This window comes from Paraburkholderia phytofirmans PsJN (genome assembly GCF_000020125.1).
Taxonomy (GTDB): Bacteria; Pseudomonadota; Gammaproteobacteria; order Burkholderiales; family Burkholderiaceae; genus Paraburkholderia; species Paraburkholderia phytofirmans.
Genome location: NC_010676.1, coordinates 576,716 through 633,881, shown reverse-complemented (window position 1 = coordinate 633,881; position 57,166 = coordinate 576,716). Strand labels below are relative to the sequence as shown.

The following is a 57,166-nucleotide window of genomic DNA, read 5'->3' as shown; positions in this document are numbered from 1 at the left end:
GCAATACGCATGGGATGACTCGTAAGATAGCTCGGACGCGATTCTCAGAGGCGGCCCCATTCCATCCCATAGGAGCAATCCTAATTTACATATGAATCGATCCGGCCGGACAACGCCGCTCCGCATTCCTACATTCGCTAGCGACAAGTCCTGAGAGCAGCGTTGTCGCGATTGCCGTCGAAAAAGCGCATTCCCGGGAACTTTTCCCAGTCTAATTAAGCACTTCCCGAAGCAATCGGCTTTCATCCGGTAAAATCCCGCTTGGCCTCAATCGTCATCGCGCTTGCCCTACCCGGGCCGGCGCGCCGGTGTCCCGTGCTCTACCCAGCGCTTGCCACACTTCTCGCTCGACGACCGCCGTATTTCCACGCGCTACGTGTGGTTCCCAATTCAAAACACGACAAAAGCAATGCAAGCGACAAATCTGGGTGGAGCGCAGGCTGTCACCCCACGCCCTCTTGGGCGCAGCGATTACAAAACGCTCGGACTCGCCGCCCTCGGCGGGGCGCTGGAGTTTTACGACTTCATCATCTTCGTATTTTTCGCGCCGGCGATCGGCCAGCTATTCTTTCCGGCCGCAATGCCCGACTGGCTGCGTCAGGTGCAGACCTTCGGCATCTTCGCGGCGGGCTATCTGGCGCGGCCGCTGGGCGGCATCATCATGGCGCATTTCGGCGACCTGTTCGGCCGCAAGCGCATGTTCACGCTGAGCGTGCTGCTCATGTCGGTGCCCACGCTGATGATGGGCCTGCTGCCCACTTACACCAGCATCGGCGTGCTGGCGCCGGTCCTGTTGCTGCTGTTTCGTGTGATGCAAGGCGCGGCGGTCGGCGGTGAAGTTCCGGGCGCGTGGGTGTTCGTCTCGGAGCACGTGCCGCAGCGGCACATCGGCTATGCATGCGGCACGCTGACGGCCGGCCTCACGGCAGGCATTCTGCTCGGCTCGCTGATCGCCTCGGCGGTGAACCGCAACTTCGCGCCGGCGGAAATCTCCGCCTACGCGTGGCGCATTCCGTTCCTGGTGGGTGGCGTGTTCGGCATGTTTTCGGTGTATCTGCGCCGCTGGCTGCATGAAACGCCGGTGTTCGCCGAACTCAAGCAGCGCAAGGCGATCGCCGCCGAAGTGCCGCTCAAGGCCGTGCTGCGCGACCACGGCCGCGCCGTGATCGTCTCGATGCTGCTCACGTGGATGCTCTCCGCCGCGATCGTCGTGGTGATCCTGATGACGCCGACGCTGCTGCAAAAGCAATTCCACATCGCGCCGGCCACGGCGCTGCTGGCGAACTGCGTGGCGACGCTGTGCCTGACGATCGGCTGTGTGATGGCGGGTTCGATTGCCGGCCGCATCGGCGCGGGGCGCACGATTTTCATCGGCGGCGTGGCGCTGGCGGTGACGTACTACGTGATGTTCCAGCAACTCGCCGTCGACACCTCCGCGCTCGTGCCGCTGTATGCGGTGGCGGGTCTGTTCGTCGGAGTGATCGGCGCGATTCCGTTCGTGATGGTCAAGGCGTTCCCGCCCGTGGTGCGTTTTTCGGGCATCTCGTTCTCGTACAACGTGGCATACGCCGTGTTCGGCGGCCTCACGCCGATCGCCGTGTCGCTGATGATGAAGTCGAACCCGATGGCCGCGCCGATGTATGTCGGCGCGATCTGCATTCTCGGGGCATTGACCACGCTGTTCATCAAGGACGCGCCGCAGAAGCACTGATCGGCTGCTTGCGCTTTGCAACGACGGCGTGCCGCAAACGGTGCGCCGTTTTTGTTTTGCATCGTCGGGCTCGACGGCTTGCGCTTGACAGCGTGACATCCACACTTCACGCCGCTCCGAAACATGGTGCGCTGCATCGAGCCTACGATGTATCGCATGAACTCCTCAAATTCCCCCCATTCGTCCGCACTCGGCCGTGTTCTCGCCACAGTCAGTGTCGGCTTCGTCGTCACGCAACTCGACGTAACCATCGTCAACATCGCGCTGCCGAAAATCGGCGCGGATCTGCATGCGAATGTCGCCGGCCTGCAGTGGGTCGTCGACGCCTACACGCTCGCGTTCGCCGTGCTGATGCTGTCCGCCGGTGCGCTCGGCGACCGCTTCGGCGCGCGGCGGCTGTATGCGGGCGGCATCGTGCTATTTGCGCTCGCGTCGCTCGCCTGCGGCCTCGCGCTCGACTCGGCCATGCTGGTAGCGGCGCGCGCGGTGCAAGGCGTCGGCGCCGCCGCCATGCTGCCGAACTCGCTGGCGCTCCTCAATCAATCGTACGGACACGAACCCAAACTGCGGGCGCGCGCGGTCGGACTGTGGACCGCCGCGGGCGCGATCGCGATCGCCGCGGGGCCGGTGGTCGGCGGCCTGCTGATCGCGGCGTTCGGCTGGCGCAGCATCTTTCTCGTCAATCTGCCGATTTGCGCCGCCGGCTTCCTGGCGACCTTGCTGTGGGTGCCACGGCCCGAAGCCGCGACGTGTCGAAAGCCGTTGTCGCCCGCAACTGCCGCCTCCGACACGAAGCCGCGCGGCATTGACCTGGGCGGCCAGTGTCTTGCCGTCGTCGCGCTGACCGCGTTCGTCGCTGCCGTGATCGAATGGCGGCCACTAGGTCTCGGCCACCCGCTCGTGGCCGGCGGCTTCGTGCTCGCGCTGATCGCGGCGAGCGCCTTTGTCCTCGTGGAATCGCGCGTCGCGGCGCCGATGCTGCCGCTCTCGCTCTTCAGCAAGCGCTCCTTCAGCGTGGCGGTGCTGTTCGGTATCTGTGTGAATCTGACGTACTACGGCATGGTGTTCGTGCTGAGCCTGTATTTGCAGCGCGTGCGCGGCTATACGCCGTTGCAGGCGGGCCTTGCATTCCTGCCGCTGACAGGCGGCTTTTTGCTGTCGAATGTGGCGAGCGGCTGGGTGGTCGGCCGCTTCGGCGTGCGGGTGCCGATGATTGCCGGCGCGATCACCGCCGGGCTCGGCTATGGCCTGCTGCATTTCGTCGATGCCGGCACGCCGCTTATCGGCCTCCTGCTGCCGTTTCTGCTGATTCCGTCGGGCATGGGTCTGGCGGTTCCGGCGATGACCACCGCCGTGCTCGCCTCGACGGACGCGCCACGCGCCGGTACCGCATCCGCCGTGCTGAATACGGCGCGGCAGGCAGGCGGCGCGATCGGCGTGGCGGCTTTCGGCGCGTTGGCGAGCGGCGCGGCTGCGGCGCAGATCGTGGCGGGCATGCGGGCGTCGACCGCCGTGTCGGTCGGCTTGCTGGCGATCGGCGGCGTGCTGAGCTGTTTCGTGCATCCGCAGCCGCAGTCGCCGGACGCCGCGCATCGTCATGCAGGTCGCGAACGGGTCGGCGAATTGCGCTGAGGGTGTCCCACGTCAGGATCGTGTGCACAAAAAAACGACCCCCGCGATGCTTGCGCATGGCGGGGGTCGTTACCGTTGGTTCGACGGCAAATGGCTAGTTCGCCACGCCGCCTCCCGGTTTACAGCGACGCTTCCTGAATGGTGCCGGTGTCGATGGCGCGCTCGATCAGCCCTTCGTTTTGCGCTTTGGCGATGGCGTCGGCGATCAGTTTTTCCGGTTCCTCGATCTCGGCCTTGATCGTGCTGATGAATCCGGACGCATCCAGAACCACCAGGGTCTTCGCCGAATCAGCCAGGCTGATGATCACCCGATGCGGCGTGGGCCCCTCACCAAGACTCGCACACAACTGCGTGGCCTTGCCGCCAATGATTTGCTCAAAACTTTGAATCATTATTTGCTCCCTTGGTTACGGCCAGAATCGAAAGCGACTCGCACAGACTACCTCAAGCGCCGCGTCAAAGCCCTAGTCCGCCGCGCGGCGCTCGCGCACCGTCGATGCTGATACGGCCCGCGCCCGTCACGAACAGCAGCAGGAAACCGCCGGCAATGCCGATGTTCTTCCAGAAATGGATCACCATGTCGCGCTGCAAGGCGGCGTCGGTGACATTCCAGAAATCGTGGCCCAGCACCGCGGTCGCCACCGTGTACACCGCCATGATCAGAGCGAGCGGCCGCACCTTGAAGCCGACGATCAGCAACAGGCCGCCGAGCGCCTCGACCGCGGTTGCGATCGGTGCGGCGATCTGCACGAACGGCACGCCCTTCGAATGCAGGTAGCCGACAAAGCCCGCGTAGCCCAGCAGTTTCATCACACCGCCCCACAGAAACAGCACCGCAAGCGCAATACGGGCGATGAGGATAACGCTGGAATCGACGGGACGCGACATGAGGCACTCCAGTAAATGAATAAGCAGCAGACCCGGCTAGCAGCCCGCAGTTCCCCACTTTGCACCGGACAACCGGGCGTTTGCCCGCCTTTTCCTAGCACGAACCAGGATGAAAGGCGCGCAACTCGCGGCACGCCGCGGATGGAATAACCATCCGTGCGGCCCGCCCGGTAGCGGCCACGCCGAGCGCCGACGGCGGAATCGCCGCCATGCTTATACTTGAGGATACGTTGCGACTTCGATCAGATTGCCGTCAGGATCGCGGCAATACACCGAGGTCATCTTGCCGCGCGCGCCGTCGCGCTCCACCGGACCGGCCTCGATTTCGACGCCTTGCGCCAGCCAATGTGCCTTGACCTCGGCCGGGCTCGTGGTCGTGACGAAGCACAGATCGGCGCTGCCAGGCACCGGCTCGCGGCCGGTGAACCACGCGACGGTGTCGGCGGTTACGGGACGCAGATTGATCTTCTGATTGCCGTAGAACATCGCCACCCGCGTGCCGGTGCGCGACTCGAACTCGGCGCGCCGCATGCCGAGCATACGTGCGTACCACGCCGCGCTGACTTCCACGTCGGCGACGTTCAGAACGAGATGATCGAGCGTGTCTATCGAAAAGGTCATGGTTTTCGTCACCGTGATGGAGGGCGATGCGCCGCGACGGATCGGCTCGACCCGCCGTCAGCGGCCAGACGAAAAATTAGCACGTGCGCGAGATCCGCGTAAGGCGGCCGGCGCGTCGCGCTCATGGCTTCGCGCCGCAATAAAGTTGGCGAAGGTTACGACTGAGGTGCATCCGGCGCGAGCAGAACGCCCTTGGTGAAGACGAAGCAACCATAGCCGCGCTCTTCACCGGTCGCGATCACGCAATACGCTTTGCGCGCCCGTTCATAAAACGCAAACCGTTCGATCGACGCGAACGGCACGTCGCGCCCCTCCGCGGCGTTGATCTCGACCTGCGCCTCGCGCTGCACAGCCGGCATGGTGTGCGGCTCGCCCACCACTTCCATGCGCGACGCGGGATGCTCGATGAACGTGTCCAGCGGCATCACCGACAGCACCGCGCGAATCGCGCGCGGCGCGCTCACGCCGTCGAGGCGGAGCACTTTGCCCAGCACGCTCTCGCGCGCTACCGAATCGCCAGGGAAATTGGCGTCGCAGATGACGAGTTCGTCGCCATGGCCCATCGCGCGCAGCGCATGCAGGATGTCGGCATTCAGCAGCGGGTCCAGATTCTTCAGCACGGTGTCTCCTTGTGGTCCGGTTGGCGGTTGACCGCCGAGGTTTGGACGTGGGTTATCGGTTCGCGCGAAGCGGGCGGTCACGCGAACCGACCGGCTCATGCCCGCGCTCGGGTCGGGCCGAAGCAGCGGGCGCCCGGCTCGGCGAACGCGTGTCCGCGCGACGAATCGCATTACAGCGGACGATTGTAGCAAGCAACGTCGCGGGCATTCGTCGAGAGCGGCGCGAGGCGGCTGCACGTCGCGCTGCTGGAGCGGGTGGTCGGGCGAACGCGCCGCATGGCCGGCACGGTCACGGCTTCACCGCACTGCCAGCGCAACCAGCCGACCGCCGCCAGCAGCACGAGACCCGCGCCGCTCAACACCGGCTCGCGCCAGCCCAGCAGCGCGATGAACATGAACGCGCGCGCTCCGGCGAGCAGCGCGAACCCGGCCACCACGCTAGACAGCGAGTCGAGTGCGCCCGACAGGCGCGCCAACGTGATGGCCGATTGAGGAGCCGTGGCGGCAGCGGGCTCGTGCATGATCGTCTCCGTACAAAAAGTTTTTGGTCAGACGCCGTCGGGCACCTGGTCGAGGAAGCCCGTGACGGCCTGCAAGCGTCCATGCGGATCGATCACACCGAAGTCGGATCCCTTCACGATCGCGTCGCCCGCAGGCGTGGTCAGCTCCCACGAGAAACGCAGCCGGTCGGCGAAGCCGTCGACCTGGCCAGTACGGCGAAACGTGTGATGCGGGAAGCGCTCGTGCACCGCGCGGATCATCGCGTCGATGCCGGCGTGGCCCGCGCCCGCCAGCAGCGGGTCGCGATAGTCGGCGTCGGCGCTCCATGTCGCGGCGATCAACTCGCGACGGCGCGCGCCATCGGTTTCGTTCCATGCGTCGAAATAACGGTCGATCAGATCGGTATGCGCGTTCATCTCCAGACTCCTTGATTGGCAGGACTGAGCACTACGCTCGGCACACTCGTTGTATGCGGCGGGCTCGGAGTGAAGATTGACGGCTCGAACGCGCTGCGTCGATTACGTGCGAGGTAAGCATCCTCGTGTTTCGTTGTTCGTCGGATTGGCCATCCGGCCGAGTCGTCAGCCGCGCTGGCAGCCGCTAACCTCGTGTGGCGAATGGAGCCGCGCGGCGCCGGCGCGCGGCACACGACGTACTCGACAAATCACGGACACGGGGGCCTTTTTCAATATGGTTTTTACACTTGCAAGATCGTATCCACAAGGATACACTGCACAGCAGATCGGTTCACCGCCTGTGTATGAAGTCAACCGCACCGAGCAATTCGACGCATGGCTTGCAACGCTCGCGGATTTACGAGCGAGGGCAAAAATACTCGTGCGGATCCGGCGTGCGGAACGCGGGCATTTCGGCGACGTGAAATTGCTGGAAGACGGTGTATCCGAGATGCGCATCGACTGCGGCCCGGGCTATCGGGTTTATTTCGCGCGTGAAGGGCGCATGGTGTATCTGCTTCTCTGTGGTGGCGTCAAGGCCACTCAGCCAGCCGATATCAAGCATGCCAAAGCAATGTGGGCAGCAATCAGAAAGGAACTGTCATGAGCAAAATCAAAACCGCGCGGTTCGACGCGTCGGACTACCTCGATAGCGAGGAAGCGATTGCCGAGTATCTTAACGCAGCGCTTGAAGACGGCGACGCCGACGTACTGCTTGCCGCCATCGCCGACATCGCCAAAGCGCGTGGCATCACCAAGGTTGCGGCAGACGCCGGACTCGGGCGCGAAAGCCTCTACAAAACGCTCGCGCCCGGATCCAAGCCGCGTATGGACACGGTGCTCAAGCTGCTGCGCGCGCTCGGCGTCAAACTCAACGTGGTGCCGGAAGGCGTGGCGGCGGCCTGAGTTGCATTGCCACTTGTGGCGACTTCACAGGGCGGTCAGCAGGTTGGATCAACTGGGCTCAGGAATGTTTCCGGGGTTTCGTAGGCCTGGTCGGGGTATTCCGGGGTATTCCGGGGTATTCCATTACCCCTCAGGTAATGGATGGCTAGCACGGTTTGGCTATCATCGGTGGCATGAACACACTCTCTCTTGCGCAAAACGTCCCGTCGCATGCATCGGCGGCCAGCCGCACGGTCGGCGATCTGCTGCGTGAATGGCGCCAGCGGCGAAGAATGAGCCAGTTGCTGCTCGCTGCTGAAGCCGATATTTCGACCCGGCATTTGAGCTTCGTCGAATCGGGTCGCGCGGTGCCGAGCCGGGAAATGGTCATGCATCTTGCGGAACGGCTCGACGTACCGCTGCGCGCGCGCAACGCACTGCTGGTCGCGGCCGGTTATGCGCCGCTGTTCCGCGAGCGTCCGCTATCGGATCCGCAGTTGGCCGCCGCGCGCGAGGCCGTCGAGTTGGTGCTGAAAGGACACGAGCCCTATCCGGCGCTCGCCATCGACCGGCACTGGACCATCATTGCCGCGAACAATGCGCTCATGCCTCTACTAACCGGTGCGAGTCCGGAACTGCTGAAGCCGCCGGTCAATGCGCTGCGCCTGAGCTTGCATCCGGAGGGCATCGCGGCGTCGATCGTCAATTGGCACGCCTGGCGCGAACACATTCTGGCTCGGCTGCAGCGGCAAATCGACGTGAGCGGCGACAGCACACTGAGCGCGCTGCGCGACGAACTGGCCGCCTATCCGGCGCCGCCGGACGCGGAACCGGCCGGGCACGACAACGCCGGCGTCAATCAGATCGCGGTGCCGCTGCGGCTGCGCACGCCGATCGGCGTGCTGTCGTTTTTCAGCACGACCACCGTCTTCGGCACACCGGTCGACGTGACGCTTTCAGAACTCGCCATCGAAGCGTTCTTTCCGGCCGATCAGCAAACTGCGGCCGCACTGCGCGAATTCGGTGAGAGCCAGCGCACCGAGGCGGCCCGCCAACCGTAGCCTGATGGTGGAATACGATGCACACCGCCACGCCAAGCCCATGTCCTTTCACTCGCCAGATTGACGCGGAGAGATGCACTTGAACGACAACGCCGTACTCGTACGCCAACTCGGTCCCGACGACCGCCACGACTATTTCCAGCTTCGCCTGCGGGGACTGAAGGCGCATCCGGATTCTTTTGGCCAGAGTTACGAGGAAGCGCTCGCCAAAGGTCCGTCGCAACACGACGCGCTGCTGAAGGGCTCGCATGCGGCTCAAGGCGATTTTTTGCTCGGCGCTTACGCATCGGCCGGATCGCCGTTGATCGGCGTGGTTGGCCTGATCCGCAATCCAGGCGACAAGCAGCGGCACAAAGCCGCCCTGATCGGCATGTATGTCGCGCCAGAAGCGGCGGGTCGCGGCGTCGGTCGCGCGCTGCTCAACGAATTGCTGGCGCGGGCCTCGCGCGTGGAGGGTTTGCGGCAAATCCAGTTGCATGTCGGCAGCCGTAACGAAGCGGCGCGGAAACTGTATGAGTCGCTCGGCTTTCGCAAATTTGGCTGCGAGGTCGGCGCGCTGAATGTCGGCGGCGTGTTTCATGACGCGGATCTAATGGCGCTGTTTATCCAATAGATACTGGCACGCAGAGCGTCGCGCCCCGTCGCCCCCTCGTTCAACCGCCGTGCCGCAGCACGCGATCCGTGCTACGTTTTTGATTGCCATGTCGCCACACCCGCCCCGAAAACGGTTCTCCAACCGCCGTCGTGCTGCTCTCGACCCATCGCTTGTCAGTCAACTCACACATGTCCGACCTCTCCACTTCGCTTCCGCGCGTGCCGCGCCGTTTCGATATCAATCCGAAACCGCTCGGCGCCGCGCTCGTTCTGATCGCGCTCGGCGCGGTTTATCTGGCGCAGACCGTCAGCGGCCGCCAGGCGGCGCTCTATCTCGTCGGCGCGCTGCTCGGCATGTCGCTGTATCACGCGGCGTTCGGCTTCACTTCGGCATGGCGGGTTTTTATCGCCGACGGCCGCGGCGCCGGCCTGCGCGCCCAGATGCTGATGCTCGCGCTCGGCGTGTTGCTCTTCTTCCCGGCACTGCAAGCCGGCACGCTGTTCGGCCATCCGGTGGTCGGACTTGTCGCGCCGGCGGGCACGTCAGTACTGGTCGGGGCCTTCATGTTCGGCATCGGCATGCAATTGGGCGGCGGCTGTGCGTCCGGCACGTTGTACACCGTGGGTGGCGGCAGCACCCGCATGATCGTCACGCTGGCGGCGTTCGTTATCGGCTCGGTCGTGGCGACCGCGCACATGCCGTTCTGGACCGCATTGCCGTCGCTCAAACCGCTCTCGCTGGTGACCGTGTTCGGCGCTGGCTGGGCCATCGCGCTGAACCTGGCCGTGTTTGCCGCCATCGCGGCACTCACCGTTCTGATCGAACGGCGCCGTCACGGCCAATTGGTCAACGAGCCGCCGCGCCAGCCGCATACGTCACCGTGGCTGCATGGTCCGTGGCCGCTGTTCGTCGGCGCGATCGCGTTGACTCTGCTCAACTTCGCGACACTGGCGCTCTCGGGGCGTCCGTGGGGCGTGACGTCCGCGTTCGCGCTCTGGGGCGCCAAGCTCTTTGCCACGCTCGGCATCGACGTGGCCGATTGGCCGTATTGGGCCGCTCACGCCAATGCGAACTCCCTCGCCGCCCCTGTTACGCATGACGTCACCTCGGTGATGGATATCGGCATCATCCTCGGCGCAATGTCAGCCGCCGCGCTGGCCGGACGTTACGCGCCCGTGTGGAAAGTGCCTGCCCGCTCGCTGATCGCGGCGGTGGTCGGCGGCTTGATGCTGGGCTATGGAGCGCGCCTCGCCTACGGTTGTAACATCGGCGCCTACTTCAGCGGCATCGTGTCAGGCAGCTTGCACGGCTGGCTGTGGCTGGCCGCTGCTTTCGCCGGAAACGTACTGGGCACGCGCTTGCGTCCAGCCTTCGGTCTCGAAGTCGAACGCGTTCGGTCCACCGGCTGCTAGATGTTACGTACGACGTTACAAATGCGGCCCGGTTTGTAACCGGGGCCGCACCAACCTGTTACATCTCTGCTGTGTCCCCATTGCAGCGCTTTATAACGGTATTTATTACGCTATATCGTGCTCGCTTTCTGTTTCCTTTCTGAGTCGAGCGGGAATTACCGATTCGCAACCGGCCTGCTTGATTTCCTCAGACAAACCAGCGAAACGCCTGTGATACAAGGGTTTCCATGGATCAGACAAACGCCTCTGATAGCGGAAAATCCACGTCGCATCATCTATTACAGCACCGTGAAAGAGTTACCGAAATTTGATGTATCTTTTTGAGATATTTTTTTGAGAAGGGATTGATTTCTTGTTTTACCCTTCATACAATTCGTCCCAAGCTGTTACGAAATGTAACGCGATGTATCAAAAGGTCGCTGTCTGTATCAGGCGGTGACCCGTAGCCGGAGGACAACGTTTCCGGCGAGGCACAAAAGACATAACGGCAAAAAAAGCCGACATAGTAATTCGGGGCTTCGGAAAAAACAGAAATGGACCGTAGCAGCGAGACGCTGGATTCTATCCGCGAGATTAACTTGTCTTACATCATGCTTGCGCAACGTATGTTGCGTGAGGACAAACCGGTCGGCATGTTCCGGCTGGGACTGTCGTCGGAACTGGCTGATTTGCTTGCCGGGCTGTCGCTCGCGCAGATCGTCAAGCTGGCCGCTTCCGATCAGCTTTTGTGCTTCTTCCGCTTCAACGATCACTCGATGTTGTCGGCGTTGACGCAAACGACGAAGCACACCGCAGTGGCACCGACTCACGCGGCGATCCTGCTTGCAGGCCAGCCGGCTGAACAGTTCGCTTAATCGAGGTGACTGCGATGCTCAAGCGTAGCCTGACGGAAGACGCACAGGAAGTATTCCGCGCCATTGCACTGATCGAACTGGGCGCACGCATGCAAGTGCTCGAGAGTGAATTGACGCTCTCGCGCGACCGCATGATCCGCCTGTATCGCGAGGTCAAGGGCGTGTCGCCGCCCAAGGGAATGCTGCCGTTTTCGGCGGACTGGTACATGACGTGGCTCGCGAACATCCACGCGTCGCTGTTCTACAACACGTACCTGTTTCTGAAGAACGAAGCGCGCTGCTCGCATCTGGACGCGCTGACCAAAGGGTATCGGCTGTATCTAGAACATTGCCAGCACAGCGAAACCGAACCCGTGCTGGACTTGACGCGTGCGTGGACGCTAGTGCGTTTCTTCGACGCCGACATCCTGCAATTGACCAAATGCTGCCGTTGCACCGGCAAGTTCGTGGCGCACAAACACGATCTGCAGCACAACGTGGTGTGTGGCGCCTGCCAGCCGCCGTCGCGTGCCGGCAAGACCAAGAAAGCCGCGGCCGCCCGCCAGGAAGCGCTCGAAGCAGCACAGATCGCGCAAGCTGCCTGAACGGAGCGCCGCTAACTCGATGAGGGCAGGTCCAGCCCGATTCGAACCGAAGCCTTGATTGGAAAGTCCGCCTCCGAGCGGACTTTTTTTCGTCTCATCGCGCCGTCGCCTGCATAAGGCAAACGGCGCGAAGCAACATCAGCCGGCGATGCCCACCGTCTGCACCACCAGCCACAGGTTCGCCGCGCTGATCACCACGAACAGCGTCCACGAAACGAACCGCGTCAGCAGCGTGTTGGCGAATTCACCCATCAACGCACGGTCGCTGGTCATGCGGATCAGCGGATAAAGCGCGAACGGCAGTTGCAGGCTCAGCACGACCTGGCTTGCGACCAGCAACTTGCCGACCGCACCGTTGCCCATCATCTGCACGCCGATCAGCGCGGGGATCAAGGCCAACGCCCGAGTGATGAAGCGCCGCTGCCAGCATGGAATCTTCAGCTTCAGGAAACCTTCCATGATGACCTGCCCCGCCACGGTGCCGGTGAAGGTCGAGCTTTGTCCCGAGGCGAGCAGGGTCACCGCAAACAACACCGCCGCGAAGCCGGTGCCGACGATCGGCGCGAGCAGCTTATAAGCGTCTTCGATTTCGGTGACCTGATTGTGGCCGGTGGCATGAAACGCCGCGGCGGCAAGGATCAGGATCGCCATGTTGATCAATAGCGCGAACACCAGCGAGCCGATCGTGTCGATGCGCGACATGCCGATCGCCGAGCGGATGCTGGCGGGGTCGCGCTTCACCGCGCGCGTCTGCACGATCGACGAATGCAGATAGAGGTTATGCGGCATGACCGTCGCGCCGAGAATGCCGATCGCCAGATACATGGGTTCGCGCGAGCTCAAAGCCTGCCACGACGGAATCAGCCCCTGCGCGACCGACGGCCAATGCGGCTGCACCAGCGCGAGCTCGATGATGTATCCCACGCCGATGGTCGCGATCAAGCCGAGCATGATTGCTTCGAGATCGCGGAAATTCTTGCCCTTCAGGCCGAGCACGATCAGCGTATCGAACGCAGTCAGCAGGACGCCGGTAGTCAGCGAACATTTGAAAAGCAGATGGAAGGCGAGCGCGCCGCCCAGCACTTCGGCCAGATCGCAGGCCACGATCGAAAGCTCCGCGAGCAGCCATTGAAAGCGCGCCACACGCGGCGAATAACGATCTCTCGACAACGCGGCGAGATCGCGTCCGGTCGCGATGCCGAGGCGCATACTCAGGCATTGCAACGCCATCGCCGCAAGACTCGACAGCATGACGACGAACAGCAGGCTGTAGCCATAGCGCGATCCGGCTTCGATGTCGGTGGCCCAGTTGCCCGGGTCCATATAGCCGATCGAGATCAGCAGGCCGGGGCCCGCAAATTGCAGGATCTTCTTCCAGAAAGGCGCGCCCGGCGAGACCGCCACTGAGCCTTGCACTTCGGATGGGCAAAACGGCGCCGTTGCGGTGGTCGGTAGTTTGAACTGCAATCCGGAAATCTCTTGAAGGGGATAAAACGCGGCGCCTCGTACCGGCTGCCGCGAACCGCCTCAAGTGTACAAAGAAACTTCCGGCAACGCGCCGGTGAGCGCGTATCGGCCGACGTCGCGCACACGATAGTCGAGCGGATCATGCAGCGTGTGCACGCGGGCATTGCGCCAGAAACGGTCGAGCGCGAGCGGCGCGTGCGTCGCGCGGGCGCCACAGGCGTCGAACAATTTTTCGCTGACGTCGAGCGCGGCGCGATGCGCGACGATCTTCGCCTCCGACGTGGCGAGCGCAACCTGCGCGCGGGTTTCCGCGGTAAGCGCCGGCCCTTGTTGCCACGCATCTTCCAGCAGCCAGGCCGCACGCGTCGCCAGCGCTTCGGCGCTCACCGCCTGCAAGCGCATTTCGCCGAAACGCTGGATCAGGTAGGGATCGTCGGTGGCCTTGTCGACGCCGGAATAGATCCACGCCTTGCCGTTCTGCGTGACGTAGGCGCGCGCTTCGTCGAGCGCGCCTTGGGCAATGCCTACGAACAGATTGGTCAGCACCTGTTGCGAGATCAGCGTGCGCAGACTTGCATGCGGCGTGTCGGGCCGCACCATCACTTCATTGGGTTCGACCTTGACCCGTGTGAAGGACACGCTGCCGCTATCGGTCTGCCGCTGGCCGATCGGGTTCCAGTCGTCGTGAACGGTGATGCCTTCACGCGTCGTCGGCACGACGCCGAAGACCGGTTTGCCGGTGAGCGGATCGTGTGCGGAGACCGTCATCATCTGCGAGCCGCGTGTGCCGGAGCAGAAGCCCTTCTGGCCGTCGAGCAGATAGCCGCCGTCATCGGTTGCGCTTGCAACGAGCCGGGTGTCGAGTGGATTGACGGCGTTGCCCCACCACCATCGTCCTTCGACGGTGCCGCTCAGATAGCGGGCACGTTGTTCCGGATTGCCCCATACATTGACGCTGACCACCTGCAGACAGGTGAAGCCCAGCAAATGCGCGAGCGCACTGTCCACTTGCGCGATCTTGCGGATCGTCTCGTAGATGTCGGGCCAGCGCGCGCCGAGGCCGCCGAATTCGCGTGGCACCGCGAGCGTAAGCAGCCCCGCGTCGGCGATCCATTGTTTTTCCCGCGCGGCGTGGCCGCCATCGATATCGCGCTGCGCGGCACTGGCGCGCAGCGCGTCGAGCAAACCCGCGAGATCGCGCACCTCAGACTCAGCGAATGCCTGAGGCGTTTGCAACGCGTCGGCATGACGAGGATCGTTCATGCAATTTCCACTTGAAGAATTGTTCGGCGAGCAGCGCCAGACGGAGCGCCAACGGCTGATCTCGATGCCGTAGCTAGCATGATAGGCGGTGATGCGGGCGCGGCAAATGTGAGCCGCTATTCTTCATGCAAATAGCAGCCTCACGGTCAATACAATCACGCCCGCTGCGCAAGCCGCCGCACGAACCGGTCGCCGACGAACTGCACCGCCGTGACGATCGCGATTAGCAGCACGATCACCGTCACCATCACCGTCGTGTCGAAACGCTGGTAGCCGTAACGGATCGCCAGATCGCCAAGGCCGCCGGCGCCGACCGCCCCTGCCATCGCCGAGGAACCGATCATCGCCACCACGGTAATCGTGAAGCCGCCGAGAATGCCCGGCAGCGCCTCGGGCAACAGCACATGCCAGATGATGTGGCGGCGCTGCGCGCCCATGGCCTGCGCGGCTTCGATCAAACCGCGGTCCACTTCACGCAGGCTCACTTCGGCCACACGCGCGAAAAACGGAATCGCCGCGATACTGAGCGGCACGATCGCGGCCCATACGCCGATCGTCGTGCCGATCAGCAAACGCGTGAGCGGCAGCAACGCAACCAGCAGAATGATGAAGGGCGTGGAACGGAACGCGTTGACGAGCGCACCGAGCGTGCTGTTCACCGCGCGCTTTTCAAAGATGCCGCCGCGTGTCGTCGTGACCAGCACCAGCGCCAGAGGAATGCCGATTAGCGCCGCGACGAATGCGGACACGCCGACCATGACAATGGTGTCGCGAATCGCATCGGCGAGTTCGGAAAGCCACAACTCAGACATAGCCCAATACCTCAACATGATTGGCATAGCGGCGCGCGCTGTCGAGCAGCGCCGCGATCTGCTTCTGCACCGTGCTGCCATCGTCCGCGCGTACTTGCGCCGACACTACGAGGCGCCCTTGCGCATGCCCCTGAATCCGGTCGATGCCGCCATGCACGAAACTCACGTGGCCGCCATCGACACTCAACGCCGACGCAAGGCCACCGAGATCGGGCTCACGCGCATCGACGCCGGTGAAACGCACGTCCAGCAGAATCTGCGCGTCCGCTTGCCCGATGTCGTTCAGCGGCTTGATCCGTTTCGCGAGATCAATCGGCAAGTCATGCACCAACGTGCGCAACAACGCGCGCGTCGCATCATGTTGCGGATCGCCGAACACCCGCCACACGGCACCGGTCTCCACTACTTCGCCGCGCTCGATCACCGCAACCGTATCGCAGACCTCGCGAATCACCTGCATTTCGTGCGTGATCAATACGATGGTCAGATTCAGACGCTGATTGATATCGCGCAGCAGCGCGAGAATGGCTTGCGTCGTTTCCGGATCCAGTGCGGAGGTAGCCTCGTCGCAAAGCAGAATGTCCGGGTCGGTGACCAGCGCGCGCGCAATGCCGACGCGCTGTTTCTGGCCGCCGGACAAGCTCGCCGGATACGCGTCGCGTTTGGCGGACAGACCCACTAATTCCAGCAGCGCATCGACTTTTTTATCGATCGCCGCTTTCGGCACGCCGGCGATTTTCAGCGGCAACGCAATGTTCTCGCGCACCGTCTTCGCCGAAAGCAGATTGAAGTGCTGAAACACCATGCCGATGCGCCGGCGTAATGCCACGAGTCCGCGCTCGTCGAGTTCGCCGACACTCACGCCATTCACGCGCACCGCGCCCGAACTCGGTTTTTCCAGACCGTTGACGAGCCGCAACAGCGTCGACTTGCCGGCTCCGCTGCGGCCGATAATGCCGAACACTTCACCACGCGCCACGTTCAACGTGACGTTGGCGAGCGCCGCGGTCGACACGCCGCGGGCGTCGGCGAACACTTTGCCGACGTTGTCGAATATCACGGCGGGTTGCGTCGCCGTTGCATGCGAATCAGGATTGACGGCGAGAGACGGCGCGTCTTCGATGAATTGCGGGACGTCGAAAAGATTGGCCATGGTTTTGCTCCTCTTCTTCTACGCATCCGCCGCGACCGGTGCGGCGGCTTGCACGCGCCGGCGATGCTGCGCGCCCGCATGCACGTCCGGCAGCCGGGCACGCCCACCGCCGAACAGCTTCTCGCGCAGCGTCGGCGCGGGATCGTAATCTTCCTTGTAGATGCCGCGATTCTGCAATTCCGGCACCACCAGATTCACAAAGTCTTCGAACGATTCCGGCATCACCGTGCGCGTCAGATTGAAGCCGTCGACGCCCGCCTCCTCGATCCATGACACCAGTTCATCCGCGATCTGCTGCGGCGATCCCACCACTGGTTTCGCGCGGCCGCCGAGCGTCATCTGTTCGAGCACTTTGCGTTTGGTCCACACACCGCTCACGCTCTTCTTCGAAATCGCCTCGACGGCCGATTGCATCGACTCGGTCTTCACGTAGGAGATCGGTTCGTCCAATTCGTATTGCGAGAAGTCGATGCCGGTCGAACTGGAGAAATGCGCGATGCCTCCTTCGGCGCTCGCATAACGGCGGTATTCCTCGAATTTCTCCTGCGCGAGCCGTTCGGTTTCGCCGACTACCACGGTAATGCCCGCAAAGATCTTGATGTCGTCCGGCGCGCGGCCAAAGCTCACCGCGCGCGCACGGATGTCGTCGACAATTGAGCGCGTCAATTGCTTGTTCTGGCCGCCGACGAACACGCATTCCGCGTGACGTGCCGCGAAATCGACGCCGCGGCTGGACGACCCCGCCTGGTACAAGACCGGTGTGCGTTGCGGCGACGGCTCGCTGAGATGAATCGCATCGATCGAATAGTACGGACCGTCGTGCTTCACGCGATGCACCTTGTCCGGATGCGAGAAGATGCGCGCCGCGCGGTCGCGCACCACCGCGTCGTCTTCCCAGCTCTGCTCCCACAGCTTGTAGACCACGTCCATGTAATCGTCGGCGCGGTCGTAGCGGTCGTCGTGGCTGATCTGCTGCGCGAGGCCCATGCCGCGCGCCGCGCTGTCCAGATAGCCCGTCACGATGTTCCAGCCCACCCGGCCTTTGGTCAAATGATCGAGCGTCGACATACGGCGCGCGAACAGATACGGCGGTTCATAAGTCAGATTCGACGTGACGCCAAAGCCGATGTGTTTGGTCACGTGCGCCATCGCGGGCACGATCAGCGATGGATCGTTGATTGGAATCTGCACCGATTCCCGCAGCGGCGTTTCCGGTCCACCTTGATAAACGTCGTACACGCCGACGATATCCGCGAGAAAGATCCCGTCGAACTTGCCGCGCTCCAGCGTTTGCGCAAGGCTCGTCCAATAGTCGAGGTCGGTGTAATGCGCCGAACGGTCGCGTGGGTGCGTCCACAATCCGTGATTGATGTGGCCGACCGCATTCATGTTGAACGCGTTCAGCAAGATCTTTTTCTTTGCCATCGTGCGGCTCCTTGGGCTTTGCAGTTTCGGCTCAGCGCGCGGCTTACCACGCGACGGCGTAGAGATTGCCGAAGGCTTTGTCGAGCGCGGCGCGCACTGCCGGCGAATGCTGATAGATCGCAATGAACTTGCGGATACGCGGATCGTTCGCGCTTTCCGGACGCACGACCCATTGAATCGCGTAGTTTTTGTTTTCCAGGCCATCGAACAGCAGCGCGCTATTCGGATCGGTGGTGCCGGCGAGCTTGATGAAACTCGGGTAACCCTGTGCGAGATCGACGTCGTCGAGCGAACGCGCCAGTTGCGATGCTTCCAGCTGCACGATCTTCAGATGCTTCGGGTTGTCGATGATGTCGAGCGTCGTCGCGCGATAGTCGATGCCCGGCTTCAGCTTGATGAGGCCGGCGCGCTGCAGCAATAGCAGGCCGCGTCCGCCGTTGACCGGGTCGTTGGCGATCGCGACCGTCGCGCCGTCTTTCAATTCGTCGAAGCGTTTGATCTTCTTCGAATACAGACCGATCTTCATGATCGTGCCCGGCGCGATTGCGACGAAGTTATAGCCGCCCTGCTTCTTCGCATTCTCGAGAAACGGAATATGCTGGAAGTAGTTGACATCGATGTCCTTGTTGGCGAGCGCCGCGTTCGGCGTATTCCAGTCCGTGAACTCGATGATCTTCACGTCGAGGCCCTGCTCTTTCGCTTCGCGCGCGGCGATTTTGAGCGCTTCGATTTGCGGGCTGGTTGCGGTGCCGATTTTCAGCGTGGGCGAGTCGGCCGCTGAAGCGGGCGTGGCCTGCAACACGAGCGCGAGACCGAACGCGCTGATGAGCGAGACAGCCGGCGTGTGGAAAAAGCGCTGCACGGTGGACAGAAAAATGCGCATGGTGAACTCGTCAGTTTCGGGCGTGGTTTGATTCAAGCGAGCCGATCCGATGGTGTGCTTTGAGGCGTCTACAAAGGGATTAGCTCCAAGACGCAATCAGCTTGCCGGATAGGTCGGGCAACGGAAAGTCCGCTACGTGCGGCTTAAACCGCGCGTGGCAGCGACAGGACGCGCAATGCGGTCAGCGCGGACAGCGGAAGGTCGGACAGGTCATCGCCTCTCTCCAGATGAGGTGCGACTCATCATAGTGGGCGACAAAGCGGCGGTCTACGAAGGGATTTTTGGAAGGAAAGCGGGAAAAATGATTTGGGCAAAAAAAACCGGGCCGCGCTTTCGCGCGACCCGGCGTCTGCCACTCGTCCGTGATTCGACGAATTACTGCTTCGCCACCTGTTGCACGGCAGCGGCGGCCGTCACCGGCGCGGATGCCGGCGCAACCGCACCCACCGCCGTATCCGCCGCTTTCACATCACCCCAGCCACCGCCCAACGCGCGAATCAGATTGACGGTCGCCACCGCCTGCGTGCCCGACAGATGGCTCGCCTGCAGTTGCGAAGTCAGCACCTGCCGCTCGCCGTCGATCACGTCCAGGTAGCTGACCGCACCCTCCGTGTACTGCGTGCGCGACAGATGCGCAGCCCGTTGCGAAGCCTGAACCGCATCGTTCTGCTCGCGCATTTGATCGTCGAGCAAACGCAAATCGGACAGGTTGTCCTCCACCTCACGGAACGCCACCAGCACCTGCTGACGATACTGCGCCACGTCCTCGTCATACTTCGAACGGGCTTGCGCAAGATTCGCCTTGCGCCGGCCGCCGTCGAACAACGGCAGCGTCAGTGCCGTGCCGGCAAACGGCCCGAGAATGAACGCACGGCTCGACCACTTGAACAGATCGCCAAGCGTCGCCGATTCGAAGCCGGCGCCGCCGGTGATATCGAGTTTCGGGAAGAACGCCGACTTCGCGAGGCCGACACGCGCATTCGCTGCCTGCATCGCGCGCTCAGCCGCCGAAATATCCGGCCGGCGTTCCAGCAAATCGGAAGGCAAGCCAGGCGGCACGCGCACCGTGACCGGAACCAGCGGCGCTTCCGCGAACGAGAAATCCGCCGGCGGTTTGCCGAGCAGAATCGCGAGGCTATGTTCCGACGCCGCGCGTTGACGCGCCACGCCCACGGCGTCCGCACGCGCACTCGCCAGTTCGTTGCGGGCTCGCGATACATCCAGCTCGCCGATGTCGCCTTCCTTGAAGCGCCGTTCGACCAGCTTCAGCGTGTCCTCACGCAATGCCACCGTACGACGGTACAAGTCCTGATCCGTATCGAGCTCGCGCAACTGGAAGTAGTTCTGCGCGACGTCTGCCTGCAAGGACAATTGCACCGAACGGAACAGCGCTTCGCTTTGCTGTTCGTCCGAACGCGACGCGTTCACGTTCGAGCCGACCCGCCCGAACAGATCCGCTTCGTACGACGCGGTAGTTTGCGCACGCCAGATGGTGCCGTTGGTGCCGCCCACGCTGTCGGGCTGAAATTGCGACGCCGCAGAAGCACGCTCGCGCGTCGGGCCGAAGCCCGCATCGAGCTTCGGGAACCAGTCCGACTTCGCGGCCTGCGTCACTGCACGCGCCTGCTGCACGCGCGCCGCGGCCGCCTTCAGGTCCTGATTCGCAGCCGAAGCCTGCTCCTCGAGTGCATTGAGTTGCGGGTCGCCGAAAATCGTCCACCATTCGCCGCGATGCGCGTCGTCAGCGGGCTGGGCCTGTTTCCACGTACCGTTGTCCTGCGCCGACACACCCGACGCAGCCGAGGGCGCAGAGGCACCCGCCGTAGCCGACGCCGCCGGCGCTTCCTTGAACGCAGCCGGCGCATCCACGTCCGGCCGCTTGTACGTGGGCTCCAACGAGCAGGCGGCGAGCAACGCGACCAGCAAACCGCTGGCAGCCGCCCGGCCCCACCCGCTCAAAGATTCAAAGCGTTTCATTATTGTTTTCTCCTCAAGCGTCCGTCACCGGCGCGCCATAGTGCGGCGAATCTTTCTGCGCGACGTGAATCGTTCCGCCCGCCAGCGTCCGCAGCACCACATAGAACACAGGGGTCAGCATCAGACCGAACAGCGTGACGCCGAGCATGCCGAAGAACACCGCGATACCCATCGCATGACGCATCTCCGAACCGGCTCCGCTCGATAGCACCAGCGGCACCACGCCCATGATGAACGCGATCGACGTCATCAAAATTGGCCGCAGACGCAAACGGCTCGCCTCGATCGCCGCCGACAGCGGCGTATGCCCGTCATGCTCCAGTTCGCGAGCGAACTCGACAATCAGAATCGCGTTCTTCGCCGACAAGCCCACCAGCACCATCAAACCGATCTGCGTAAAGATGTTGTTGTCGCCACCCGTGAGCCACACGCCGGTCAGCGCGGACAGCACGCTCATCGGCACGATCAGAATCACAGCGAGTGGCAGCGTCAGGCTTTCATACAGTGCGGCGAGTACGAGGAACACGAGCAGCACGCTGATCGGGAACACCCACAAGCCCGCATTGCCGGCCAGAATCTGCTGATACGTCAAGTCGGTCCATTCGAGCTTCACACCGTGCGGCAAAACTTCCGCCGCCACGCGTTCGGCCGCGGCTTGCGCCTGACCCGACGAGAAGCCCGGCGCAGGCCCACCGTTGATGTCGGCAGCCGTATAGCCGTTGTAACGCACCACCATTTCCGGACCGAACGTCGGCGTTACCGTCACGAGCGACGACAACGGCACCATGTCGCCCGCGGCATTGCGCGTCTTCAGTTGCAGGATGTCGTCGGCGCGTTGACGGAACGGCGCGTCCGCCTGCACCCGCACTTGATACACACGGCCAAAGCGGTTGAAGTCGTTCACATACAGCGAGCCGAGATAGATCTGCATCGTGTTGAACACGTCCGTGACCGGCACGCCGAGCTGCTTGGCCTTCACACGGTCGAGGTCCACGTTCAATTGCGGCACGTTGATCTGATAGCTCGAGAAGGTCGGGCCGAGTTCAGGCGTCTGCGCGGCCTTCTTCACGAACGCCTCCGCGGCCTTGTTCAACTCCGCGTAACCGAGCGCGCCGTGATCTTCCAACTGCATCTTGAAGCCGCCGAGCGTACCGAGACCGAGCACGGGTGGCGGCGGGAACACCGCGACGAACGAATCCTTGATCGCACCGTATTGCTGATTCAGCGCACCGGCAATCGCACCGGCCGACAGCTTCTTGTTGCCGCGATCCTTGAAGGGCTTGAGCGTGACAAACACGATGCCCGCGCTGGAGCTATTCGTGAAGCCGTTCACCGACAGACCCGGGAACGCCACCGCGCTCTCCACGCCCGGCTGCTTCAGCGCAATCGAGCTCATGTCGCGAATCACCTTCTCCGTGCGATCCAGCGACGCACCGTTCGGCAACTGCGCAAAGGCGATCAGGTATTCCTTGTCCTGCGCCGGCACGAAGCCGCCCGGCACCACGCGCGAGATCAGCACGGTCGCGCCCAGCAGAATCGCGTAGACCGCCAGCATCGCGCCCTTACGGCGCAGCACGCCGGTCACGCCGCGGCCATACTCCGTCGAACCGCGATGAAAGACCTTGTTGAAACGCCTGAAAAAACCACCCAGCACGCGATTCATCACACGCGTCAGGAAGTCTTCCTTCGCGCCATGGCTGCGCAGCAGCATCGCGGACAACGCCGGCGACAGGGTCAGCGAGTTGAACGCCGAGATCACCGTCGAGATCGCGATGGTCATCGCGAACTGCTTGTAGAACTGGCCCGTCAAACCGGTCATGAACGCGAGCGGTACGAACACGGCGACGAGCGTCAGCGCGATAGCGATAATCGGCCCGCTCACTTCCTGCATGGCCTTGTAGGTCGCGTCGCGCGCACTCAGCCCGTTTTCGATGTTCCGCTCGACGTTCTCCACCACCACGATCGCATCGTCCACCACGATCCCGATGGCGAGCACCATGCCGAACAGCGACAACGCGTTGATCGAGAAGCCGAACGCAAGCAGCAACGAGAACGTCCCGACAATCGACACCGGCACCGCGATCAGCGGAATGATCGAAGCACGCCACGTCTGCAGGAACACGATCACGACGATCACCACCAGCGCGATCGCTTCAAGCAGCGTATGTACGACCGCCTCGATACTCGAGCGCACGAACTGCGTCGGGTCGTAGACGATCTTGTATTCGACGCCCGCCGGCATGTCTTCCGCGAGTTCCTTCATCGCGGTACGCACCTGATCGGAAATCGCGAGCGAGTTCGCACCCGGCGCCTGGTTGATGGCGAGCGCCACCGCCGGTTTGTTGTCGAGCAGCGAACGCAATCCGTACTCCGACGCCGCGAGTTCGATCCGCGCAATATCTTTCAGGTAAGTCACACCGCCGTCCGGCGTGGTCTTGACGATGATGTCGCCGAATTCGCCCTCAGTCCTCAGACGGCCACGCGCATTCACCGACAACTGCAGTTGCGTGCCCGGCACCGAAGGCGATGCGCCGATCACACCGGCCGCCACCTGAATGTTCTGCTCACGGATCGCGTTGACCACCTCGGTCGCCGTCAGGCCGCGTTGCGACACTTTCTGCGGATCGAGCCAGACGCGCATCGCGTAGTCACCCGAACCCCACAACTGCACTTCGCCGACGCCCTGAATCCGCGCGAGCCGGTCCTTGACGTTCAGCAGCGCGTAGTTGCGCAGATACGTCATGTCGTAGCGATTGTTCGGCGAGATCAAATGCACCACCATGGTCAGCGTGGGCGAACTCTTGATCGTGGTGACGCCGAGGCGTTGCACGTCTTCCGGCAGACGCGGCAGCGCCTGATTGACGCGGTTCTGCACGAGCTGCGTCGCGAGGTCCGGATTGGTGCCAAGCTTGAAGGTCACCGTGAGCGTGAGATTGCCGTCGCTATTCGCTTGCGACTGCATGTACAGCATGTTCTCGACGCCGTTGATCTGCTCTTCGAGCGGCGAAGCGACCGCTTCGGCGATCACCTTCGGATTCGCACCCGGATACTGCGCGTGCACCACCACCGAAGGCGGCACGACTTCCGGATACTCCGAGATCGGCAGCTTGAAGAGCGAAATAATGCCCGCCAGCAGGATCAGTACCGACAGCACGCCGGCAAAGATCGGTCGATCGATGAAGAATTTGGATATGTTCATGGGAAGCTCTTAACGTTGGAGCAAGCGCCGCGCAGTCAGACCGCGGCGCGCGAGGCTCACGAATTCTTGTCCGCTTTGGTGCGCGTCTGCGTTTGTGCCTGCGTTTGTGCCTGCGATTGGGCCTGCGATTGCGGCTGTGCGGGCGTCTGCTTTTGTGCGAGCGGTGCGCTATTCGGATCGCCATCCGTGGTCATCGGCACCATGTGCGCGCGCACCGCGTCACCCGGACGCACGCGCTGTATGCCGTTCACGACGATCCGGTCGGTGGCTTTCAAGCCGCCCTTCACCACACGCAGATTGCCTTGCATGCCGCCCACGTCGATCGAGCGATACGCAACGTGATTGTTCTGATCGACCACCAGCACGAACTTCTTGTCCTGATCGGTGCCCACTGCTGCGTCGTCGATCAACAGCGCCGGATGCGGCTCGCTGCCGCCCACTTTCACGCGTGCATACAGACCTGGAATCAGTGCACCGTCCTGGTTATCGAAACGCGCGCGCACGCGGATCGTGCCCGACGACGTGTCGAGCCGGTTGTCCACCGACTCGATCACGCCGCTGCGCGAGTAGCCGGTTTCGTCCGCGAGACCGAGTTCCACCGGCACCTTGCTGCCATCTTTCGCGCGGCTCAGATATTGCAGATACGTTTGTTCGTCCGCGTCGAACGATGCGTAGATCGGCGAAACCGACACCAGCGTGGTCAGCGGCGCAGCCGTCGCGCCCGCCGAGATGACGTTGCCCACGGTGATTTCCGCGCGCGACACGCGGCCCGAAACCGGCGCGACAATCTTCGTGTAGCCGAGATTGATGCGGGCGGTTTCGAGCGCGGCTTGCGCGGCCTTCAGGTTGGCGCTCGCCTCACGCGCGGCGTTCTGCTTCTCGTCGTAGTCGCGTTTGGCGATCGCGTTGTCGGCGATCAGGCGTTGCGCGCGCTCCCAATCGCTTTGCGTGTAGCCCGTGCGCGCCTGTGCTGCGGCCAGTTGCGCCTCGGCGCGATCCACCTCGGCCGCATACGGACGCGGGTCGATCACGAACAGCGTGTCGCCTTTCTTCACGAGCGCGCCGTCCTTGAAGTTGACGGACACGATGGTGCCCGGCACCTGCGAACGCACGTCCACTTTCTCGACGGCTTCGAGGCGGCCCGAGTAGCTCTGCCAATCGGTGATGGTTTTTTGCACCACCGTGGCCACATCGACTTCCGGCACGATGGTCGGCGCGGCGGGCGAGCTCGCGTCCACGCGAATCGCGCCGAACGTGCCCAGCCCGGCCACGACAATGACGGCAAGTGCGGCAATCGCCACACGGCGACGGGAAAGAGGAAGGATAGTCATGTGAAGCTCCCGAGATCGTTGATTAAAGTTCTGCTTATTTCTGTTTCAGCGATGCGCGTGCATCGAAGCGCCACTGAAAAAATCGCACTGCTTCCTGCAGGGCGGGCGGATGATCGGCCAGCGCGGCATGCGACACGCTCGGATAGCGGACCACCTGGGTCAGCACACCGGCGTCGATCAGGCTGCTGGCGTACTTCTCCGCTTCCACATGCAGCACGTCGTTTTGCGCCGTCGCGATCAGCGTGGCCGGCAGGCCCGCGAGGCGCGACGATTCGAGCGGCGCGGCGTACGGATGCATACGCTGCGACGCTTGCGGCAGATATGCGCGATAACACGCCGCGCACTCTTTTGCCGTGATGTCCGAGCCGAGGCGCTTTTCGTCGCCAAGGCGCGTCAGACTCGGATCGAGCATCGGCCCGAACAGCGCCTGCGCGGAAATTCGCACGTCGCCGCGATCCCGCGCGATAAACGCGAGGCAATTGGCCAATTGCCCGCCCGCGTCGTGGCCGGCCACGCCGACCTTCTTGCTGTTCCCGCCAAACGCGCGCGCTCGTGTCTGCACCCACAGCGCCGCACGATGCGCGTCTTCAGGCGCGGCCGGAAACGGAAACTGCGGCGCCAGCGAATAACCGACCGACACGACCAGCGCCGGTAAGTGTTCTGCGAAATAACGCGAGGCGTAGTCGGCCTGGTCGATCGAGCCCTTCGTGAATCCACCACCGTGGAAATAAAGCAGTACCGGCAGTGAGGTTTTCTTTTCCTGTCTATACAGACGCAACGTGATGTCCTGCGCGTGCCCTTCGATCTGCACGTCAGAGACTTCGAGTGCCGTGCTGTCGGCCTCTGCCGGGCTGCTGCCGGTAGGCACAAAGGAGTACGGCGGTTTAAATGCTTCCATGTCGAGCCGCGCAATGCGCATAGAACTTCAATGGTGCGAATTGTGGGTTCGGCAGACTCGTAAATAAATGCCTATAATCCGGCAACACAATTCGGCGCCCCTGAACAATCGAATGCGATTGTCTGCGGATTCGCGGTGGAGTCCATTCCTGCTCAGTGCGCCAGCCCCTATTGGAGGTCTGCAATGGACCGGCTTCAGGCCATGCAAGTGTTCACTCGTGTCGTCGACACCAACAGCTTTACCCGCGCGGCGGAAACGCTCGACCTGCCGCGCGCATCGGTTACCACGATTATTCAGAACCTCGAAGCGTTCCTCGGTACGCGTCTGATGCATCGGACCACGCGCCGTTTGTCGCTCACGCCCGACGGCGCGGCGTACTACGAGCGCTGCGTGCGCATTCTCGCGGACGTCGAAGAGACCGAGGCCAGTTTTCAAAGCGGCAATAAAAAGCCGCACGGCAAGCTGCGCATCGACATGCCGGGGTCGATCGGCCGCTTGCTGGTGATTCCTTCGCTGTGTGAATTCCACACGCGCTATCCGGACATCGACCTGCAACTCGGCCTGACGGACCGGCCGGTTGACCTGCTGCAGGAAGGCGTGGATTGCGTGGTGCGGGTCGGCGCGCTACAGGATTCCTCGCTGGTGGCGCGCCGGATCGGTTTGTTCGAGGGCGTGACCTGCGCGGCCCCCGACTACATCGAGCGCGCGGGCATGCCGACGTCGCTCGAAGACCTGGAGAATCACAAAGCAGTCAATTACTTCTCGAGCCGCACGGGTCGCACGCTCGATTGGGCCTTCCTGGTTGATGGCAAAGAAATCGAAGTGAAAATGAAGAGCATCGTCTCGGTGAACGACGCGGACGCCTACGTGACTTGCGGATTGGAAGGCTTCGGCCTGATTCAGCCTGCGCTCTTCATGGTGCTGCCGCATCTGCGGTCGGGCCAACTGGTCGAAGTACTGCCAGAACTGAAGCCTTTGCCGATGCCAATTTCGGCAGTCTATCCGCACAGTCGGCATCTGTCGCCTAAAGTCCGCGTTTTCGTAGACTGGATCGCGGAGCTGTTCGACCGTTGTCCGTTATTGAGTGGACGTGGCAGTCTGGACGCAACGTGCACGAAACGCACTTTCGAAGAACGCGAGTCTGCTCCAATGCTCGATACGCCCGTGATAACTGAATGGGTCGCATAAGACGCGTGAATTGAAGTACAGAATCTGGAACAGTGAATTCCAACCGCGGCTCTAATGCCGCGGTTTTCTTTTGCTACAACGCCGGCAAGGCGTTTCACTCAGCATTGAAACGATTGTTCTGGAATCGCGACAATTCATTTCGCGAAAGTGCGGTTTATCCGCACCGCCTCGAAGTCTACATTTCACCCTGTCGCAGCGCCGCTCGTGCTGCAAACGAATCGACAGGAGTGAATCATGAAACGCAATCTCTTAGCAGGTCTGGCTCTTTCGCTGCTCGTGAGCGCCCCGGTGTTTGCACAAAGCAGCAGCGGCGGCATTGGCCGCGCCGGCTCGTACAACACGCAACCCGCGCCGACCACGACCGCGAAGTCGCGTGAAGAAGTGAAGGCCGAACTGGTCGCAGCGTATCGCGACGGCTCGTTGCCCGCGCTGAATCGCACGACGTATCCGAACAAAGGCCTGATCGGTCAAACCCAGGCTGAACGCATCGCGCGGCAGGAAGGCACGAGCGGCGACGTTACGCGTGTGGCCAACGGACAGTAAAACCAGCTTGCCGCAATGATTCGGTTTCCAAAAGAAATATTCATTGCGGCGCCATTCATGCACTCTTCAAAAAGGAGCTCATCATGACACCCTCGGAACTCGACCATTGGGATACCGATACCCCCGTGTGGACGCCGTACCGCGCGCCGCAACACTAAATGTCGAAAGTAGCAGCGAGTGCCCGCGGATCTGGTCCGCGGGCACAGTCACATGCGCACAGACCTAGCGCCTCGGCACGCCGTCACGCCACTCGCCCCAATGCGTGGAGATATCCTGCACGAGCGGATTGCCCGACAGGAACAGGTTCTGGATGGCGATCGTAAAGCCGCCTTGCGCGGCATAGTTCAGCAGGTTGTCCGCACTCGTCTGCCCGTCATAGGGCCGGTCGAAATCGGAGCCCGCCCGCAACACGGCAACGCGATCCAAATCCACCTTGTGTACTGAAGCCGCGCGCTTGAGCGCCTCGTAGGTGGCGTTGTCCTCTTGCTGCGTCGTGCAGTAGACACCTTTTCCATCGGTCAGGATTTTGGTCCAGTCGCGGGCACGCTGCCCAAGCAGCGTGCCCGACCACCAGGTGTCGCCCGCGAGCGTATCGCATTGAATGACGGTCGGCGGAAGGTTCGCCGGCGGATATGAGTACTTGGCCCGCGCGGCCTGAGCCTGCGCGTTATCGGACAGCGTCACGTGGCGAGATAACGCGAACGCCGTATTCGCGAGCCGCTTGTTCAACTGGAACACTTCAGTGCGATAGTCGAGCGGCGGCTTGTCCGACGGACTCGTCGTATTGATGCCGAGGTAGCCGGTATTCCAGTTGGGCGGAATCTCACGCCCGTCGATCTCCCATTGAATCCCGAAGTCGACCAGATATTTCGCCCACGCGGCGGAGCCCACCGTGCCCTGCTGTGGATCGATCCCGGCAATGCCGGCAACCATGAAGTACGTGTGCCGCAAATCGAAGCGCGGCGAGAACGTCAGCGCCATGATCGACGCAGCAGCGTTGGTGTGTCCCATGCCGGTGGTCATCACGCATACATCCTGCTTGTTGCAATGGACCGTCGGGTAATCGGGCGACAAGCCGTCCACTGTAATTTCGCGCCACGGGCCGAGGTTATCGAGCCACACCTGGCCTTCCGGCCCGAACATCGAAATGATCATCACCTTGACGGGCTGCCCGTGCGAGCCGCCGTCGCCGCGCGAGAAACCGTCGTTGTCGTCCGCACTGGCCGGCCCGGACGAAAAGGCCGCGCATGCCGCGAGGGTAATGGCGCAGACGGCGCCGAGTGAGCGAGTCAGCATCGTGATCTTCCTTTTGCTTTTGATGCAGGTTGGGAGAGAGTGCTGCTTTCAGGCCGAAAGAAGTATAGGTGCGAAGAAATTATTTTCCACTACGCGATGTGCTCCCGGTCAGCGTTGACGGGCCCTGCTGGAAAAAGCATGCAACTCGGCTCCGTACGCGTTCTTCAGCGTTTTCTTATAATCGATAGTCCGCAGCGCACCGGCTTTGTGCACTTCATAACAGGAGCACCACGATGGATTATGTGAAACTCGGCCGCACCGGCCTCGATGTATCGCGTCTTTGTCTCGGTTGCATGAGCTACGGCGTGCCGTCTCGCGGCACGCATCCGTGGTCGCTGGACGATGAAGCGGCGCGCCCCTTCATCAAGCAGGCGCTCGATCACGGCATCAATTTCTTCGACACCGCCAACGTCTATTCCGACGGCACGAGCGAGGAAATCGTCGGCCGCGCGCTGAAGGACTTTGCGAAGCGCGATGAGATCGTGCTGGCTACCAAGGTGAATAGCCGCATGCATCCGGGCCCGAACGGGGCCGGCCTGTCGCGCAAGGCGATCATGTCGGAGATCGATCACAGCTTGCGGCGCCTCGGTACGGACTACGTGGACCTGTACCAGATCCACCGCTGGGACTACGGCACGCCGATCGAAGAAACCATGGAAGCGCTGCACGATGTCGTAAAAGCCGGCAAGGCGCGCTACATCGGCGCATCGTCCATGTATGCGTGGCAGTTCGCCAAGGCGTTGCATGTGGCAGAGAAGAACGGCTGGACGCGCTTCGTGACGATGCAGAACTACGTGAATCTGCTATATCGCGAGGAAGAGCGCGAAATGCTGCCGCTCTGCGAGAGCGAAGGTATCGGCGTGATTCCGTGGAGCCCGCTCGCGCGCGGCCGCCTGACGCGCGACTGGAACACCGAGAGCGCACGCTCCGAGACCGACGAATTCGGCCAAACGCTGTACGCCCAGACCGAAGACGCGGATCGGCGAGTCGTTGAACGGGTCAGCCAGATTGCCAAAGAGCGCGGCGTGCCGCGCGCGCAAGTGGCGCTCGCGTGGGTATTGCAGAAGAAGCCGATCACCGCGCCGATCGTCGGCGCGACCAAGCTGCATCATCTCGACGATGCGGTGGCCGCGCTTTCGCTGAGCTTAAGCGCGGACGAAATCCGTCAGCTCGAGGAGTTGTACGTGCCGCACGCGGTGACGGGCTTCAAGTAAAGAGTAGACGTGCCGCTCAAACGCGCGGCACCTCCGGTTCGAAGAACACCCAGCGGACTTGCGGGAACGTGGCCTGCAAGTCCGCTTCGATCACGTTGATCGCATCGACCATCGCGCGGCCGCTCGCGTAGTCGATCATTTCCGCCTGCACCGCCACCACCACATGACGCCCCCATTGCAGCGTAATCATATTGATGATGCTGCGAATCTCGGTGCGCCCGCGCAGATGCGCCTCGATAGCGCGCCGCACTTCGGGGCTCGCCGATTCGCCGACGATCATCGATTTCACTTCACGCGCCACCAGCCACGCGATCACCATCAGCAACACGCCGACGCCGATGGAACCCAATGCGTCGTAGACAGGATTGCCGGTCATCATGGTGAGCAGCACGGCCGCGAAGGCCATCGCCAGGCCCGCCAGCGCGGCGATATCCTCGCCCGCTACCACGAGGAGTTCGGATTCACGCGTCTCCCGAAACCAGCGCCACATGCTTTTGTCGGGATGCGTCTTGCGGATTTCCTTGACGGCGCCCCACAAGGAAAGCGCCTCCAGCACCACGGACACGCCGAGCACCGCCAGCGCCACATAGGCGTACTGCAACGGCTCGCGCACGAACAGACGATGCACGCCCTCATACACAGAGAACGCACCGCCGACAAAGAACAGCAGAAGCGCGACCAGAAGCGAATAGAAGTTGATCTCTCGCCCGCCGCCCATGGGATGCAACGGGCTCGCCGGCTTGCGCGCTTCACGCAGACCGAACAGCAGCAGCAATTGATTTCCGCAATCAGCAGTGGAGTGAATGGCCTCGGCGAACATCGAGCCGGAACCGGTGAACGCGGCGGCCGCGAACTTGCAGATGGCAATGCCGAGGTTGGCGGCGAGCGCATAGAAAATGGCTTTCGGCGATTCTTCTTTCATCGTCGGGGAAGGCGTCCGTGAGTTTGCAAAGAGCTTTCGATGGGCAACAGCCCGTATTATGGGCATGCCGGGCGGCATGCGTCCAACCCGGGTGTTGTTTGCAACGTGCTCCGCTTGCGCTCCGTTTGCGCTCCGTTTGCGCTCTGCCTCGTTCGCCTTCCTTCGCCTTCCTTCGCCTTCCTTCGCCTCAAGCCTTGTTATGCCCTTTCGAGCGCCGCCATTTCACGCACGATCACGAGCAGCATCGACAGGCTCGCGCCGCCGGTGGCCCGCAGATCGGCCAACAGGTGCGCGTAGCGTTCCAGTTGCACGGTGCGCTTTTCACGCCATGCCTCGACCAGCGCCTCGGGCGTGGAGGCATCGTCGGCGTCGGCCAATGCGCTCGTCGTCAACGCGCGTTTGAGCCGCGCGATGTCGGCCACCGCCGTGGCGCGCGCCAGCATGTCCCAGTGCGTGGGTACCGGCAACGCGGCCGCGCGCTCGCTGATCCAGCTGGAATTGAGCAGCGTGCCGAGCGCGAAATAGACGCCCGCCACCAGTTCGAGACTGCGGCCGCTGGTCGATGCCACTTCGGCGATATCGAGCAACGCGGCCGAGATCTCGCCGCCCGCGATCCGCACCGCCAGTTCGCTATCCACACCGGCATCCGCGAACACGCGCTGGCGCTCGGAGAGCGCTTCGAGATCGGCGCCCGGCAACAGCGCGGGCCATTGCGGCGCGAGGCGCTGCGCCGCATCGCGGCAACGCGCGAGCAGGCCGGCAACGTCGCGGTCGCTGACCGCGCCCGACTGCAATTGCCGCAGGAACCACAGCGCTGAACGCTCGACGAGCCGCGCGACTTCGACGAACATGCGCGCCTGGATGTCGTCGGCGACGCGGTTGTCGAGCGCGTCGATGCTGCGCCAGACGTCGTCGAGATCGAACACGTCGCGCGCCATGATGATGGCCCGCACGATCTCACCAGGTTGCGCATCGGTTTCTTCCATCAGCCGATGCACGAACTCGCAACCCACGCGATTCACTAACGCGTTAGTCAGATGCGTCGCGAGAATTTCCCGGCGCAGCGGGTGGCGTTGCATCGGTTCGCTGAAGCGCTGCCGCAACGGCTTCGGGAAATACTCGACCAGCATGTCGCTGACGAGCGGATCTTCCGGCATCGGCGATTCGAGCAGCGCGTCGTACAGCCACATCTTGCTGTAGGCAAGCAGCACCGCGCGTTCCGGCGTGGTGAGCCCTTGTTTGGCGGCCTGCCGTTCGGCGACTTCTTCATCGGTCGGCAAAAACTCGATCACGCGATTCAGCCGCCCCGCGCGTTCGAGATAGCGCATCAGGCGCGCTTCCGCATCGAGCAATTCGACGCCGTAGCGGCCCGCAATCGACAGCGCCTGCGTCTGGTAGTAATTGTCTTGCAGCACGAGCAAGCCGACTTCGTCGGTCATTTCGGCGAGCAGCGCGTTGCGTTGCTTCTCCGTCATTTCGCCGTCGGAGACGACCAGGCCGAGCAGAATCTTGATGTTGACCTCGTGGTCCGAGCAGTCCACGCCCGCGGAGTTGTCGATCGCATCGGTATTGATCCGGCCGCCGCGCTGCGCGAACTCGATGCGCCCGAGTTGCGTGAGACCGAGGTTGCCGCCTTCGGCCACGACCTTGCACTGCAGATCGGAACCGTTGACACGGATAGCATCGTTGGCACGATCGCCGACTTGCAGATGCGATTCGCGGCTCGCCTTCACATACGTGCCGATACCGCCGTTGTAAAGCAGATCGACGGGCGCCTGCAGAATCGCGCGCATCAATTCAGCGGGCGCGAGCGCCGGCGCGCTGATGCCGAGCACCGACTGCACCGCCGGCGAGAGCGGAATCGTCTTGGCGCTGCGCGGAAACACGCCGCCGCCCGCCGAAATCAGCGAGGGGTCGTAGTCGGCCCAGCTCGATCGGTCGAGGATGAACAGACGTCCGCGCTCGGCAAGACTGACCGCCGGATCGGGATTCGGATCGAGAAAAATATGCCGATGATCGAACGCGGCCACGAGCTTGATATGCGGCGACAGCAGCATGCCGTTGCCGAACACATCGCCCGACATATCGCCCACGCCCACCACCGTGAAGTCCATGGTCTGCGTATCCACACCCATTTCGCGGAAGTGCCGCTTGACCGACTCCCACGCGCCGCGCGCGGTGATGGCCATTTTCTTGTGGTCGTAACCGACCGAGCCGCCCGAGGCAAACGCATCGTCGAGCCAGAAGCCATATTCCTGCGAGATCGCGTTCGCGTAGTCGGAGAACGTGGCCGTGCCTTTGTCCGCGGCGACCACCAGATAGGGATCGTCGGGATCGTGGCGTACCACGTCGGGCGGCGGCACAATGGTCGTGCCGGCGAGATTGTCGGTCACGTCGAGCAGGCCGCGCAGGAAGGTCTGATAACACGCAATGCCTTCGCGCATCCACGCGTCGCGCTCGGTTTGCGGCGGCGGATTCTTCACGACGAAGCCGCCTTTCGAACCGACCGGCACGATCACCACGTTCTTCACCATCTGCGCCTTCATCAGGCCGAGCACTTCCGTGCGGAAGTCCTCGCGCCGGTCCGACCAGCGCAGGCCGCCGCGCGCCACGCGGCCGCCGCGCAAATGTACGCCTTCCACACGTGGCGAGTACACCCAAATTTCGAACATCGGTTTCGGCTCGGGCAAGCCAGGCACTTGCGCGGGATCGAACTTGAAGGAGAGATACGGCTTTGGATGTCCGTCGGCATCGAAGCGATAGTAGTTCGTGCGCTTGGTCGCTTTGATGACGCCGAGAAATTGGCGCAGTATGCGGTCTTCGTCCAGATTCGGCACCTGGTCGAGCGCGCTGTCGATCGTATGGAGCCAACCGTCGACGCGCGCCTCGCGCGTCTCGCCCAATACCGGGTTGAAGCGGGCGATGAACAATTCGACCAGCATGCGCGCGATCGCCGGATTGCCGGTCACCGCTCGCTCGATGTACGCGTCGCTGAAAGTCGAACCCACCTGCCGCAAATACTTGGCGTACGCGCGCAGGATCGTCACCTCGCGCGCATTCAATTGCGCGCGCAACACGAGGCGATTGAAGTCGTCGCTTTCGATCGCGCCGGTCCACACCTTTTCGAAGGCTTCTTCGAAGAGATCTTTCACGCGTTCGATGTCGAACTCGGCGTCGTCCGCGAGTTCAAGGCCGAAGTCGTGAATCCATGCGGGCGTCGCGCCCAGCGCCTCGATCAGATAGGGCCGCTCTTCATCGACACGCACGCCGAGATGTTCGAGCATCGGCAAACTGCGCGACAAGGCGATCGGCAAACCCGCGCGATACACCTTGAAGCGAAACGCGCGCGGGCCCGATTCGATCGGGCGGTACAGATTCATCGCGAGCCGTTCGCTGCCTTGCACGTGTTCGATCAGTTCGATATCGCGCACCGCCGTGCGGGCAGGATAGTCGTCGCGATAGCCCGCGGGAAACGAATCGCCGTAGTGTTGCAGCAGACGGTTGCCCTGCTCTTCGCCGAAGGCGTCGAGCAAGGCATCGGCGAGATCGTCTTGCCAGCGGCGTGCGACCTGCACGAGCCGCGCTTCCAGCTCGCGCGTATCGACGTTGGGCATGCCGCCCGGCTTCGCATGCACGACGAAGTGAATGCGCGCCAGCGTCGACTCCGACAGCAGCGGCGTGAACTCGACACTCTCGCCGTTGAATGCGTCGACCAGCAAGTTGGCAATGCGTTGACGCAGATCGGTGTTGTACTTGTCGCGCGGCACGAACACGAGGCACGACACGAACCGGTCGAAACGGTCGCGCCGTATGAACAGCCGGGTACGCTGATGCTCCTGCAGACGCAGCACGCCTAGCGCGATATCGTAGAGCTGATTCTCTTCGGCCTGAAACAGCTCATCGCGTGGATAGGTTTCGAGCACCGTGACCAGCGATTTCGCCAGATGACCTTTCGGCAGGAAACCGGCTCGTCTCACGATATTCGCGCATTTGCGCCGCACGATCGGAATCTCCGCGGCCGACACGAAATACGCCGTGGACGTATAGAGACCGATGAAACGCCGCTCGCCGGTCACCTTGCCGTCCGCGCCCGTCAGCTTGATGCCGACGTAGTCCAGATAACCCGGTCTGTGCACGGTGGCCCGCGAATTGGCCTTGGTCAGAAAGATCGGCGACGACCCCGAAATGATCTCGGCCGCGGCCGGCGGCAAGGGCGTGATCTCGGCGGCGCCGGCGGGCCGCAAGGCATCGCGCAGAATGCCGAGACCCGAACCCGGCACCGCGCGCAGACCGTAACCGATGTCATGTTGCACCAGTTCGTAATCGCGCTGGCCGAGAAAGGTGAAATGATCGGCCACCATCCATTCGAGAAACGCGCGGGCTTCCAGACCTTCCGGTCCGCCCTCGCCGGCTTTCATGCCTTTGATCGTGACGCGCGCGAGTTCGACGATCTTCGGCCAGTCTTCGACGGCCGCCCGCACGTCGCGCAACACCTTGGCGATTTCGTCACGCAGCGCGTCGAGTTTTGCCGCATCGCCGCAACGGTCCACTTCGAAATGGATGAACGAGGTCAGGTGTGAGCGCGAGTCGGTGGCTTCTTCGGCGCCCTGGCTCACTCGCGCGATGCTGCCGTCGGGCGCGCGCCAGATGCGAAACACGGGATGTACGACCGAATGCAGCGCGAGGCCTTGACGGTTGACCGCCATCGAAACCGAATCGACGAGAAACGGCATGTCGTCGTTGACGATTTCGATCACCGTGTGATCGGAGTGCCAGCCATGTTGTTCGAGAATCGGGTTATAGACGCGCAGCCGTTCGGCGCCGGGCGTGAAGCGTTGCGCCGTTTGCCAATGTGCGAGCGCCGCACCGTACAGGTCCGCAATCGAGCGGCTTTGCAGGTCGTCGGAGTCGACGAAATCGTAGTAGTGCCGCAGAAAAGGTTCGACGACCTTGAAGGTTGGCTCGGGTAGTCGCCCGCGCGCGAATTCGACGACATCGTTCAGCAAGTGCGTGACGGCTTCTTCGTTCTTTGCCTGCATGATCAACTCCCCCGGCTGGGCGGCAATGGCGGGTATGGCTTGATACTCGCTTGATTCGCATGCATCGTCTGAAGGGGAATTATGCACCTGACGACCGGCATGCGACGGACGACGGCACTTAGGTTATACCCGCTGCCGGTGAATAGGTCGTTACGACGCGCCTGGCGGTTTAAAGCACGGCCCGGGGAACCGCATGCTCCTGCGCGAGCCATGCGCGAACCTGTTCGCTGGTCCATGCCGGATCGTCGTGCGGCAGGTCGTGACCGGCCCATGGATGCTCGCAATGCAGGGCGCCCCAAGCCGCCGCCAGCTTTGCCGAGCACACGGGGTCGACCAGTTTGTCGACACGCGAAGAGAGGATCAGCAATGGGCATTCCGGCCGCGCCGCGCCCGCGGTGAAACGTGCCGCGGCCCACAGTTGCCGTAACGCGTTGCCACGGCTCACGGGCGCGCTGCGGCGAATCCGGCTCCAGGCGTCGAGATCGTCGCCGAGCGTCTGCACGTTATTGCATGTCAGCCGATGAATGCCGTGTTCCGCGCGCGGCGCGTCGCGCCAGTGCGCGGCCACGCCCAGCAGGCCGGACCATGCCGAAGGACGCAAGCGCTCCTGCATCTGGCTGAACGGCCGCATGCTCGTATTGATCAGCACCAGCCGCTCGATCTCGTAGGGATGCCGTTGCGCCCAGTCCGTCGCCACCATGCCGCCGAGCGACATCGCCAGCACGCAATAGGGACCCGGCATGCCGCTTTGCAGAGCAGCATTGCGCACGAAGCCGACCATGTCGGCGACCGTCGACGGCGCGCGCAAATGCGCGAATTCGCCGTTGCCCGGCAGATCGAGCAGCAGCAGACGGCCGAGCGCGCCTATGTGAAGGGCCGATTCATTCACTGCGCCATGCAGCAAGCCGGGCAAGCGGCCCCAGTGGCGAACTTCACGCGTGAGACCGCGTAGCAGAATCCACGTGCTCATACGCTTTCCGGTTTATACCAATGGTCGATCGCGCTTTGCAGCAATTGCTCGCGACGATTGCCTTGCGGCAGCCAGCGCTGCGACGAAAAGGCCGCGCGCGCCAGAAAGTCGAGCAAATTTGCATGACGTCGCAGCACACGCGCCGTGCGATGCGCCTTCACCGGATTGAACATGCCCTGACGCGAAAACAACTGACGCGGATTCTTCTTGATCCAAAGCCAGGAGCCGAGTTCGAGGGTCATCGGCAGAAAGACGTTGGGCGCGGGCGCGCGATCGTACGCGAAGTCCCACAGATCGCCGTGCAATAAATATTGATGGCTCTGCGGTTCGAACGCGTAGCCATGATGGGGATGCGCGCGTTCGAACATGGTTTTCAGCACGTACATTTCCGGCAAATGCGGCATCACTTTGCGGGTGCGTGCGTATGGAAACCAGATGCTGTCGCTCCAGCCATAGCCCGAGTGGCAATCGAGCGCGATGCTCAACGGTCGCGTGGCCAGTTCGGTTTCGACCACTTGCAGGAGCGCCGAAGCCTCGGGCTCCATTGGCGCGCCCACGCGGCCCCGATACCACGGCAGCCATGCACCCACGCGCTGGCCGCCCGCCAGTAACGGCACACGTTCGTCGGCGTTCTGCGGCGCATTACGCATCAGGTCGACGCCGTTGGGGTTGGCGCGCGTGGCCGCCCACATGCCGCCGGGATTGACAATCGGCATAAAGATCAGACGAATCGACTGCAATTGGCGCACCAGCAGCTCGTCCCATTCGAGCCGCGCAAGCAGCGCGCGCATATAGTCGAGCACCAGTTGCGAGCCGATCCGCTCGAGCCCGTGTATCCCGCCGAAAAAACCGATTGCCGGCGCTTGCGGGTCGGTCGAACCGATGCTCGCGGTCTGCACGGCGAATTGCCGGCCGCGCACCGTCGTCTCACAGACCGTGCGGATCGCGAAGCTCGCGCTGCCCTGCTCGAGGATCGTTCTGAGATCTTCGTACTCCGCAAAACTATCGGGAAGGAAGCTCAGAGGCTGCATAACGATGTCGCGGGCAATTGCAAGGTTAATGGGGACGGCACACCGATTGACGCAATATAGCCTGGCCGGCAGCGATCATGCTGAAGCCGCGCGGTTCGATGCAAATCCTGTCACATGCATGTCATTTTTCATTCGAACGAATGACTCCGATTTGCCTTGCCGGCGACGCAAAAAAGACATGCATAGATATAGTCGTCTAGACGTTGCGATGCCTTCACTCAACCGTCACAGACGCTTCCTAGAATGAGCCCCACACATGCCGGCAGAGGCCGGATGCATCAAGGGGTACTCATGGAAACAATTCGGGAAGCAATTCGTATCGAACGGTTGAGCAAGACGTTCAGCAACGGCCGCAAGGCGTTGGACGAAATCGATCTGCGCGTCGAACCGGGTGAAATGGTTGCGTTGATCGGCGCCTCGGGCTCGGGCAAGTCGACGCTGCTGCGTCATATCGCGGGTTTCACGGCTTCGGATGCGCAGCCGTCGCAGATCTCGATTCTGGGCCGGCCGATTCAGCAGAATGGCCGCATCGTGCGGGAAGTGCGCAGCATTCGCCGCGATATCGGCTTCGTGTTCCAGCAATTCAATCTGGTAAACCGGCTCTCCGTCGAAAGCAACGTGCTGATCGGCGCGCTCGCGCGGCTGCCGTTGTGGCGCCGACTTAGCGGCCGTTTTCCACGCGCTGAGCGGGCGTTATCGATGGCCGCGTTGAACGAGGTCGGCATTGGCGAACATGCGCGCGAACGCGCCGCCAATCTCTCCGGCGGCCAGCAGCAGCGCGCCGCGCTCGCCCGTGCACTGGTGCAGCGCGCGCGCATCGTGCTCGCGGACGAACCGATCGCCTCGCTCGACCCCGAGTCGTCACGCCGCGTGATGGAGATGCTACGCACGCTGAACGTCGAGCATCAACTCACGGTGCTGGTGTCGCTGCATCAGGTCGACATCGCGATGCAGTACTGCCCGCGCACGATTGCGCTGCGCCGCGGCAAGGTGGTGTACGACGGCCCTTCCGCCGCACTCACGCCGGTCTTGCTCAAGAAACTCTACGGCGACGACGCCCGCGAACTACTCGATGCAGCCCCCATCAGCGCGGAAGATCTCGACACAAAAACCGTTAACGGCAGCACGCCCGCTCAGAGCACCGCGCCCGCCTCGACGCGCTACGCCTTCGCACTCAATCCGGCGCACTCGAACTGAGCGCGCCCATTCACTCAGTCAACTCAACCGGATCTCAAACAATGAAATTCCTGCGTTCATTGATCACGCTGGCCGTCGGCGCCGCGACCCTTGCTACTGTCGCCGCTGCGCAAGCCGAGGACCTCAACCTCGGCATCATTTCGACCGACTCGTCCTCCGTGCTGAAACAGCGCTGGGAACCGCTGATTCAGGACATGAACAAGCAAACCGGCTTGAACGTGAAAGCGTTCTTCGCGACGGACTATGCCGGCATTATCGAAGGCATGCGTTTCAACAAGGTTCAGGTTGCGTATCTCGGCAATGCGTCCGCGATCGAAGCGGTGGATCGTTCGCAAGGCGAAGTGTTCGCCAAGACCGTGTACGCGAATGGCGACGCCGGATATAAGTCGGTGTTAATTACTAACGTGAACAGCCGCTTCAAGACACTCGACGATGTATTCAAGAATACGAAGGATGTCACGCTCGGCTTCGGCGATCCGAACTCCACGTCGGGCACGCTGATTCCCGGCTACTACCTGTTCGCCCAGCACAACACGCCGGTCAATACGTCGTTCAAGACCGTGCTGCCGTCGAGCCATGAGGCGAATCTGCTGGCGGTCGTAAACAACAAGATCGATATTGCGACCAACAACACCGAAATGCTCGACTCCTTGAAGAAGCAGCATCCGGACAAGTTCGCGCAAGTGCGCGTGCTTTGGACCTCGCCGCTGATTCCGTCGGACCCGATCGTGTGGCGCAAGGATCTGCCGCAAGCCACCAAGGACAAGCTGCGCAACTTCTTCGTCAACTACGCGAAGACCGATGCACACGAAAAGGCCGTGATGGCCGGCATTTTCGGTTACGGCGGCTTCGCGGCATCGTCGGATGCGCAGTTGCTGCCGATCCGCCAGGTCGCACTGTTCCAGCAGAAACAGAAGATCGAGAGCGACGCGCATCTCTCCGATGACGATCGCAAGACCCAGTTGGCCGCACTCGACGCGAAGCTGAGCGCGCTCAATACCGCGCAATCGAAGCAATGAACACGGCCGATCTGATCACGTCGCCGGCGCGAGCGAGCGACGTGCTCGACGCCCAGGCGGCGCGTCATCCCGCGCTGGCTGCCGGCAAGCGCAGCTGGTTGTCGCTCGCCGGCTGGATCGCGGTGCTTGCGGTGTTGGGCGGCGCATGGCACGGCGCCGACATGCGTCCGCTGGATCTGCTCAGCGACTCCGGCAACATGGGCCAGTTCGCCAAGGACTTCTTCCCGCCCGACTTCACCGAATGGCGCAACTATCTGCACGAGATGTATGTGACGCTCTCGGTGGCGGTGTGGGGCACCGCTCTCTCGCTCGTGTGCGCGGTGCCGTGCGGACTGATGTCCGCTCACAACATGGCGCCGATGTGGATCGTGCAGCCCATGCGCCGCATGATGGACGCGTGCCGCGCGATCAACGAAATGGTCTTCGCGATGCTGTTCATCGTAGCGGTCGGCCTCGGTCCTTTTGCGGGTGTGCTGGCGCTGTGGGTGCACACCACCGGCGTGCTCGCCAAGCTGTTCGCCGAAGCGGTCGAGGCCATCGATCCGCGTCCCGCCGAAGGCGTGCGCGCCACCGGCGCGACCAGTCTCGACGAAATCATTTATGGCGTGCTGCCGCAAGTGCTGCCGTTGTGGATCTCGTACGCGTTATATCGCTTCGAATCCAACGTGCGCTCGGCGATGGTGGTGGGCATGGTCGGCGCGGGCGGCATCGGCGTGGTGTTGTACGAGGCGATCCGCTCGTTCAACTATGCGCAAACCGCTGCGGTCATGATCATGGTGATCGTGGTCGTGACGGTGATCGACCTTGTTTCCGCGTGGCTGCGCGAACGTGTGACCTGAAGTTGACTGCCTGACAGTACGTGGGCACGGCGGCGGGAAGTCTGGCGAAGCGTGGCTTCGTCGGCTTTCCGCCGCGCGCCGTTGCACACCGCGTCTCGACCTGCATGCGCGGAGGATCGCCCAACTTTGCAGCGTCTTTTTGACGCCACAAATCACCTAAATTTTCCAAATAAAACCCCTTCGATCGAGTTGTCCACTCCGCTATTCCGGCGTTCTGCTGGAATAATCACGGGCTTATGGCCCGCACGCCGGCCTTCGCTTCTCCTCTCCCGGTCTTCGATGGAAACCTTGGTCGTTTTGCTGGTGCTGCTCTCCGCGCTGCTTCACGCTACGTGGAACGCGTTTCTGCATCTTTCCGAAGATCGCATCTGGCTGCTCGGCATGATGGCGATGCCGTATATCGCCGTCAGCGCGGTCGGCGTGATCGTGCTGCCCATGCCGGCGCCGGCGGCGTGGCCGTATATCTTTGCATCGGTGGTGCTGGAATTCGGCTATCTGCTGGCGCTGATCCGCGCGTACAAGAGCGGCGACTTCGGGCAAATCTATCCGATTGCGCGCGGCCTTTCGCCAATGCTCGTATTCGTCGGCGCACTGGTCTTCGCGCATGAAGCGCTCAAGCCGCTGGCGGCGATCGGTGTGGCGCTGGTGTCGCTCGGCATCGTCTCGCTGGCGTTCCGGCGCGGCATGCGCTTTTCGGGCGAGAGCGTGCCGTTTGCGCTTCTTACCGGTTTCTTCATCGCGACATATTCAGTGGTCGACGGCATCGGCGCGCGCCTGGCGGGCAATGGCCTGAGCTACATCATGTGGGTCTATCTGATCTGGAATATCCCTCAGTTTCTGCTCGCCTGGCATTGGCGCGGCGGCGCCAAGGGACTGTTTATCGGGCGGGCGATGGTGCTGAAGGGCATCGCGGCGGGCCTGCTCGCGTTGAGCGCCTACTGCCTGATCATCGAGGCGTACCGCTATCTGCCGATTGCGATGGTCTCCGCGCTCCGCGAGATGAGCTCGATCTTCGCGGTGCTGATCGGCTGGCTGTTCATGCGGGAGAAACTGACCGCGCGGAGGATCGTCGCGTGCGCGTTGGTGACGTTGGGGGCGGTGTTGATACGGGTTTGACGGTACTCCCTCACACAAACTCCGGCAACGTCGCATCGATCGCGTCAGCCAGCGTGTTGAAAGCCGGCGCGATTTCCTCATCCGGCACGCACGCGTAGCCGATCAGCAAACCCGACGGCGCCAACGCCGGCTGCGCGTAGTAGCCCGACAACGGCCGCACGACGATATTGCGCTCCAACGCCGCAGCCGCCACCCGCCGGTCATCGGTGCCATCAGGCAACTGCATTACTAGATGCAAACCGGCGTCGCCGCCGACTGCGGGCAACGCGTCGCCGTAACGCTGCGCGGCGGCATCCAGCAGCGTCTGCCTGCGTTGTCCGTACAGCGTGCGCATCTTGCGGATATGCGACGTGAAATGACCTTCGGCGATGAACTCCGCGAGCATCGCCTGCTGCAGCAGTTGCCCCTCGCGATACAACTCGGCGCTCGCAGTGGCAAAGCTCTCCGCCAGCGCTTCCGGCACCACGAGGTAGCCGATGCGCAACCCCGGAAACAACGTCTTGCCGAAGCTGCCCACGTAAATCACCTGCCCCGACGTATCCAGACCTTGCAGCGAAGCCAACGGCCTGCTGCCATAGCGGTATTCGCTGTCGTAATCGTCCTCGATGATCCAGCACAGGTTCTGCCGCGCGTATTCGAGCAGCATGCGGCGTCGCGCGAGACTCATCACCATGCCGAGCGGATATTGGTGCGAAGGCGTGACGAGCATCAGTTTCGGCGGCTGCGCGAGGTCGTCGGCGGAAGGATTGATGCCTTCCTCGTCGACGGCGATCGGCCGCGATTCCAGACCCGACACGTGCAGCACGCTGCGCACGCCCCAATAACACGGGTCTTCGGTCCAGATCACGTCGCCAGGATCGGATAGCAGGCGCACGGCCAGATCGACCGACTGGTGAATCCCGGTCGTGATGATGATCTGCTCCGGCGTGCAGCGCACTGAGCGCGAAGTGCGCAGATAGTCCGCCAGCGCATGCCGCAGCGAAGCCAGGCCGCCACCCGGCGCATACGTCAGCAGGTCCGGGCGCAGCCGCCGCCAATATTTATTGTGCAGACGGCTCCAGACGCGCGCCGGAAACTTCGTGACGTCGGGCACGCCAGGCATGAACGCGCCCCACTGCCGCTTGGACACACCCGCTCCCGCAATTAGCCGCGCGCCGCGCGTGGACAGCGCGCGCCGCGCCTGCTGCGGCGCCGGCTCGGAACGCGCGGCGGGCGCCTCGGCGTCGGGCACACCGACGATCTCGTCCGGCGCGCTATCGGCGACAAACGTGCCGCGCCCGGTCGCCGAACTGACATACCCTTCGAGTACGAGTTGCTCATACACCTGCGTGACAGTGTTGCGCCCAATGCCCAACTCCTGCGCCAACAAGCGCGACGACGGCACCTTGCTGCCCGGCGGCAATTCGCGCGACAGGATCGCCTGCTGCAACAGCCGGTGCAACTGACGATAAATCGGCTGACCGTTGCCCCGATCGAGGCGCTGGGCCAGCCAGTCGGACAAAACGCTCGCGCGCATGATTGGCTCCTACATTTTTATTGAAATGGCTCTGAAGTTAAGAGCCAAATCTCATTATAGTCGCTGCATATGCTGCGCTGAGCGCGCGGCGTCCGCAAAAACCGAGGAGCGAAGGAGATAACCATGAAGAACGCAGAATTGAAAAGCCGCAAAGACGCCGCCACGCCGCGCGGCGTCGGAGTGATGTGCGATTTCTACGCCGAGCGCGCCGAGAACGCGGAACTGTGGGACGTCGAAGGCCGCCGTTTCATCGACTTCGCCGCTGGCATTGCAGTGTGCAACACGGGCCACCGCCACCCGAAGATCCTCGCCGCGATCCGCGATCAGCTCGATCATTTCACCCACACGGCTTATCAGATCGTGCCGTACGCGTCGTATGTCGAGCTGGCTGAAAAACTCAACGAGCGCGCGCCCGGCGACCATCCGAAGAAAACCGCGTTCTTCACGACCGGCGCCGAAGCCGTCGAAAACGCCATCAAGATCGCCCGCGCCGCCACCGGCCGTCCGGGTGTGATCGCTTTCACCGGCGGTTTCCACGGCCGCACGCTGATGGGCATGGCGCTGACCGGCAAGGTCGCGCCGTACAAGATCGGCTTCGGTCCGTTCCCGTCGGACGTGTTCCATGCGCCGTTCCCGAATCCGCTGCACGGCGTAACCACGGCCGACTCGCTGAAGGCCATCGAATTCCTGTTCAAGGCCGACATCGATCCGAAGCGCGTGGCCGCGATCATCTTCGAACCGGTTCAGGGCGAAGGCGGCTTCTATCCGGCGCCGGCCGAATTCGTGCGCGCGCTGCGCAAGCTGTGCAACGAACACGGCATTCTGCTGATCGCCGACGAAGTGCAAACGGGCTTTGCGCGTACCGGCAAGCTGTTCGCCATGCATCACTACGACGTGGTGCCCGACCTGATGACGGTCGCCAAGAGTCTTGCGGGCGGCATGCCGCTATCGGGCGTGATCGGCCGCGCCGATGTGATGGACGCCGCGGCGCCTGGCGGTCTGGGTGGCACGTATGCAGGCAATCCTCTGGCGGTTGCCGCCGCGCATGCGGTGCTCGATATCATCGACGAAGAGAAGCTCTGCGAGCGCGCCACGCTGCTGGGTGACCGCGTCAAGGCCAAGCTAATCGCGCTGCAAAGCGACGTGCCGCAAATCGCCGACGTGCGCGGCCCCGGCGGCATGGTCGCCGTCGAATTCTGCAAGGCCGGCGGCACGGAGCCGGATGCGGAGTTCACCAAGCGCGTGCAGACGCGCGCCCTCGAACGCGGCTTGCTGCTGCTGGTGTGCGGCGTGTATTCGAACGTGGTGCGCTTCCTGTTCCCGCTGACGATTCAGGACGCGGTCTTCGACGAAGCCATGGCGATTCTCGAAGACGTGATCAAGGACAGCGTCACCGTCGCGGCCTAAGGAAACCCACATGACCACGTTGAGCTTGAAAGACCCGTCGCTGCTGAAGAGCCACGCGTACATCGCGGGCGAATGGCAAGGCGCCGACGACGGCACGACCTTCGAAGTAAAAAACCCCGCCACGGGCGAAACGATTGCAACAGTGCCGCGCATGGGCACGGCGGAAACCCGCCGCGCCATCGACACGGCCAACGCCGCGTGGCCCGCATGGCGCGCCACGACCGCGAAGCAGCGTGCGGTGATCCTGCGCAAATGGCACGACCTGATGATGGAGAACGCCGACGATCTGGCGAAGATCCTCACCACGGAACAGGGCAAGCCGCTCGCCGAAGCCAAGGGCGAAATCCAGTACGCCGCGTCGTTCCTCGAATGGTTCGCGGAAGAAGGCAAGCGCGTGAACGGCGACACGATCCCGACGCCGGCCAGCGACAAACGCATCGTCGTGACGAAAGAGCCGATCGGCGTTTGCGCGGCCATTACACCGTGGAATTTCCCGGCCGCGATGATCACGCGCAAGGTCGGCCCGGCGCTCGCGGCGGGCTGCCCAATCATCGTCAAACCGGCTGAAGCCACGCCGCTCTCCGCGCTCGCGCTCGCGGTGCTGGCCGAACGCGCGGGCGTGCCGCGCGGCGTGTTCAACGTCGTGACCGGCGAGCCGAAAGCGATCGGCGCGGAAATGACGGGCAATCCGATTGTGCGCAAGCTGTCGTTCACGGGCTCGACGCCGGTCGGCCGTTTGCTTATGGCGCAGTGCGCGCCGACGGTCAAGAAGGTCTCGCTCGAACTCGGCGGCAACGCGCCGTTCATCGTATTCGACGACGCGGATCTGGACGCCGCGGTGGCCGGCGCGATTGCATCGAAGTATCGCAATAGCGGGCAGACCTGCGTGTGCACGAACCGTTTCTATGTGCACGACAAGGTCTATGACGCGTTCGCGGAAAAACTGCGCGTCGCCGTCGAACAGCTCAAAGTTGGCCGTGGCACCGAAGACGGTGTAACTCAAGGTCCGCTGATCAACGACGCGGCGGTGCTCAAGGTCGAGTCGCATATCGAAGACGCGCTTGCCAAAGGCGCGCGCATCGTTACCGGCGGCAAGCGTCACGCGCTCGGTCACGGTTTCTTCGAGCCGACCGTGCTCGCGGATGTCACGCCCGCCATGAAGGTGGCACGCGACGAAACCTTCGGGCCGCTCGCGCCGCTGTTCCGTTTCTCGTCGGATGAAGAAGTGATCCGCCTCGCCAACGACACCGAGTTCGGCCTCGCGTCGTACTTCTATAGCCGCGATATCGGCCGCGTCTGGCGTGTCGCGGAAGCGCTCGAATACGGCATGGTCGGCATCAACACGGGCCTCATCTCGAACGAAGTTGCGCCGTTCGGCGGCGTCAAGCAATCGGGCCTGGGTCGCGAAGGTTCGCATTACGGCATCGACGATTACGTGGTGATCAAGTACCTGTGCGTCGGCGGGATCTGAACGCACAGTTTGAAATGAGAAAGTGAGAAGCGGCCACGTCGGCATATCCGGCGTGGCCGTTTTTTTGTCGGCTCTACGGCGACTGAGCCGCTGTGTAGTGGCAACGTCCGCTGTGACGCCGGGAACATAAACGGATCCCCATTCCGCCAAGCCTGTCGTTAAACTGCTGGCACAATTGCGGCACTTGACCGCGGTGTACGCAGCCGAATAACGACCGTTAAATGAAACGCTTCGAAATGCTGGCCAACACCATGGCCGATGAAATTCGCTCGGGCAGCCGGCCAGTCGGCTCGCGTATGCCGTCGCTGCGGCATCTCACCACACAGCACGGCGTGAGCCAGTCCACCGTGTTTCGTGCCTATTATCTGCTCGAAGAGTGGGGCTTGATTCGAGCACGCGAACGCTCGGGCTACTACGTCGCGCCGGGCGCCGCGCTCGAACACAAACCGGCGCCCCAACCGCCAGCCGCTCTGGAATCCGCCAAGGTCGAGATCAGCGATCTCGTTTTCTCGGTGCTCGAAGCCGCGAAGCATCCCAATGTGGTGCCGTTCGGTTCGGCCTTTCCGTCTCCGCAACTTTTTCCCCTCCAGCGTCTGGCCAGGTCGCTCGGGCATTCGAGCCGTTTGATCAGTCCGTGGAGCACCGTCGTCGATCTTCCGCCGGGCAATGAGCCGTTGCGCCGCCAGATATCGTTGCGTTACATGGGGATGGGCATTGCCCAGCCGATGGAGCAGCTTGTCGTCACCAACGGCGCGCTGGAAGCATTGAACCTGTGTTTGATGGCCGTCACGCGCCCGGGCGACGTGGTCGCGATCGAGTCGCCCGGATTCTATGCGGCCCTGCAGGCCATCGAGCGCCTCGATCTGCGGGCGGTCGAGATTCCAGTCGATCCTGTGTCGGGCATCGATTTGCAAGCGCTCTCGGATGCCCTCGACAAGCATCCTATCCGCGCATGCTGGTTCATGACCAACTATCAGAATCCGACCGGCGCGGCGATGTCGCAGGAGAAGAAGAAAGCGCTGGTCGAACTTCTCGCCGAACGTGACGTGCCGCTTATCGAGGATGACGTGTACGGCGAACTGCATCACGCGGCGACCTACCCGCTGCCCGCCATCGCCTTCGACACGAAAGGGCTCGTGATGCACTGCAGTTCATTTTCGAAGACGCTCGCTCCGGGATACCGCATTGGATGGGTCGCGGCGGGACGCTTCGCCGAGAAGGTGCAGCGCCTGAAGCTGATGACCACGTTGTCGGCCAGCATTCCCGCGCAGGCAGCGATAGCGGACTATCTTCAGCACGGCGGGTACGACAAGCATCTGCGGAAACTGCGCGGCGCGTTCCGCAATCAACTCGCCTCGATGGACACCGCGCTGCGCCGCTACATGCCGGAGGATTCGCATTGGACGCTGCCGTCCGGAGGCTATTTTCTGTGGCTGCGGCTGCCGTCGCATGTCGACGCGATGCAATTGCACCGCCTTGCGCTAGAGAACGGCATCAGCATCGCGCCGGGTCCGATCTTCTCCGCGCGGCACGAATTCCGGAATCATATCCGCTTGAACTTCGGTCATCCGTGGAGCGACAACACGGAGAGCGCTGTCCAAACACTGGCCTCGCTGCTCGAGCAGGCGAGCCGATAAAACACGCGCTCCCTGTGAGCACACCGCAGGCGTCAATGCGCCACGTTGACCGCAAGCCGCGCGAGTGCGAACAGCGTCGCGCCGAATCCGGCGGCGAGAACTACCGCGACCAGCGGCAGCAGGGGAAGCTTGACGCCCGCCATGTCGGCCTGATGCGAGGCGCCGCGGCGAATGCCAAAAAAACTCCACAGTACGATTCGCGTCATCTTCAAGAGGTCCATCGCGTCACCTTCAAGGCAGGGTTGTTGTATCTCACGCGATAGTCTGAACCCGTCTGCTCACCCAAAACAGTAGCAGTTGCGATCAATTCCAGCCCAGCAGTCTTGCGCTTCTGTCCGGCTCGCGGGCCGCCGGTTCGCTCACTATCTGCTAGCGTGTTTTCAGCGGCATCTGCTGCTTTTCAGCGGCCGCCATTGCCTCTATCGTTCGCCAGAAGCCCTCGAATCGGCGCGGCACGTCATGTGTCGATGCCGACGCAACCGCGGCTCCTTCCAACGAAACCGACGCTCAGCCAGACTGCGCCATGTAGGGCGGTCATCGCACCGGACCATGTACCAATACACCGAGTTTGACCAATCATTCGTGCGCAGCCGCGCTGCGCAGTTTCGCGACCAGCTCGAACGCTGGCAGTCCGGCAAGCTGAGCGAGGACGACTTTCGTCCGTTGCGTCTTCAGAACGGCTGGTACGTGCAACGGCATGCGCCGATGCTGCGCGTGGCGATCCCCTACGGCGAGTTGTCGAGCAGGCAGTTGCGCATGCTCGCCCGGATTGCACGCGAATACGACGAGCCGGAGGCCGAGGTCTACCGCCTTGCCAGCGAGGCGCAGCGCAAGCTCGGCACCGTCCGCCTGCCCACGAACTATGCGCATTTCACGACGCGCACCAACGTGCAGTTCAACTGGATTCCGCTCTCGAAAGCCGCGGACGTGATGGACTTGCTCGCCAGCGTGGACATGCACGGCATTCAGACCAGCGGCAATTGCATCCGCAACATTTCCTGCGACGAACGCGCGGGCGTTGCGCCCGACGAAATTGCCGACCCGCGTCCGTTCGCTGAAATCATGCGGCAATGGACGACCCTCCATCCCGAGTTCGCGTTCCTGCCGCGCAAGTTCAAGATCGCGATCACCGGCGCGAGCGAAGACCGCGCCGCGACGGACTGGCATGACGTCGGCCTTCGTCTGCTGCGAAACGAAGCGGGCGAGCTGGGATTTCGCGTCACGGTGGGCGGCGGCATGGGCCGCACTCCCGTGATCGGCACTGTGCTGCGCGAGTTTTTGCCATGGCAGCACATCATGAATTACATCGAAGCGGTGGTGCGCGTCTACAACCAGTACGGACGCCGCGACAATAAGTACAAGGCGCGGATCAAGATTCTGGTGAAGGCGGAAGGTCAACGTTACATCGACGGCGTCGAAGAAGAGTTCCGCCAGATTGTCGAGCACGACGGCGGTCCGCATACGATTCCGCTGGCGGAACTCGAACGCGTCAGCGCGTGCTTCGCTCTACCCTCCAGGCCTTCCGTGGATGCGCCGATCGACCTCGAAGCGATCGCAACGTCGAACGCCGTAGCGCTCGAGACGCCGCAATTCGAACGCTGGCTCCAGCGCAATGTCTCGCCGCACAGGAACCAGCGCTTGCGGATCGTCACGCTCTCGTTCAAACGGCTTCTGCAAGCACCCGGCGATGCATCGGCGGAACAGCTCGATCGCGTGGCCGACCTGGCCGAGCGGTTCTCGGCGGGCGAAGCGCGCGTCACCCACACGCAGAACGTCGTGTTGCCGTGGGTGCATGTCAACGACCTCCTGCCGCTCTGGCAAGCCGCGCGCGAGGCGGGACTCGCGAGCGCCAACGTGAATCTGCTGACCGACATGATCGCCTGCCCGGGTGGCGATTTCTGTGCGCTCGCCAATGCCCGTTCCATTCCGGTTGCCGAGGCGATTACCGAGCGCTATCAGGATCTGGACGAACTCAATGACATCGGCGATATCGATCTGCATATCAGCGGCTGCATCAATTCGTGCGGCCATCATCATAGCGGGCACATCGGCATCCTCGGGGTCGACAAGGATGGCAAGGAATGGTACCAGGTGACGTTGGGCGGCTCGGACGGCTCGCACGCCAGTGGTCGCGCGCAGGCGGGCAAGGTCATCGGCCCGTCGTTTTCCGCCGCTGAGGTGCCGGAGGTCATCGACGCGCTGCTGTCTGCCTATCTCGACATTCGGGCGGCCGTTGGCGGGCGGCGCGAGTCGTTCGTCGAAACGGTTCGACGGGCAGGCATCGAACCGTTCAGGACAGCTGCGGATCGCGTACGCACACTGATGGAGAAAACGGCATGAACGCCTCGACACGCATCAGGCTGATCACGCTGGCCGAGCACGCATCGGACGCATCAAACCCATCCCGGCAGGTTGTTTCTCTGGCAAACGACGCAGACCCGGCCGAGCAAAAGGAGCTGATTGCGACTGCCGCGCGCGTGGAGTTGCACTTCCCCAACTTCACCGATGGACGGGCCTACAGTCAGGCGTATCTCCTGCGCCGCAGGCTCGGCTTCAAAGGCGATTTGCGGGCGACCGGCGACGTGCTCGTCGATCAGTTGATTCAGATGGAGCGAACCGGGTTTTCGAGTGCGGTATTGAAAGACGGTATCGATCCAGAGGACGCGCAGCGCCAACTCGACCGCTTTCCCGCGTTCTATCAGGGCGACGTTATTCACGACGCGCCGTTTGTGCGCTCAGACGTCGGGAGTAACGATGAGTGACGGCGCGAGAGACATGCGTGTGGTGTCCGCAACTCCGCCAATATCCGCAGACAACTGCGCAAAGCAGGTTATGCCGCGACATGGCGGATCGTCACCAGATGCATTTTCGGGAGCTTGTCCGTCCCGACTCGCTCTCGCACGTCTCGGTCAGAAGTGGACCGTCTTGGTAATGATCGCATTGCGAGAAAAGCATCTGCGCTTTGCCGAGATCAGACGTCGTTTGGACGGCGTCTCAGACAAGATGCTTTCTCAGACATTGAGAGCGATGGAAAGGGACGGGCTTGTCGAGCGATGCGTCGACGACCGGCACCCGGCGCGCGTCGAGTATGGCTTAACCGTACTCGCTCGCACCGCGCTGCCAATCGTCACCGAATTGAAGCAATGGGCCGAGCGTTCTATCGACTCCATCGAGGCCAGCAATCACGCGTACGACCAAAAGACCGGACGGTCCACGTGTCAGGCCGTTTCATAGGCGCTGGAATACCACGATCCAGCGCCCCGCTACAGCTACTACACACTACGCGATCGATTAACGACCGTAGGTAACAACCGGAGCCGAGTACGAACTGTTCGTCGTGTCCGAACGGGTGCCTGCCTGCGACGAACCATTGGTGGCCGAACCGTAACCGCTCGTCTGGGCTGCGCTCTTTTGTGCGGCGACGCGCGCTTCAGCAGCCTGAATGTTGGACGGATAGTCTTCGTCGTTCGCGGTGCCCGGGTTGTAGCCGGCCTTTTCCAGCTGGATCAGTTCGGCGCGCACTTGAGCACGCGTAACCGGCTGATTCGATTGAGCAAAAGCGGCGAGCGGAGCGGAAATGAGCGCGGCGATAACAACAGCTTCGATCAAAGATTTCATGACACCTACCTCCAGAGATTGTTTTTTGCCATGCTGCGAACCTGTGTTTGCAGCGAGTGGACACAGTCTAGGAGTCAATACATATAGGGTAAACCCCAAATCAACGAATTCACTGTTGCGATAAACGCGATAACTGGGGCGCGGACACAAGGTCTTGCCCCGCCGACCGCTCCAGTTCTCCGGCATTTCGGCCGCCCGTCCCTTGCCGGTCGCTTCTCGGACTCGCGCCGAAACGCGCGCGATACGTCCGCGAGAAATGCGATGGCGATTCGAATCCGCATGCCACGCAAATCGACGTAATCGACATGTCGGTCTGTTGCAGCAATTCACGCGCACGCGCGAGGCGCAACTGCTGATAGAAATGCGTTGGCGTGTCCTTCAGCGACGCGCAGAACAGCCGCTCCAGTTGCCGACGGGTCACGCCGATTTCCTGCGCTAGCCGGTCAGGCGTGAGCGGCTCCTCCATATGCTGTTCCATCACGCCGATCACCTGAATCAGCTTGCGGTTGTGCACGCCGTAGCGCGCCGCGACCTCCATGCGCTGATGGTCCGAGCGCCGCCGGATACGGCTCACCACGAATTGCTCCGAGACGGCCGAAGCCAGCGCGGCGCCGTGCTCGCGGCCGATCAGGTCGAGCATCATGTCGATCGACGCCGTGCCGCCCGCGCACGTAATCCGCCGCGCGCCGATTTCGAACAGCTCCTGGCTCGCATCGAGCGACGGATAGCGCTCGCGGAATGCCGACAGCGCTTCCCAGTGCACGGTCACACTGTCCGAGCCGCCGAGCAGCCCGGCCTCCGCGAGCACGAAGCTGCCGGTGTCGATACCGCCGAGCGTCGCGCCCGCGCGCGCGAGGCGCTTCAGACAATCGCCCAGCTCGCGCGTGTAGCACGCGAGCGGCTCGAAGCCCGCGACGACGAAGAGTGTCCGCGCGGCCTCGACGTCGCCGATGGCCGCATCCGCGTTGATTGAAATGCCGTTGCTGGCGGCCACCGGCGCGCCGTCGAGGCTCAGAATGCGCCAGCGGTACAGATCGCCGCGATAGCGGTTCGCCACGCGCAACGGCTCCACCGCCGACATGAAACCGATCGCCGAAAAGCCCGGCAGCAACAGGAACGACATATCTTCGGGCATCGTGCTCGGACTCGATCAGGAGACAAAAAACGCAGGCGGACGCGGGTTCCCGGCGAGCGTAGCAAGCAGCGGCCAAGCCGGCAAGGTTCACCAAAATTCGCGCTTAACTCGATGTTGCGTCGCAATGCGGACGGCACAGGTTTTCCCTCATTGTCGCGTGGGAGCAAGAACGGGTCGCTGGCGGTCGCTTTGGCGGGAATATGGGGCATTAACGTAACGTCATTCGTGCAGTTCAAGCATCACAGAAGCCGTATCGCATGTCCGGGGGCCGCTTTGCCCATGTCGTTCGCTCAGGCGAAGCGGCCCGGTTCGAACACGTTGTCATTCGAGTCAGAAGAGGGAACGTCATGAAGTTGCGCATCAAAGCCCTGCTTGCCCATCTTGCGTGTCTCGCGGCGGCCGTCGGCGCCGCCGTTACCGCGCTGCCTGCCTTCGCCCAGGACCCCGCTGCCTGCCGCGCGGTGCATTTCGCGGATATCGGCTGGACCGACATCACCTCGACCACCGCGCTCGCCTCGACCGTGTTCGAAGGTCTCGGCTATCAGCCCGTGACGACGGTTGCCTCCGTGCCCATCTCGTTCGCGGGTTTGAAAAGCAAACAGCTCGACGTGTCGCTCGGCTACTGGTGGCCGGTGCAGGAAAAAGCGATCGCGCCGTTCGTCGATTCGAAATCGATCCAGGTGCTGCAGCCGCCTAACCTGACCGGCGCCAAGGCCACGTTCGCCGTGCCGAGCTACGAATACGACGCGGGCCTGAAGACTTTCGCCGACATCGCCAAACACCGCGATCAGCTCGACGGCAAGATCTACGGCATCGAGCCCGGCAGCAGCGCAAACGCGGCGATCCAGAAGATGATCGCCAACAATCAGTTCGGCCTCGGCGGCTTCAAGCTGATCGAATCGAGCGAAGCGGGCATGCTGGTCTCGGTCGACCGCGCGATCCGCGAGAAGAAATGGGTGGTCTTTCTCGGCTGGGAACCGCATCCGATGAACATCCAGATCGACATGAAATACCTCACCGGCAGCGACGGCGTATTCGGTCCGAACGACGGCGAAGCGCGCGTTTATACGCTGACGTCCCCCGACTTTCTGACACGTTGCCCGAACGCGGGCAAGCTCGTGAGCAATCTGCGCTTTTCGACGCAGCTCGAAAACGTGGTGATGCAATCGGTGATGAACAAGGAAAAGCCCGCCGACGCCGCCAAGGCGTATCTGAAGAAAAACCCGCAGGTACTCGACGCATGGCTTGCCGGCGTGAAGACCTACGACGGCAAGGACGGCTTGCCCGCGGTCAAGGCTTATCTCGGTCTCTGATCACGTCAGTTGCGCATACCAACTTACAGGAACCCGTTCGCATGAATCATGAAGTCATCGTGACCTGTGCGGTCACCGGCGCAGGCGATACCGTCGGCAAGCACCCGGCCATTCCCGTCACGCCGAAGCAGATTGCCGAGGCCGCCATCGAAGCCGCGAAAGCCGGCGCGACCGTTGCGCACTGCCACGTGCGCGATCCGAAAACCGGACGCGGCAGCCGCGATCCGCAACTGTATCGCGAGGTGGTCGACCGTATCCGCTCGTCGGGCACGGACGTGATCATCAACCTGACGGCCGGCATGGGCGGCGATCTGGAGATCGGTCCGGGCGAAGATCCGATGCGCTTCGGCGCGAACACGGATCTGGTCGGCGGCCTCACGCGCCTCGCGCATGTTGAGGAATTGCTGCCGGAAATCTGCACGCTCGACTGCGGCACGCTGAATTTCGGCGACGGCGACTACATCTACGTGTCGACACCCGCGCAGTTACGGGCCGGCGCGCGGCGCATCCAGGAACTCGGCGTCAAGCCTGAACTGGAAATCTTCGACACCGGGCATTTGTGGTTCGCGAAGCAACTGCTCAAGGAAGGCCTGCTCGATGCGCCGCCGCTGTTCCAGATATGCCTCGGCATTCCCTGGGGCGCGCCCGCCGACACCACCACCATGAAAGCGATGGCCGATAACCTGCCGCCCGGCGCGCAATGGGCCGGCTTCGGCATCGGCCGCATGCAGATGCCGATGGTCGCGCAGGCGATGCTGCTCGGCGGCCACGTGCGCGTGGGCCTCGAAGACAACATCTGGCTCGATAAAGGCGTGCCCGCAACGAACGGCACGCTGGTGCAACGCGCGGTGGAAATCATCGAACGGCTCGGCGCACGCGCGCTGACGCCTGCCGAGGGGCGCCGCAAACTGGGTCTGCCCGCGCGTGGCGAGCGTCAGTTGGAGCGGCGCGAGGCGGGACAGTACGCTTGATTCACACGCTCGATGCAACTCGCTTCGAGACCGGACAACACACAGGCAAAGGAAACATCAGCAATGGCAGTGATCGTCGATATCAAAACATTCGCGGCAATCGGCGTGGGCGTGATCGGCAGCGGCTGGGTGGCGCGCGCGCTCGCGCACGGACTCGACGTGATCGCGTGGGACCCGGCGCCCGGAGCGGAAAAGCAGTTGCGCGAGAACGTCGCGAACGCGTGGTCGGCGTTGCAGCGCGTGGGGCTGGCCGCGGGGGCGTCGCCAGAGCGGCTGCGCTTCGTCGATACGATCCAAGCCTGCGTCGGGCAGGCGGACTTCATTCAGGAAAGCGCGCCTGAGCGCGAAGAATTGAAGCTATCGCTGCACGAACAGATCAGCCGCGCGGCGAAACCCGATGCGATCATCGCTTCGTCGACATCGGGCCTCTTGCCGAGCGATTTTTACGCACGGGCGGTGAATCCGCAGCGTTGCATCGTCGGGCATCCGTTCAATCCGGTGTACCTGTTGCCGCTCGTCGAAGTGCTGGGCGGCGAAAGCACCGCGCCCGAAACCATCGACGCCGCGCTACAGGTGTATCGTGCGCTGTCGATGCGGCCTCTGAGGGTTCGCAAGGAAGTGCCGGGTTTTATCGCCGACCGCCTGCTCGAAGCGCTGTGGCGCGAGGCTTTGCATCTGGTCAACGAAGGCGTCGCGACCACCGGCGAAATCGACGACGCGATCCGCTTCGGCGCGGGCATCCGCTGGTCGTTCATGGGGACTTTCCTGACGTACACGCTGGCGGGCGGCGACGCGGGCATGCGCCACTTCATGCAGCAATTCGGACCCGCGCTGGAGCTGCCCTGGACTAAACTGGTGGCGCCGAAGCTCACGGATGAACTGATCGACCGGGTCGTGGACGGCACCGCCGAGCAGGTCGGGCCGCGCTCGATCAAACAGCTCGAACGCTACCGGGACGATTGCATTACGAGCGTACTGACGGCGATTGCGGAGGCGAAGGCGCGGCATGGAATGCAGCCGGCTGAGTGAGGGCGACCGCGTGGAGGCGTTCGGATGGAACGGAGGCCGCTGAAGGCGCAGATAGCGCGCCATCCGAGCCAAGCTCCGGCTGCGCGCGGTTTGACTCATCGACCGGACCGCGTCTGTCTCGCGAATCCGGTGCCGATGCGGTGGAATCTCGCGTGGCCGTATTTTCGAAAATCGCCACGGTCGGCGCGCAGTCGCCGCCTTAGAAACGAACAACGGAGACAACTTGCCGATGCCGCAACCCGCTGCCCTGCCTTGCTATCGCGACACGGTGCGCGCCGAATGGGTCGATTACAACGGCCATCTGCGCGACGCGTTCTACATGCTGATTTTCAGCTTCGCGACCGATGCGCTGATCGACCTGATCGGTTTACCGGACGTCGTGCGCAAGGAGCGCCAGCGCTCGATCTACACGCTCGAAGCGCATATCAACTATCTGCACGAGATCAAGGAAGGCGCGCAGGTGCGCGT

General features: G+C 62.7%; 52 protein-coding genes (2 of these 52 cut by a window edge). 26 read left to right on the top strand and 26 right to left on the bottom strand.

The window, feature by feature from the left end; genetic code table 11:
- Positions 1-11 carry the 5' portion of a response regulator transcription factor gene (locus BPHYT_RS22630; protein ID WP_012426445.1) on the bottom strand. It extends 730 nt beyond the left edge of the window, so 11 of the gene's 741 nt are visible here — the first part of the coding sequence; it begins with the start codon at positions 9-11; its stop codon lies beyond the left edge, outside the window.
- 398 nt (positions 12-409) lie between these two features.
- Between BPHYT_RS22630 and BPHYT_RS22625 the strand changes: the two genes are divergently transcribed.
- On the top strand, positions 410-1,711 hold the full coding sequence (locus tag BPHYT_RS22625; RefSeq protein WP_012426444.1) for an MFS transporter: 1,302 nt from the start codon (positions 410-412) through the stop codon (positions 1,709-1,711).
- A gap of 147 nt (positions 1,712-1,858) precedes the next feature.
- On the top strand, positions 1,859-3,343 hold the full coding sequence (locus BPHYT_RS22620; protein ID WP_012426443.1) for an MFS transporter: 1,485 nt from the start codon (positions 1,859-1,861) through the stop codon (positions 3,341-3,343).
- Between the two features lie 119 nt (positions 3,344-3,462).
- On the opposite strand, the gene BPHYT_RS22615 is transcribed toward BPHYT_RS22620, so the two are convergent.
- From BPHYT_RS22615 to BPHYT_RS22590, 6 genes are all read right to left on the bottom strand, one after another.
- Positions 3,463-3,735, bottom strand: coding sequence for a hypothetical protein (locus BPHYT_RS22615; protein WP_012426442.1), 273 nt, complete (start codon positions 3,733-3,735; stop codon positions 3,463-3,465).
- A gap of 64 nt (positions 3,736-3,799) precedes the next feature.
- Entirely contained in the window at positions 3,800-4,231 is a 432-nt protein-coding gene (locus BPHYT_RS22610; RefSeq protein ID WP_012426441.1) for a DoxX family protein, read from the bottom strand.
- A 213-nt stretch (positions 4,232-4,444) separates the two neighbouring features.
- Positions 4,445-4,852 carry a VOC family protein gene (locus BPHYT_RS22605; protein ID WP_012426440.1) on the bottom strand — a complete coding sequence of 136 codons (408 nt, stop codon included), beginning with the start codon at positions 4,850-4,852 and terminating at the stop codon, positions 4,445-4,447.
- Positions 4,853-5,007: 155 nt separating this feature from the next.
- Complete coding sequence (locus BPHYT_RS22600) at positions 5,008-5,472, bottom strand: RbsD/FucU family protein (RefSeq protein WP_012426439.1); 465 nt, start codon at positions 5,470-5,472, stop codon at positions 5,008-5,010.
- Between the two features lie 170 nt (positions 5,473-5,642).
- Positions 5,643-5,993 carry a hypothetical protein gene (locus BPHYT_RS39200; RefSeq protein ID WP_012426438.1) on the bottom strand — a complete coding sequence of 117 codons (351 nt, stop codon included), beginning with the start codon at positions 5,991-5,993 and terminating at the stop codon, positions 5,643-5,645.
- A gap of 27 nt (positions 5,994-6,020) precedes the next feature.
- Positions 6,021-6,389 (bottom strand): nuclear transport factor 2 family protein, encoded by a 369-nt coding sequence (locus BPHYT_RS22590; RefSeq protein ID WP_012426437.1) that lies wholly within the window; start codon positions 6,387-6,389, stop codon positions 6,021-6,023.
- Between the two features lie 76 nt (positions 6,390-6,465).
- On the opposite strand from BPHYT_RS22590, the gene BPHYT_RS22585 reads away from it, so the two are divergent.
- The 7 genes from BPHYT_RS22585 to flhC all read left to right on the top strand — a co-directional run bounded on the left by BPHYT_RS22585 (position 6,466) and on the right by flhC (position 11,819).
- Positions 6,466-7,035: a type II toxin-antitoxin system RelE/ParE family toxin gene (locus tag BPHYT_RS22585; RefSeq protein ID WP_238535741.1), complete on the top strand. Its 570-nt coding sequence runs from the start codon at positions 6,466-6,468 to the stop codon at positions 7,033-7,035.
- Complete coding sequence (locus BPHYT_RS22580) at positions 7,032-7,334, top strand: addiction module antidote protein (protein ID WP_012426435.1); 303 nt, start codon at positions 7,032-7,034, stop codon at positions 7,332-7,334. Before BPHYT_RS22585 ends, BPHYT_RS22580 begins: the two co-directional genes overlap by 4 nt.
- 173 nt (positions 7,335-7,507) lie before the next feature.
- Positions 7,508-8,374, top strand: coding sequence for a helix-turn-helix domain-containing protein (locus BPHYT_RS22575; protein WP_012426434.1), 867 nt, complete (start codon positions 7,508-7,510; stop codon positions 8,372-8,374).
- Between the two features lie 73 nt (positions 8,375-8,447).
- On the top strand, positions 8,448-8,987 hold the full coding sequence (locus tag BPHYT_RS22570) for a GNAT family N-acetyltransferase (RefSeq protein WP_012426433.1): 540 nt from the start codon (positions 8,448-8,450) through the stop codon (positions 8,985-8,987).
- A gap of 170 nt (positions 8,988-9,157) precedes the next feature.
- Positions 9,158-10,381, top strand: coding sequence for a YeeE/YedE family protein (locus BPHYT_RS22565; protein ID WP_012426432.1), 1,224 nt, complete (start codon positions 9,158-9,160; stop codon positions 10,379-10,381).
- A 533-nt stretch (positions 10,382-10,914) separates the two neighbouring features.
- A complete protein-coding gene (flhD, locus tag BPHYT_RS22560; RefSeq protein WP_007177882.1) occupies positions 10,915-11,235 on the top strand; it encodes a flagellar transcriptional regulator FlhD in 321 nt (106 codons plus the stop codon).
- A gap of 14 nt (positions 11,236-11,249) precedes the next feature.
- Positions 11,250-11,819, top strand: a complete 570-nt coding sequence (gene flhC, locus BPHYT_RS22555; RefSeq protein WP_007177883.1) for a flagellar transcriptional regulator FlhC — start codon at positions 11,250-11,252, stop codon at positions 11,817-11,819.
- Between the two features lie 138 nt (positions 11,820-11,957).
- Here flhC and BPHYT_RS22550 read toward each other — a convergent pair whose 3' ends face one another.
- The 10 genes from BPHYT_RS22550 to BPHYT_RS22505 form a co-directional block, all read right to left on the bottom strand.
- Entirely contained in the window at positions 11,958-13,286 is a 1,329-nt protein-coding gene (locus tag BPHYT_RS22550; RefSeq protein ID WP_012426431.1) for an Nramp family divalent metal transporter, read from the bottom strand.
- A gap of 60 nt (positions 13,287-13,346) precedes the next feature.
- Entirely contained in the window at positions 13,347-14,549 is a 1,203-nt protein-coding gene (locus BPHYT_RS22545; protein ID WP_012426430.1) for an acyl-CoA dehydrogenase family protein, read from the bottom strand.
- A 155-nt stretch (positions 14,550-14,704) separates the two neighbouring features.
- Complete coding sequence (locus tag BPHYT_RS22540; protein ID WP_012426429.1) at positions 14,705-15,361, bottom strand: methionine ABC transporter permease; 657 nt, start codon at positions 15,359-15,361, stop codon at positions 14,705-14,707.
- Complete coding sequence (locus BPHYT_RS22535) at positions 15,354-16,514, bottom strand: methionine ABC transporter ATP-binding protein (RefSeq protein ID WP_012426428.1); 1,161 nt, start codon at positions 16,512-16,514, stop codon at positions 15,354-15,356. The genes BPHYT_RS22540 and BPHYT_RS22535 overlap by 8 nt, the downstream gene beginning before the upstream one ends.
- An 18-nt stretch (positions 16,515-16,532) precedes the next feature.
- On the bottom strand, positions 16,533-17,939 hold the full coding sequence (locus BPHYT_RS22530; protein ID WP_012426427.1) for an LLM class flavin-dependent oxidoreductase: 1,407 nt from the start codon (positions 17,937-17,939) through the stop codon (positions 16,533-16,535).
- 43 nt (positions 17,940-17,982) lie between these two features.
- Positions 17,983-18,822 carry a MetQ/NlpA family ABC transporter substrate-binding protein gene (locus BPHYT_RS22525; RefSeq protein WP_012426426.1) on the bottom strand — a complete coding sequence of 280 codons (840 nt, stop codon included), beginning with the start codon at positions 18,820-18,822 and terminating at the stop codon, positions 17,983-17,985.
- Between the two features lie 375 nt (positions 18,823-19,197).
- Positions 19,198-20,799: an efflux transporter outer membrane subunit gene (locus BPHYT_RS22520; RefSeq protein WP_012426425.1), complete on the bottom strand. Its 1,602-nt coding sequence runs from the start codon at positions 20,797-20,799 to the stop codon at positions 19,198-19,200.
- Between the two features lie 13 nt (positions 20,800-20,812).
- The gene (locus BPHYT_RS22515) at positions 20,813-23,998 is read right to left on the bottom strand and encodes an efflux RND transporter permease subunit (RefSeq protein ID WP_012426424.1); all 3,186 of its coding nucleotides are present in this window, start codon (positions 23,996-23,998) and stop codon (positions 20,813-20,815) included.
- Between the two features lie 56 nt (positions 23,999-24,054).
- Positions 24,055-25,329, bottom strand: coding sequence for an efflux RND transporter periplasmic adaptor subunit (locus BPHYT_RS22510; RefSeq protein ID WP_012426423.1), 1,275 nt, complete (start codon positions 25,327-25,329; stop codon positions 24,055-24,057).
- Positions 25,330-25,363: 34 nt separating this feature from the next.
- On the bottom strand, positions 25,364-26,227 hold the full coding sequence (locus tag BPHYT_RS22505) for an alpha/beta hydrolase (protein ID WP_041759521.1): 864 nt from the start codon (positions 26,225-26,227) through the stop codon (positions 25,364-25,366).
- A 183-nt stretch (positions 26,228-26,410) separates the two neighbouring features.
- On the opposite strand from BPHYT_RS22505, the gene BPHYT_RS22500 reads away from it, so the two are divergent.
- Positions 26,411-27,415 (top strand): LysR family transcriptional regulator, encoded by a 1,005-nt coding sequence (locus tag BPHYT_RS22500; RefSeq protein WP_012426421.1) that lies wholly within the window; start codon positions 26,411-26,413, stop codon positions 27,413-27,415.
- 234 nt (positions 27,416-27,649) lie between these two features.
- A complete protein-coding gene (locus BPHYT_RS22495) occupies positions 27,650-27,958 on the top strand; it encodes a DUF4148 domain-containing protein (protein WP_012426420.1) in 309 nt (102 codons plus the stop codon).
- 222 nt (positions 27,959-28,180) lie between these two features.
- On the opposite strand, the gene BPHYT_RS22490 is transcribed toward BPHYT_RS22495, so the two are convergent.
- Positions 28,181-29,254 carry a purine-nucleoside phosphorylase gene (locus tag BPHYT_RS22490; RefSeq protein ID WP_012426419.1) on the bottom strand — a complete coding sequence of 358 codons (1,074 nt, stop codon included), beginning with the start codon at positions 29,252-29,254 and terminating at the stop codon, positions 28,181-28,183.
- A gap of 233 nt (positions 29,255-29,487) precedes the next feature.
- Between BPHYT_RS22490 and BPHYT_RS22485 the strand changes: the two genes are divergently transcribed.
- Positions 29,488-30,468 carry an aldo/keto reductase gene (locus BPHYT_RS22485; RefSeq protein WP_012426418.1) on the top strand — a complete coding sequence of 327 codons (981 nt, stop codon included), beginning with the start codon at positions 29,488-29,490 and terminating at the stop codon, positions 30,466-30,468.
- Positions 30,469-30,484: 16 nt separating this feature from the next.
- On the opposite strand, the gene BPHYT_RS22480 is transcribed toward BPHYT_RS22485, so the two are convergent.
- The 4 genes from BPHYT_RS22480 to BPHYT_RS22465 form a co-directional block, all read right to left on the bottom strand.
- Positions 30,485-31,390, bottom strand: coding sequence for a cation diffusion facilitator family transporter (locus BPHYT_RS22480; protein WP_012426417.1), 906 nt, complete (start codon positions 31,388-31,390; stop codon positions 30,485-30,487).
- Between the two features lie 197 nt (positions 31,391-31,587).
- Positions 31,588-36,429: an NAD-glutamate dehydrogenase gene (locus tag BPHYT_RS22475; RefSeq protein ID WP_012426416.1), complete on the bottom strand. Its 4,842-nt coding sequence runs from the start codon at positions 36,427-36,429 to the stop codon at positions 31,588-31,590.
- A 169-nt stretch (positions 36,430-36,598) separates the two neighbouring features.
- On the bottom strand, positions 36,599-37,399 hold the full coding sequence (locus tag BPHYT_RS22470) for an alpha/beta fold hydrolase (protein ID WP_012426415.1): 801 nt from the start codon (positions 37,397-37,399) through the stop codon (positions 36,599-36,601).
- Complete coding sequence (locus BPHYT_RS22465) at positions 37,396-38,430, bottom strand: M14 family zinc carboxypeptidase (protein WP_012426414.1); 1,035 nt, start codon at positions 38,428-38,430, stop codon at positions 37,396-37,398. Before BPHYT_RS22465 ends, BPHYT_RS22470 begins: the two co-directional genes overlap by 4 nt.
- A 291-nt stretch (positions 38,431-38,721) precedes the next feature.
- On the opposite strand from BPHYT_RS22465, the gene phnC reads away from it, so the two are divergent.
- From phnC to BPHYT_RS22445, 4 genes are all read left to right on the top strand, one after another.
- A complete protein-coding gene (gene phnC, locus BPHYT_RS22460) occupies positions 38,722-39,627 on the top strand; it encodes a phosphonate ABC transporter ATP-binding protein (protein WP_041759102.1) in 906 nt (301 codons plus the stop codon).
- A gap of 41 nt (positions 39,628-39,668) precedes the next feature.
- Positions 39,669-40,646: a phosphonate ABC transporter substrate-binding protein gene (gene phnD / locus BPHYT_RS22455; RefSeq protein WP_012426412.1), complete on the top strand. Its 978-nt coding sequence runs from the start codon at positions 39,669-39,671 to the stop codon at positions 40,644-40,646.
- Positions 40,643-41,485, top strand: coding sequence for a phosphonate ABC transporter, permease protein PhnE (gene phnE, locus BPHYT_RS22450; protein WP_012426411.1), 843 nt, complete (start codon positions 40,643-40,645; stop codon positions 41,483-41,485). Before phnD ends, phnE begins: the two co-directional genes overlap by 4 nt.
- A gap of 279 nt (positions 41,486-41,764) precedes the next feature.
- Positions 41,765-42,601, top strand: coding sequence for a DMT family transporter (locus BPHYT_RS22445; RefSeq protein ID WP_012426410.1), 837 nt, complete (start codon positions 41,765-41,767; stop codon positions 42,599-42,601).
- A gap of 10 nt (positions 42,602-42,611) precedes the next feature.
- On the opposite strand, the gene pdxR is transcribed toward BPHYT_RS22445, so the two are convergent.
- Complete coding sequence (gene pdxR / locus BPHYT_RS22440) at positions 42,612-44,117, bottom strand: MocR-like pyridoxine biosynthesis transcription factor PdxR (protein WP_012426409.1); 1,506 nt, start codon at positions 44,115-44,117, stop codon at positions 42,612-42,614.
- Between the two features lie 123 nt (positions 44,118-44,240).
- Between pdxR and BPHYT_RS22435 the strand changes: the two genes are divergently transcribed.
- The 3 genes from BPHYT_RS22435 (at position 44,241) to BPHYT_RS22425 (ending at position 48,632) form a co-directional block, all read left to right on the top strand.
- The gene (locus BPHYT_RS22435; RefSeq protein WP_012426408.1) at positions 44,241-45,524 is read left to right on the top strand and encodes a 4-aminobutyrate--2-oxoglutarate transaminase; all 1,284 of its coding nucleotides are present in this window, start codon (positions 44,241-44,243) and stop codon (positions 45,522-45,524) included.
- A 10-nt stretch (positions 45,525-45,534) separates the two neighbouring features.
- Positions 45,535-46,995 carry an NADP-dependent succinate-semialdehyde dehydrogenase gene (gene gabD / locus BPHYT_RS22430; protein WP_012426407.1) on the top strand — a complete coding sequence of 487 codons (1,461 nt, stop codon included), beginning with the start codon at positions 45,535-45,537 and terminating at the stop codon, positions 46,993-46,995.
- 221 nt (positions 46,996-47,216) lie between these two features.
- Positions 47,217-48,632, top strand: coding sequence for an aminotransferase-like domain-containing protein (locus BPHYT_RS22425; protein ID WP_012426406.1), 1,416 nt, complete (start codon positions 47,217-47,219; stop codon positions 48,630-48,632).
- Between the two features lie 32 nt (positions 48,633-48,664).
- On the opposite strand, the gene BPHYT_RS22420 is transcribed toward BPHYT_RS22425, so the two are convergent.
- Positions 48,665-48,853, bottom strand: a complete 189-nt coding sequence (locus BPHYT_RS22420; RefSeq protein WP_012426405.1) for a DUF2970 domain-containing protein — start codon at positions 48,851-48,853, stop codon at positions 48,665-48,667.
- A 328-nt stretch (positions 48,854-49,181) separates the two neighbouring features.
- On the opposite strand from BPHYT_RS22420, the gene BPHYT_RS22415 reads away from it, so the two are divergent.
- Genes BPHYT_RS22415 through BPHYT_RS22405 form a run of 3 tightly spaced genes read left to right on the top strand, consistent with a single transcriptional unit; the run spans position 49,182 to position 51,866 of the window.
- Positions 49,182-50,972, top strand: coding sequence for a nitrite/sulfite reductase (locus BPHYT_RS22415; RefSeq protein WP_012426404.1), 1,791 nt, complete (start codon positions 49,182-49,184; stop codon positions 50,970-50,972).
- Positions 50,969-51,394, top strand: a complete 426-nt coding sequence (locus BPHYT_RS22410; RefSeq protein ID WP_012426403.1) for a DUF934 domain-containing protein — start codon at positions 50,969-50,971, stop codon at positions 51,392-51,394. Before BPHYT_RS22415 ends, BPHYT_RS22410 begins: the two co-directional genes overlap by 4 nt.
- Positions 51,387-51,866 carry a winged helix-turn-helix transcriptional regulator gene (locus tag BPHYT_RS22405; protein ID WP_322786760.1) on the top strand — a complete coding sequence of 160 codons (480 nt, stop codon included), beginning with the start codon at positions 51,387-51,389 and terminating at the stop codon, positions 51,864-51,866. Before BPHYT_RS22410 ends, BPHYT_RS22405 begins: the two co-directional genes overlap by 8 nt.
- Before the next feature lie 57 nt (positions 51,867-51,923).
- Here the strand turns inward: BPHYT_RS22405 and BPHYT_RS22400 are convergent, their stop codons facing one another.
- Both BPHYT_RS22400 and BPHYT_RS22395 read right to left on the bottom strand, forming a co-directional pair.
- Complete coding sequence (locus BPHYT_RS22400; protein ID WP_012426401.1) at positions 51,924-52,250, bottom strand: DUF4148 domain-containing protein; 327 nt, start codon at positions 52,248-52,250, stop codon at positions 51,924-51,926.
- A gap of 109 nt (positions 52,251-52,359) precedes the next feature.
- Positions 52,360-53,385, bottom strand: a complete 1,026-nt coding sequence (locus BPHYT_RS22395) for a GlxA family transcriptional regulator (protein ID WP_012426400.1) — start codon at positions 53,383-53,385, stop codon at positions 52,360-52,362.
- A 347-nt stretch (positions 53,386-53,732) separates the two neighbouring features.
- Between BPHYT_RS22395 and BPHYT_RS22390 the strand changes: the two genes are divergently transcribed.
- The 4 genes from BPHYT_RS22390 to BPHYT_RS22375 form a co-directional block, all read left to right on the top strand.
- Positions 53,733-54,698 carry a choline ABC transporter substrate-binding protein gene (locus BPHYT_RS22390; RefSeq protein ID WP_012426399.1) on the top strand — a complete coding sequence of 322 codons (966 nt, stop codon included), beginning with the start codon at positions 53,733-53,735 and terminating at the stop codon, positions 54,696-54,698.
- Positions 54,699-54,739: 41 nt separating this feature from the next.
- A complete protein-coding gene (locus BPHYT_RS22385; protein ID WP_012426398.1) occupies positions 54,740-55,669 on the top strand; it encodes a BKACE family enzyme in 930 nt (309 codons plus the stop codon).
- A gap of 63 nt (positions 55,670-55,732) precedes the next feature.
- Positions 55,733-56,698 carry an L-carnitine dehydrogenase gene (locus tag BPHYT_RS22380; RefSeq protein ID WP_012426397.1) on the top strand — a complete coding sequence of 322 codons (966 nt, stop codon included), beginning with the start codon at positions 55,733-55,735 and terminating at the stop codon, positions 56,696-56,698.
- 229 nt (positions 56,699-56,927) lie between these two features.
- A protein-coding gene (locus BPHYT_RS22375) for a thioesterase family protein (RefSeq protein WP_012426396.1) crosses the window boundary here: on the top strand, positions 56,928-57,166 show its beginning. It continues 271 nt past the right edge of the window; only the first 239 of its 510 coding nucleotides appear in the window; it begins with the start codon at positions 56,928-56,930; its stop codon lies beyond the right edge, outside the window.

Bases quoted from the DNA above. Each gene is read 5' to 3' on its own strand.
- BPHYT_RS22625 (WP_012426444.1), top strand. From the start codon at position 410: ATGCAAGCGACAAATCTGGGTGGAGCGCAGGCTGTCACCCCACGCCCT.
- BPHYT_RS22620 (WP_012426443.1), top strand. From the start codon at position 1,859: ATGTATCGCATGAACTCCTCAAATTCCCCCCATTCGTCCGCACTCGGC.
- BPHYT_RS22615 (WP_012426442.1), bottom strand. From the start codon at position 3,735: ATGATTCAAAGTTTTGAGCAAATCATTGGCGGCAAGGCCACGCAGTTG.
- BPHYT_RS22610 (WP_012426441.1), bottom strand. From the start codon at position 4,231: ATGTCGCGTCCCGTCGATTCCAGCGTTATCCTCATCGCCCGTATTGCG.
- BPHYT_RS22605 (WP_012426440.1), bottom strand. From the start codon at position 4,852: ATGACCTTTTCGATAGACACGCTCGATCATCTCGTTCTGAACGTCGCC.
- BPHYT_RS39200 (WP_012426438.1), bottom strand. From the start codon at position 5,993: ATGCACGAGCCCGCTGCCGCCACGGCTCCTCAATCGGCCATCACGTTG.
- BPHYT_RS22590 (WP_012426437.1), bottom strand. From the start codon at position 6,389: ATGAACGCGCATACCGATCTGATCGACCGTTATTTCGACGCATGGAAC.
- BPHYT_RS22580 (WP_012426435.1), top strand. From the start codon at position 7,032: ATGAGCAAAATCAAAACCGCGCGGTTCGACGCGTCGGACTACCTCGAT.
- BPHYT_RS22575 (WP_012426434.1), top strand. From the start codon at position 7,508: ATGAACACACTCTCTCTTGCGCAAAACGTCCCGTCGCATGCATCGGCG.
- BPHYT_RS22570 (WP_012426433.1), top strand. From the start codon at position 8,448: ATGCACTTGAACGACAACGCCGTACTCGTACGCCAACTCGGTCCCGAC.
- BPHYT_RS22565 (WP_012426432.1), top strand. From the start codon at position 9,158: ATGTCCGACCTCTCCACTTCGCTTCCGCGCGTGCCGCGCCGTTTCGAT.
- flhD (WP_007177882.1), top strand. From the start codon at position 10,915: ATGGACCGTAGCAGCGAGACGCTGGATTCTATCCGCGAGATTAACTTG.
- flhC (WP_007177883.1), top strand. From the start codon at position 11,250: ATGCTCAAGCGTAGCCTGACGGAAGACGCACAGGAAGTATTCCGCGCC.
- BPHYT_RS22545 (WP_012426430.1), bottom strand. From the start codon at position 14,549: ATGAACGATCCTCGTCATGCCGACGCGTTGCAAACGCCTCAGGCATTC.
- BPHYT_RS22540 (WP_012426429.1), bottom strand. From the start codon at position 15,361: ATGTCTGAGTTGTGGCTTTCCGAACTCGCCGATGCGATTCGCGACACC.
- BPHYT_RS22535 (WP_012426428.1), bottom strand. From the start codon at position 16,514: ATGGCCAATCTTTTCGACGTCCCGCAATTCATCGAAGACGCGCCGTCT.
- BPHYT_RS22530 (WP_012426427.1), bottom strand. From the start codon at position 17,939: ATGGCAAAGAAAAAGATCTTGCTGAACGCGTTCAACATGAATGCGGTC.
- BPHYT_RS22525 (WP_012426426.1), bottom strand. From the start codon at position 18,822: ATGCGCATTTTTCTGTCCACCGTGCAGCGCTTTTTCCACACGCCGGCT.
- BPHYT_RS22520 (WP_012426425.1), bottom strand. From the start codon at position 20,799: ATGAAACGCTTTGAATCTTTGAGCGGGTGGGGCCGGGCGGCTGCCAGC.
- BPHYT_RS22515 (WP_012426424.1), bottom strand. From the start codon at position 23,998: ATGAACATATCCAAATTCTTCATCGATCGACCGATCTTTGCCGGCGTG.
- BPHYT_RS22510 (WP_012426423.1), bottom strand. From the start codon at position 25,329: ATGACTATCCTTCCTCTTTCCCGTCGCCGTGTGGCGATTGCCGCACTT.
- BPHYT_RS22505 (WP_041759521.1), bottom strand. From the start codon at position 26,227: ATGGAAGCATTTAAACCGCCGTACTCCTTTGTGCCTACCGGCAGCAGC.
- BPHYT_RS22500 (WP_012426421.1), top strand. From the start codon at position 26,411: ATGGACCGGCTTCAGGCCATGCAAGTGTTCACTCGTGTCGTCGACACC.
- BPHYT_RS22495 (WP_012426420.1), top strand. From the start codon at position 27,650: ATGAAACGCAATCTCTTAGCAGGTCTGGCTCTTTCGCTGCTCGTGAGC.
- BPHYT_RS22490 (WP_012426419.1), bottom strand. From the start codon at position 29,254: ATGCTGACTCGCTCACTCGGCGCCGTCTGCGCCATTACCCTCGCGGCA.
- BPHYT_RS22485 (WP_012426418.1), top strand. From the start codon at position 29,488: ATGGATTATGTGAAACTCGGCCGCACCGGCCTCGATGTATCGCGTCTT.
- BPHYT_RS22480 (WP_012426417.1), bottom strand. From the start codon at position 31,390: ATGAAAGAAGAATCGCCGAAAGCCATTTTCTATGCGCTCGCCGCCAAC.
- BPHYT_RS22475 (WP_012426416.1), bottom strand. From the start codon at position 36,429: ATGCAGGCAAAGAACGAAGAAGCCGTCACGCACTTGCTGAACGATGTC.
- BPHYT_RS22470 (WP_012426415.1), bottom strand. From the start codon at position 37,399: ATGAGCACGTGGATTCTGCTACGCGGTCTCACGCGTGAAGTTCGCCAC.
- BPHYT_RS22465 (WP_012426414.1), bottom strand. From the start codon at position 38,430: ATGCAGCCTCTGAGCTTCCTTCCCGATAGTTTTGCGGAGTACGAAGAT.
- phnC (WP_041759102.1), top strand. From the start codon at position 38,722: ATGGAAACAATTCGGGAAGCAATTCGTATCGAACGGTTGAGCAAGACG.
- phnD (WP_012426412.1), top strand. From the start codon at position 39,669: ATGAAATTCCTGCGTTCATTGATCACGCTGGCCGTCGGCGCCGCGACC.
- phnE (WP_012426411.1), top strand. From the start codon at position 40,643: ATGAACACGGCCGATCTGATCACGTCGCCGGCGCGAGCGAGCGACGTG.
- BPHYT_RS22445 (WP_012426410.1), top strand. From the start codon at position 41,765: ATGGAAACCTTGGTCGTTTTGCTGGTGCTGCTCTCCGCGCTGCTTCAC.
- pdxR (WP_012426409.1), bottom strand. From the start codon at position 44,117: ATGCGCGCGAGCGTTTTGTCCGACTGGCTGGCCCAGCGCCTCGATCGG.
- BPHYT_RS22435 (WP_012426408.1), top strand. From the start codon at position 44,241: ATGAAGAACGCAGAATTGAAAAGCCGCAAAGACGCCGCCACGCCGCGC.
- gabD (WP_012426407.1), top strand. From the start codon at position 45,535: ATGACCACGTTGAGCTTGAAAGACCCGTCGCTGCTGAAGAGCCACGCG.
- BPHYT_RS22425 (WP_012426406.1), top strand. From the start codon at position 47,217: ATGAAACGCTTCGAAATGCTGGCCAACACCATGGCCGATGAAATTCGC.
- BPHYT_RS22420 (WP_012426405.1), bottom strand. From the start codon at position 48,853: ATGGACCTCTTGAAGATGACGCGAATCGTACTGTGGAGTTTTTTTGGC.
- BPHYT_RS22415 (WP_012426404.1), top strand. From the start codon at position 49,182: ATGTACCAATACACCGAGTTTGACCAATCATTCGTGCGCAGCCGCGCT.
- BPHYT_RS22410 (WP_012426403.1), top strand. From the start codon at position 50,969: ATGAACGCCTCGACACGCATCAGGCTGATCACGCTGGCCGAGCACGCA.
- BPHYT_RS22405 (WP_322786760.1), top strand. From the start codon at position 51,387: ATGAGTGACGGCGCGAGAGACATGCGTGTGGTGTCCGCAACTCCGCCA.
- BPHYT_RS22400 (WP_012426401.1), bottom strand. From the start codon at position 52,250: ATGAAATCTTTGATCGAAGCTGTTGTTATCGCCGCGCTCATTTCCGCT.
- BPHYT_RS22395 (WP_012426400.1), bottom strand. From the start codon at position 53,385: ATGCCCGAAGATATGTCGTTCCTGTTGCTGCCGGGCTTTTCGGCGATC.
- BPHYT_RS22390 (WP_012426399.1), top strand. From the start codon at position 53,733: ATGAAGTTGCGCATCAAAGCCCTGCTTGCCCATCTTGCGTGTCTCGCG.
- BPHYT_RS22385 (WP_012426398.1), top strand. From the start codon at position 54,740: ATGAATCATGAAGTCATCGTGACCTGTGCGGTCACCGGCGCAGGCGAT.
- BPHYT_RS22380 (WP_012426397.1), top strand. From the start codon at position 55,733: ATGGCAGTGATCGTCGATATCAAAACATTCGCGGCAATCGGCGTGGGC.